Raw genomic sequence first — 42,031 nt, 5'->3', positions numbered from 1 at the left:
GCACAAGCGTGTCTGATACTCATACCTTGTTGTTTAACACTTTTAATCACTTGAGCACGAAAATCTGCTGAATAAGTCATAATCTTTTTACTTTTCGCTTGTTTTAAAACTAATGTACCACTTTTATAAAGGCTCTACTATATCATAAAAAAGTTATATCAATAACCAACGACTGCCGCATCAACGATACGCGGATCAGACGAGCCATAGACACCATTTGGGGTAATCATAATCGACTGGGTTGAGCCCATGGCTGATTTTGGACTGACCGTATGACCCATTGATTCAAGCTTTTTAACCGTATCAATATTCAGTGCTTTTTCGACCCGAATCTCATCAGGCAGCCATTGGTCATGGATACGCGGTGCGTGAGTGGCTTCAGCGATATTCATATCATGATCGATGACGTTCGAGATTATTTGGGTGACAGTGGTAATGATGCGGCTACCACCAGGGCTACCCGTGACGATATATGGTTTACTGTCTTTAAAGACCAGTGTCGGACTCATAGAAGATAATGGGCGTTTATTGGCTTCAACGGCATTTGCTTCACCGCCCAATAATCCATAACCATTAGGCACACCCGGTTTGGCAGAAAAATCATCCATCTCATTATTGAGCAATATCCCCGTACCTTCAGCGACAAGACCTGTGCCATAAGAAAAGTTCAGCGTATAAGTATTGGCTATTGCATTGCCATCTTTATCAACGATAGAGAAATGCGTGGTCTGATCACTCTCATAGGGTAGAGGGTTGTTGGCTTTGATGGTAGACGCTGGCGTGGCTTTGTCTGGATTGATTAAGGTGCGCAGTTTATCCGCATAAGCCTGAGAAACTAAACCGCTGGCAGGCACATCGATAAAGTCAGAATCACCTAAATACTCTGCGCGATCTGCATAAGCTAACTGCATCGCTTCCGCCATTAAATGAATGGTTTGCGCACTGTTTTGCCCGTATTCTTTTAGCGGATAACCTTCTAAAATATTTAAAATCTGCACGATATGAATGCCACCAGAAGACGGTGGTGGCATGGAGACAATCTCATAACCACGATAATCGCCTTTGACGGGCTCGCGAGCGATAGCTTCATAATTTGCCAAATCCTGTAAGCTCATGCTACCGCCAGCCTCGTTGACCGCTTTGACCAACTTACTTGCGGTTTCTCCTTTATAGAATCCATCGGCGCCTTTTGCGGCAATCAGCTTAAGCGATTTTGCCAATTCAGGCTGTTTTAAACGCTCACCGGGTTGATAGGCATTACCATCAGGTTTAAAAAATATCTTTTTGGTACTTGGCCATTTTTGCATGCGATCGCTTAATGCTGTGAGTGACTCAGACAGACCTGCTGTGACTTCTATACCGTCCTCAGCCAGTGCAATCGCTGGTGCCATCACTTGTCCGCGGCTCATGGTGCCATGATCTTCTAACGCTTTAAGTAATCCTGCAACCGTTCCCGGTACGCCAACTGCTAGACCGTGATAACGAGACAAGTCGCTGACCGCATTGCCATCCTCATCGAGATACATATCACGCGAGGCGCTACTCGGTGCTTTTTCACGGTAATCGAGTGCCACCGTTTTGCCTTGCTTGGCGTCATAGATCATCATAAAACCACCACCACCGATATTCCCAGCACGTGGTAATGTCACTGCTAAGGCAAAGCCAACGGCGACGCCAGCATCAACCGCATTACCACCGTCTTTTAAAATCTTGAGTCCAATATCAGAGGCGAGGGCTTCTTGGGTGGCGACCATGCCGTTCTTTGCCCAAACAGGGTGGTGAATCGCATCTTCAGAATAGATGGCTTGATCGGCATTGGCATTGTTAATCGTGGAAGTGAGGGTAGTGGTTTTGGCTCTTGTCACACGCTGAGTTTCAGATATTACAGTAGGATTATCAGCCATAATCGCGAGATTGATGGCGCTAGTGTTAATCGATGTTTGGTTAATGGCAGTTGATTGATTGGTGGTTGGCTCAAGCGCGTGAGCAGATAGTGATACTAAAAATGTGCTACTGATTAACAAAATAGCCGCTTTAATATTTGCTCTACCTTGAGGATTATTGTCAGCAGTGCGTATGTTGTTTTTTGATATCGAGGTTGGCATTGTAAAGTCCTTTTTACTTGAGCGAGAAAGCCATAGTGAGAAAGTTGTTTTGTATAAAAAAATCTAAGTATTTTCTTAATAAATAGGTTCTAATATTACTAAATTGTAACGCATTGTGATATAAATAACGGTACTAATGTACACTAATTATAGACTGGCTATTTATACAAAGAGATTACTATGTCATCAAATCATATTAATAATCATAATCGACAGCGCTACTCTGAGATGACGAGTCATCATTCGTCTATCAATAATAACGACCATATATATCAGGTAGGTAAATTGACGTCTATCGTCTTGTTGGTTGGCACTACGTCTCTGGCTCTTTTGGGCTGTCAATCAAGCCCAGCGGTATCATCGCCTGCGGCATCAAAAAGTATGATTGATTTTAGTACCGCTGATAGAGCGCAGAGCCAAGCACAAGGACGCGCGTTTAATGCCAGCCTCACAGCCAAAGCTGAGCGTTATCAGCAATTATTTGACCAAGAAAAATACCCCAATACTGACAATCAAGCAAAGTCACATTTACTGTCGGCTATTCGTCAGCATCTGGCAACAGAGCACGTGGCAGTCGCGCAAGCCAATTATCAAGCCGTTCCTTTTATTGATCCAGATAGCATTGATGCAGGCTCTAGTAGCTTACTTAGAACAATTATAGAAGCCTATGCTTATGAGCCTGAGGATTTAGACAATGATTATTTAGACGGCAATTCTTTATATAGCGATGATAACGAAAGTGGGTCGAATGATAATGATGGCAGTGATGGCAGTGATGACTCCGATCTAGCAGAAGCTAGTGAGGAAACAGCTGTAGACGAGGTTAGTGAATATGGCGATTACGATGTCATCGATGCCGATGAGACTGTTGATGATGAGTATAACTACGATGAAGACGGCTATGATCCAGACGGTTACAATGAATATGGCTACAATCGAGAGGGTTACGACAGCGATGGCTATAATGAATATGGTAATGCAGAGGGCGGCATTCTCTCAGGGGTTTCGAAATTAAAGCCCAACACTCTGTTAAAAAACTATGAAGCCGTACAAATGGCTAAACAGCAGTCAGAGGCTGTAGAAGATAGTCAATCAGCAACATCTACGGGCGTCATTGGTCAAATGCTGAGTATGTTCCATCGCACGCCGGAACAGATAGCTGCGTCAAATGCTTATCAATATCAAAATTTAACGTTCAATAGTGTCAGTCAATACAAACCCAAACAGCGACAACTGCAAAGCGTCTATAGCTATGATTATGTGACACCAACGATTAGCTCATCTATACAGATACCGCTAGCGTTCGATTTTAACCATAGTACAGTTACGGTAGACCCATCAGCAATCATGCCTATTGTGGCATTGGTTAATCCTGAAAACACCCCTTTACCTAACCAAATGACCTCACATACTGTTAGTTTTGGGTTGCCTGAGAGTATTACCGCGCAGCTGCCGCCAGCAGTGCTTTACGATGCCGCCATTGCTGCCGTACAGAGCAGCATGGCAGAGCTAGCGTCTGAGCACTTTAGCGCGGTAGATATTCGCAGTGATGCTTTTGCTAAAGAAGTCGGTGCGAGCCGAGCGGTAAAAGTCTATTTCGGCAGCAAGCAAAGCGGTGAGATGATTGGCAAAACCCTAAAATACATGACAAATTCGCTACAGGATTATGTCGATGCCAATCCACAGAAATATCCTGATGGCGCTATGCTAAAAACCGCGCTTGCGAAAGTGCAGCTATACAATAAAGGCTACCAAAGTGCGGATGTAGGTTCGCTTTTGCAGCTAATTGAAGCCATAGGTCCAATCTCTTTTAATCAGATAAATTACTATTATTTAGATAGCGCCGATCGCCTGCTTGCTAAGCAGCAGCGGGTAAATATCGGTGGTGACTTGATGGGTTCGACAACCAGCGTGCTGAATCAAGTACGCTATGATAAAAGCAGTTTTAGTAAACATGCACTAACGCCTTTATTGGCTGAGTCTTTTGGCGCAAATGCTAAAACTGCTATCGATGGCAATGCATGGATGGCAGAGCAGCGTCAACAAAAAGACAGACTGCAAACGGCACGTGATGCCCGCTATGACTATAGTGGGAGCAGGGATGATGACTATGGTAGCGATTATGCAGATGGTGATAGCGGCTATGATGCAGCAGAATATGACAGTGCTGATAGTCAAGATGACACTGGTATTGAAGACGATGCTGACAACAGGGTAGATGATCAATAACGCTATCTTGTCATGTTCAAGCCCATATTTATTAAGGATAAAAAATGAAAAAATCACATCAAATCATTGCAAGTCGTCTTTCGTCAGCGAGCCTTGCGTCAGTTCTTAATGGCAATCGCCTATTTGCTGGTGCATTGGTAACAGGGGCACTATTATTAACGGGCTGCCAATCTACCAGTCTTGACCAATCTAATGCTATGACTGCCAAGCAAACGCCAGTGGCAGCAAAGACAGCGTTGGCGACTGCGTTACAGAAACAGCGCCGACAGTCTTTTAGTTACCATAGCAATCTGGAGATCAGTAACGAGCAGCAGTTTAGCGATATAAATATGGAAATAGATGCCAAAGCGCCAGTCGCCTCAGTTTATATCGATGAATACTGCGAAGACACACACGATCAAGCGTATGCCACCTTAATTACCCAAGCAGAAGCGCAAAATAAAGATATTTTGGCGGCAGATTATGATGCTCAGCGAACGGTGCTCAAAGACACTTATCTTGAGTGTACGGATGCCTATGAGGCATGGGTAGAGAGTAAATATGATAGTGAAATCAATGTGCCAGCGTTTTACCAACAGTTATTTGACAATTACGACGACCGATCGACAGCGCAAGATATCAAAAAAGCAAAGTTGCTAGATGCTTATGTGCTAAAGCCGCTGTCTATCAATGCGCAAGGTGTTTATCAGCCAATGGTTGGCAAGGCGACGATGCTGGCGAGCGTGCAGTATCAAGCACGCAACCATCAAAGCAGTGTTAATCAGCCAATTTATCTGGATTTGAAAAACGGTAATATTTATCTATGGGCAGATAATTTTGCGATGTTTAATTCAGAACTGTTAGATGACAAGCTCGGCATAAAGTGGCGCAATAAGTGGTTAAAGTTGGCCATTGATGACGGCACCTTACCCAAAGGCTTTGGTAGTGAGTTGATAAAAAGCCACTTTGCAGCCTTAGACGCCACATTTGATGCCGCACCGATTAGCCAGTTTGATTATGTCGCCCCTAATACGCTAGCCTCGCTCTCTCCCAAGCTGCCCGCGCATCAGCTACCAGCAATGCTGGCAAGTAACCAAGTTATTCGCCGTGTACAAAGCGCTGAGAGTTATGAGCAGTTTTATCAAGATTATATGCGCATCGTCTACGAGCGGATGAGTCAGCGATATCCAGAACTGGTCAAAGAAAGCGCGGCTGACGAGGCAAGCGACACAAATGCTAGGAAATTTACCAGTAAAGCGTTGGCGCAGCAAATATTGGCAATGATAAAAAGTGACATAGATAGTGATGTGGATAGTGGCAGTGAGACAATAGAGGAAACAATGGCAGAGGCAAAAGAAAAGACGGCAGAAAGTGCAATGCTATCAAATGCAGAGACGCAAGAGTTGTATGGATTTGATAAGCGTGGTCAGCTCAAATGGCAGCATCTGCGCAGTGAGCTTCCGAGTGAAACTACTTCTAATAATATGGTCATAGATGTTTTGCAGCAGTATTCCGCTGTAAGCGCCAAAAACATGGCATTTCCCAATTTACCAAGTGATGTACAAGTGCCTAATGCCAGTAATAGTATTGATGTGCGCGAGTATGGCAGCGAGTTGATGCAGTATTATCGTGATGGCAATGGTACTGCGATGGGCAAAATGATGTTTAGTGTCATGCCAATGGCTAAAGAGAAGTTGGGTTCGGTTGATTAGAGTAATGTTTTTATGTTTTAAATTGCTATGTTCTGAAACTTCAAAAATTGAATGATATTGATATTAAAAAAGGAAGGTTATGAAAAAGTTTTTAGTAGGATTTATTTTCACTATAGTTGCATGTGGATCTGCCCAAGCAGGATGTATTGGTAGCTCATCTTTTTCTACATGTTCTGATGCAAGTGGAAATTCATATACAAATAACAGAGTAGGAAATACAACATATACATCTGGCTATAATAGTAGTACGGGAAGCAGTTGGAACCAAAATACTAATAGAATTGGTGATACCTCTTATACTAATGGTGCTAGTGCTGATGGGAGTTCTTGGAACAAAACTTCTCGCCAGATTGGGTCTTATACTTACCATAATGGTAGCGATAGTGATGGAAATAGTTTTAATTACTCATGCAACCAGTTTGGTTGTAATTAATTATATAAAGAAAAATTTTGAAAACTAAAAAGCGCACCGTTTATACGATGCGCTTTTTTATGTGTTAATAATCAGTCTTATAGGACATTCAGCATGAATGCAAAATAGTCTATTAATGACGAATTACATGCCTTGATGTGGTTTGCCATGCATTTTACCGTGCTCTGAGCCTTTATGACCTTTCGCCATTTTTTCAGCTTTTAATGTAGCAAGTTTTGCTCGTTGCTCAGCAGTCAATATTTGAGAGATAGCATGTTGAGTCTGTACTCGCTCAATGAAGCGTTGCTTGGTTTTAGCCGCTTGCTGATCAGCTAAGCGATTGACTGCTGCTGTATTTAGAGTGCTGGCATTGGTCAATGCTTGCATTTGTTGCTGCATTTGCGCCCGTTCCAATTTGTTTTTTGTACGGTCAGCTTTACGATCGCCGTGTTGTGCTTGCATGATGGCTTTGATTTGCGCTTGTTGCGTTGCTGTTAGATCTAGTTGCGACATTGGACCTCTCATGCCGCCTTTTTTCATACCACCTTTTTTCATGCCATCTTTATGCTGCATTTTACTGGTCGTTGGTGTGGTATCAGTGGTTGCATTAACACTGGTACAAGCTGTTACGGTGAAAATGCTAGACATTGCTAATACTGAGCCCATTAATAATTTTTTCATCATCGTTACCTTAATTTATGGTGCATACGTTATTGGTTGCGAAAAAGTCAGTTTTTATCTGATCAGCTTATGAACAGTAAGTGCCCCGGATAGCCACTATCCATCACAGCTTGTTATCAGTATTTGTCGCTGATAGACGCTATATTACGACAGTTAGAGGTTACGAACATTTATGAAGTATTAAGAAAGGTAACGTTTATAGCGAATCCATAAGCAATTGACTGATAATATGGCTCATAAAGCGATCTAACGCTTAAGGAGAAAGATGTGCCACACATACTACTAGGCGATGATGACGAAGAATTGACCCAATTGTTACAAGAATACTTGCACAATCATGGGGTGACATGCGACTGCGTTCACGATGGTGAGGCTGTCATACATAAACTCAAAACTGCGAGCAATAATGTGCTTAATGGTACTGCTGCTTACGACCTGTTAGTGCTAGATATTATGATGCCAAAAATCGATGGATTGAGTGTCTTGCGTCAATTACCCAATATCAGTGATATCCCTGTCATTATGCTGACGGCAAAAGGGGAGGAGATTGATCGTATCATTGGGCTTGAACTTGGTGCTGATGATTATATTACCAAACCCTGCAATCCTAGAGAGCTGCTGGCACGTATCAATGCCGTCATCAAACGCACCAGCGCAGCGACATCAGAGCATACGCCGCTACCAGAGAGTCGTTTGCATCTGGATCAAAACCAGCGGCTTTGTCAGATAGATGGCATAGAACTACAAGTGACGGGGACAGAGTTTGATTTGTTGGTTGCGCTACTGAAACAAAAAGGCGAGGTGGTGAGCAAAGCCTGGCTGTCAGAGCATGTTTTACAACGTGAATTACAGCCGTTCGACCGTAGCCTTGATGTGCATGTCTCGCGATTGCGCAAAAAATTCCAACCTTTTCATGATGAGCCGATCAAAGCGGTTCGTGGTAAAGGCTATCAGCTGGTATTGTAATGACGGACTCATCGATGAACGCTTCCAAGAAAGCTATTAACCATAAAACGCTTAAGCAAACCCCAAAGTTTAAAGTGCGAATCACACTATTTTGGCGTTTGTTTCTAAGTCTATTATTAACAATTATAATCACCTCTATTTTATCGATCATGGTGGAGCGTTGGCTGGTCGAAAAAGCACTAACGGTTCGCATGAACGTACAAACTGATAGTTTATTGATTAAGCGTCAAGAAATGGTTGAGGCATTAAGAGCGGGTGATTTAAGTACAGTTAAGCAGATGTATCGTCAGGACCGTCAACTCATGAATCAGATAAGTGTTTACGATGAAGAAGGGGCGATTATATTTCCGCGTTATCGCAATAGAGATGAGCGTAGGCAAAAAGGTATGCAGGGTAGTCGGCGTGAAGTAGGGCAACCATCAATGCAATCAATGGCAGCTCAGCCCAATGTGGACAATAACAGGATTAATAGTCACGATGATAATAATAAAATGTCGAATGATAAGTCATCATTCTTAAACCATATTCTGCAACCGATGATGCCAAATAGCGCTACGCTAGCTGATTTCGACAGTCGCCCTGAGCTGGCTGATGTGACGGTCGTCTTACCAGATGAGCAGTCTGTCATTATACAATTACGTCCGCATTTGCGTTTTGCTGATGTTATGGCGCTGCAACGTGGCAATTTTCCCATACGTTTGCTATTTATTCTCGTTTTTAGCGTCTTGGTTTGTATTTGGCTGAGCCGTACAATGACTCAGCGTATCCGCCGTGTACAAAATACCGTACACCGTCTGATTGATGGCGATTATCAGACCCACCCAGACCTATCAAAAATGGGAGATGATGAGCTTGGTTTACTCGCAAAAGACGTGGCTAAACTATCAAAACGGTTGGCTGAGAGTGAGCTGGCACGCAAACAGATGCTCAGTGATATCTCGCACGAGCTACGATCGCCACTGGCGCGTCTAGACGTTGCGACTGAGCTGACTCGCGACTTTGCACCGAATGCCAGTCGTTATCTCGACCGTATAGATAAAGAGTCGGCGCGGATGAATGAGTTGATTGAGCAAATCATTCATATTCAATCTCTACAAATGCAGCAATATACCATCGACAATATAGAAAACGAAGCGGTTGATATTTCTGACATCATTAGTGAAATTGGACAAGACGTTTGCTTTGAGTTTCAGCATAAAAATGTGCGTTGGCAATGGCAGCCGAGTCATGCATTGGTGGCAGACGCTTCATCTACCACTGATTCAACAACGCCTTGGACTGTGCTTGGCAACCAAGAACAGCTGCATAGTGCGCTTGAAAATGTCATTCGTAATGCTTTTATGCATACGGCCTCTGATTCAACAGTCATTGCTGACATTAAAAAAGTGGAGATGGAAGGCAATAAGCCTGCACTTCAAATCAGCATCACAGACGAGGGTGGTGGCATCGCGGATAAGGACTTGGCGCGTATTTTTCAGCCCTTTGTACGGCTTGACTCGGCTCGCCATCGTGAAACGGGGGGGTATGGTTTGGGGCTGGCAATCGTTCATGCCGTGGTAATGGCACACAAGGGTCAGATTCATGTCTATAATCGCCAAGATGATATCCAAGGGCTGGTGATGCAAATAACATTGCCTGTTAACTCTGAAGGGGACTAAGAGCAGCATAAAGTGGCGAACACGCGCTTAAAACATCTCTAAAGTGTGTGTATAAGCGTGTGTTTTATTAAGTTTCAAAGCGGATTATTTCAAAAAAGTGGGAGCATTCAATATAAGCAAGGAGCAAAAAACATCTGTATATTCATTTTTTGTTATATAATTGGATGAGCGGTAATAAATGCCCGATGAGCGGCATTGTCTCTCTCTATATATTCGGTAATACTAATATATAGAGAGAGCGATTAGGGCTTTTCAAGATAAAAAGTGTTAGTTGTTGGTTAACAAGATAAATGATGAACAAAAAACATTTAATCGTTATCCGCCGATAACGTGTTTTATTTTGTGATATCGACTCTCTGCAAGATGGATATTATCTTTGATTTTTAAATCTGACCAGTCTGTAAGGGAGTGCACACTATGAACCGCATCTATAAAGTAATATGGAATGAAGCCTTGAGCTGTTTTACCGCAGTTGGTGAATATGCAAAGGGGCGCGGCAAATCTTCCAAATCTAGCGTGAGCGCAAACGCGACCATCAATACGACTTCTAATCTTTCTTCTACCCAATTTTTCCGACTATCCACGATCGCCATAGGGATGCTGGCGGCTGGATTTACAATGTCACCGCAAGCTTTTGCGCAAGTGAATGTCGGCGGTGGTACGGGATCTGGTACGGCAATTTCTTCTTGTAATACAAACAGTACTGAAGCGAATGCTGAAGGCAGCTATTCGGTTGCCATTGGCTGTGAAGCGGACGCTGGGCAAAACTTCAATCTGGTCGATAGAGGCAATCCGTCATTTACTTGGACGGGTGGTTCACAAAACAACTCTGGTAGTACCGCCATTGGCACTGGGACAGAAGCCGGTGACGTCGCTACTGCTCTAGGCACTCAAGCAAAAGCCATTGGTCGGTCATCTGTGGCAATTGGGGCGGCAGCGTATTCTAATGGGAATACCTCGTTAGCGCTTGGACGTCAATCGGCAGCGACTGCTGACTTTGCTCAGGCTATTGGTAACGTCTCCTCAGCAACGGGTCAAGGCTCTCTTGCTGTTGGTCATTCAGCACTTGCCTCAGGCAAACGTGGTATTGCGATTGGTTCAACTGATTTTGAAAATGCAGGTACAGTGGCTGATCAAGCAAATGTAGGTTATAGAGCGGATGGACAGACTCAAGCAGTTGGCAGTGATACGATTGCCTTTGGTAGTAATGCAAAAGCGACTGCTGATAACAGCCTTGCTTTTGGTGTCGGCTCTCGATCTAACGCAGTAAATGGCATCGCATTAGGTTCAAACTCTATTGCAAATCGTGCTGGTGGTGCCAGTGGTTTTGTGCCAGTAGGAGCAGATAGCTCAGTCATCCAAGCAACGGATAGCGTTACGCTTGGCGCGGTCTCTGTAGGAACAGGAGCAGCGGGTGGCAACCGTCAGATTGTAAACGTCGCAGCAGGTAGTAGTGACAGTGATGCTGTCAATGTGGCTCAGCTAACGGGGCTGTCGAATACTGTCGCTAATAATAAAACCAAGTATTATAGCGTGGACTCAGCTGCTGTCGGTAATGCTAATAACGACGGAGCGACAGGTTATAACGCCATGGCGCTGGGCGGAAATGCAAAAGCCACTGGTAGCCAAACCATTGCGATTGGCAGCTCAGAATTTGGGCAACAGACGATGGCAAGTGGTGAGCAATCGATTGCTATCGGTGCTAACGTCGTGTCTAGAGGGGCATCCTCGATCGCGATAGGCGGTGATGATCTAGATTTTGCATCGAGAACCAATATCGATGGTAGTCCATTGTCACCACTAAATAGTGGCACAGTTAACGATGTTTTCAAATCCTACGTAGGTAAAGATCTGGTAGAAACCAATCAATATGATGTCAATACCGAAGCTGGAGGTGCTGCCTCGATAGCCATTGGTGCAAAATCGCTGTCTAAAGGTGATCTGTCTACAGCCGTTGGTGTTCATTCCAATACCTCGGGAACGGCTTCTTCAGCGTTCGGTGTTGGCGCATCAGCGAGCAAAGATGGTTCAGTCTCTTTAGGTGCAGGCTCAACAACAGCAACAAGTGCAAGCTCTGAAAAGACGATGACAGTTGGTGGCGTGGTATATGATATCGCCGGTAATGTCATTGATGATAAGGGTATGTTACGAGAGGGTGCGCAAGTATCCGTGGGCGTAGTAGGATCTGAGCGTCAGATCAAAAACGTCGCTGGTGGAGCTGTCACTGCGGCTAGTACAGATGCCGTGAATGGTAGTCAATTATATGCGACCAATGAAGCGGTCGGAAATAATACCACGACTATTAACAAAGGCTTTGCATTAAAAGCCGCTGATGGTAATACAGTACAGAAACCATTGGGACAAGCCGTTGAGGTGGTTGGCTCTAACAGCAACATCGACACCCGAGTAAAAAATGGCAAAATCGAAGTTGAGCTCAATGACAACTTAAACCTAGGTACAACAGGCAGCGTTAGCACTGGCAACTTATTAAACGGCACAACGGTCAATGGTCTAGGTATTGTCACTGGAGGAGTACTTACTGGCGTCACTACCGTTAGTGGTACAGGTGTCACGGTAACGGGTGGAAGCATATTTAACCCTACCAATGCCACGTTAACCAGTAATGGTCTGACCATTTTAAATGGTCCAAGCATCACCAAAAGCGGGGTCAATGCGGGTAATAAGAAGGTCGTCAATGTTTCTAATGGTACGGTCAGTCTAAATAGCAAAGACGCCATCAATGGTGGTCAGTTATTTAATACCAACCAACAAGTCACGACCAATACTAACAACATCTCAACCAATACCACCAATATTGGCATCAACACTGACAATATTGCTAAAGGCATCAAGTTTAATGTGAATGATGCAAGTAGCGGTGGCACTCTCAAAAAAACTTTCGCCTTGGGTGAAGAAATTAAGTTTGATACAGACAGCAATTTAACCACCACTGGCTTATCAACGGGTGATGGAATCAAACTTGGTTTAGCCAACAACTTAACAGGTCTGGATAGTGCAAGCTTTAATAGCGGCGTTAGTATCTCATCTACTGGTATCAATGCTGGTGATAAAGTCATCTCAGGAGTGGCTAGCGGTGGCACAACAGAAACCAATGCGGCGAATATTGGTGATTTGAATAGTGCCATTACTGGTGTATCCACCTCAGGCTTTGCATTAAAAGCTGCTGATGGTAACACAGTACAGAAACCATTGGGACAAGCCGTTGAGGTGGTTGGCTCTAACAGCAACATCGACACCCGAGTAAAAAATGGCAAAATCGAAGTTGAGCTCAATGACAACTTAAACCTAGGTACAACAGGCAGCGTTAGCACTGGCAACTTATTAAACGGCACAACGGTCAATGGTCTAGGTATTGTCACTGGCGGCGTGCTTACTGGCGTCACTACCGTTAGTGGTGCAGGTGTTACAGTAACGGGTGGAAGCATATTTAACCCTACCAATGCCACGTTAACCAGCAATGGTCTGACCATTTTAAATGGTCCAAGCATCACCAAAAGCGGGGTCAATGCGGGTAATAAGAGAGTTATTAACGTTGATGATGGGGTTAACGCAAAAGATGCGGTGAATTTTAGTCAGCTAGAAACGACTAATACTAATGTCACGACCAATACTAACAACATCTCAACCAATACCACCAATATTGGTACCAACACTGACAATATTGCTAAAGGCATCAAGTTTAATGTGAATGATGCAAGCAGCGGCGGTACTCTCAAAAAAACCTTTGCCTTGGGTGAAGAAATTAAGTTTGATACAGACAGCAATTTAACCACCACTGGCTTATCAACGGGCGATGGAATTGCTCTCGGTCTGTCTCCAACTTTAACGGGCCTCACTAGTGCAGATTTTGGTGGTGTTAGTATCTCTACTACTGGTATCAATGCCAACGACACCCAGATCAAGGGAGTAAAAAGCGGTGGTAATACGGAAACCAATGCAGCAAACATCGGTGATGTACAGATGGCAGCCGCAGGAGCGAGAACCAAAGTAGTTAAAGGTACGAATGTTGCCAGTGTTGACTTTTCAAACGATAGCGATACTGGACAGGATGTCTATACTGTCAATGCCAATGGCACCAGTGTTTCTACTGCAGATGCTAATGCACTAACAGTTAGCACTAGTGTCAAAGATCCTGATACCAATATCACCGACTATCAAGTTGATCTAAGCGAAGGTAGTAAGGCAAGCTTGGTAAAAGCCGATAGTGCGATGCAAACGGTAGTGACACAAATCAATGGTGCTGATGTCAAGACTTTGGATAAAGACAATAATACAGCCAACTTTATTACTGGTGACAATATTGTCTTGACCGCTGACAATGGTGGTATCAAAGTTGCTACTGCTGCCGATTTAGTCTCAACCAGCTTGACCACAGGAACTACAGTCGTCAACGCTGATGGTGTCACATTCACGGGTGGGACTAATCAAACGGTCAGACTTAGTAATAGTGGGCTGGACAATGGTGGCAATCAAATTACTAATGTCGCTAACGGTACAATAGCCAGCGATGCCGTAAACTTTGGTCAACTACAAGCCACGACCACGACCATCGATAAAGGTTTTGATTTCGATGGTGACACGGGTACTACCGTTAATCGTCAGCTTGGTGACAAGCTGACAATCAAAGGTGGCGCGACCGTGGCAAGTGACTTGTCAAATGGCAACAACATTGGCGTCGTTGCTGACGGTACCAGCACATTGACCGTGAAACTTGCGAAAGATTTAACTGGTCTTAACAGCGCAAACTTTGGTAGCGGTGTCAGCATCTCAGCCAATGGTCTGAACAATGGTGGCAATAAAATTACTAACGTTGCAGAAGCGACCACAGGTAAGGATGCGGTAAACTTCGACCAATTGTCAGCAACCAATAGTCTCGTGGCCAAAGGCATCAAAATCGGTGATGGCAATAGTGCCAACGACCAGCAGTTTGCTTTAGGTGATACCATCAACGTCACTGGTGATAGCAACATTACGACGATGGCCTCAGCAACGGGTGTTCAGGTGAAACTGAATAACCAGTTGAATTTAGGCAATGAGGGTAGCATGCAGATTGGTAATAGCATTATGAATAGTAATGGCTTTACCTTTACTGGTAATGGTCCCGGTAGAACGGTTAGACTGAGCAGTAGTGGTCTTGACAATGGTTTTAACAGAATCACCAATGTAGCTGCTGGTATTGCAGATACAGATGCAGCGACTGTCGGACAGTTGAACGCCACGACGTTTGCCCTTGATCAAGGTTGGGGACTAACGGCTCAGGGTGATGTTGCCACTATGATCAAACAAGGCAGCGCCATCGATTTGAACAGTACAGATGGTAATATTAAAGTATCTAGATCAGCGGACAATAATGTTAGCCCTGACCTACGTGCTGCTGCACCATTGGCAGGCGTCAATGACATTAGCTTCGATTTAAATCCAGACCTGAATTTAGATAGCGTAACGACGGGTAATACCATTATGAATAACAATGGGCTGACTATTACAGGTGGACCTAGTATCACCAAAGCGGGTATCAATGCTGCTGACACTAAGATTACAAACGTTGTGAATGGCGATGTCTCTGAAGGTAGCAAAGATGCCATCAATGGTGGTCAGCTCTATGCACAAGGCAGTGGCATCAGTAGTATCATTGGCGGTGAGACAGTCTACAATCCTGTAGATGGTACCTTTACCAATAGTAATATTGGTGGTACTGGTCAAAATAGTATCGACGGTGCGATTGCTTCTATTAAGCAAGGAGAAGTCGTTATCAATGAAAACATCCAAGCCAACACTACCAATATCCAAACCAATACCACGAATATTGCCACGAATAAAACAAACATCGATACTAATACGACCAATATCAAAGTGAACAAGGATAAAATAGATGCGGGTCTCAATTTTGGTGCTGATAGCGGTGCTACCATCAACAAACCAGTAGGCGATGGCAGTGTCCTCACCTTCACAGGTGGTAATAACATCACCACAACAGCAGCAGGCAGTAGTATTAAGTTTGATCTAAACGGTAATATTAATATCGATAGCGTCAAAACTGGCAATACGACAATCAATAATAATGGTGTCAGCATTGTCGGTGGTCCTAGTATGACCGCAAGCGGTATCAATGCCGCTGGCAACAAGATCACTGATGTGGCTGATGGCATGGCACCCAGAGACGCTGTGAATATGGGTCAATTAGATGCTGTTAGTCAAAGACTTGGCAACAACATGAATGAGCTAGGTTATAAAATTGGTGAAGTCGAAGACGATGCAAATGCTGGTATCTCAGCCGCCATGGCAATGTCTTCACTACCGCAAGCTTACATCGCTGGTAAATCCTTAATCGGTGGCGGTATAGGAACGTACAATGGGGAAAGTGCAGTTGCTATTGGCTTCTCGAAGTTATCCAATGATGGTCGTTGGGTCATGAAGGTAAACGGCACCGCTGATACCCAAGGTAATGCTGGCGGCTCGATTGGTGCAGGCTTCCATTTTGATTAAAGCAATCAAGCCTACTATCAAGTAAAGTGATTTGTTAGTTATAAAAATTAGTCATAAAAAAGCAAGGCATCAGATGTCTTGCTTTTTTGTAACATGAGCATGAAGACGTTTTCAGCGTGATGATTTGGTAGTCACTATTTGGTAGTCACCAAATGACTTTTACCAATGATTTGTTTTTCTTTGGCTCAATAGCCAATCGATAAAAAGCCCTCATTCTATGAGGGCTTATTTATTTTTATAAAAGCAATTCTATACTCTGAACATGGCTGCATTTGGGGTCAATCCGACATAAGCCATGCCAGCTTGCTCCATCCAATGTGGCTGCACGATACCATGTTGTAAAATAGCATGAATGTCTCGATGCGCTCTTTCTATTCTATGTTTTTTATATAGCGAGACCGTACCAGCGACCGCATAAATTTCCGATACCATGGCTCTGGCTTCTCTCGCTGCTTCACAGGCTGCTGCCCACACATCAGCCAGCTGTGTATCGGTAAAGGTGTTCTGTTGCTGTGCTTCGTTCCATAATACCTCGACACTATTGTGTAACTGTGCGCGCTTAGACGCTAATAAGGTTTTGCTTTTAGCGATAGTCGCTTGTACTGCTGCACGATCACGCAAATCTGGGCTTCTACCGGGCGTTACTTTCTTAAGGCAAATTTCGATTAACTCATCTGTCGCCGCTTTTAAGACACCCAGTGCCATCGCTGCACAGCCAACGGCATTAATACAACCGATTGGTAGGCGGCTATACGCATTATCGATGGCGACAGGGCTATCAAAATCGACCGCATAACGCTCCTGCACAAACGCGTCTTTGATGACGATGTCGTGACTGCCTGTACCATTTAGTCCACCAACATGCCAAGTATCAATCACTTCCACATCTTTTTTTGGAATAAAGAACAGCTTTAAATTTGCACCCGGTCCAAGGGTCGTAGGCGAGCCTTCGGATATTACCAAGCAGCGCAGCACAAACCAGTCTGCCAATTCACAACCTGATACTAATGTCCATTGACCTGAGACCGTATATCCTTCAGCGGTTTGTTTAGCAATCCCTTCAGGGCGTGCAGAGTTGGCATAGACATGAGAGGGGTCACTGTATATCTCTTTCATACTAGGCTCGTCTAAAAATCGTCCAAATGTGCAGGCCAAATGGTTGTTCCAAACGATCCAAGCAACTGAGGCTTCAGCACTGGCTAGCGTCTCATAAACCTTTAACGTTTCCACAGGATTGCCTTGCCATCCTCCCAACGATTTTGGCAGTCCCATCCTAAATAACGACAACTCTGACAGTTTTTTGACCACTGTCGGTGCAATTTTTCTACAGGTTTCTGTTTCTTCTCTAGCCGATAGGGCTAAATCATAAATATCTTGAGCGGCATGGGATGGTAGAGCGTCTTTGTTATTTGATAGATGTGTATAACTCATAATATCCAACCTTATTTTAATGTATAAAACAGTATGTTTATCTAAAATTAATTCTAAATTTGAGATATAACAACGCCTATACCAAGAATAGCCAACAGTTGACTGCTATACAACCAATAATTTGCATATATGAAATATTATATTGAGATGAAAAGTAGAAGTGATGATTCGATGAAATATTAAATACTATGTTTGGCTTAAGAGTATCAATGCTTTGCCTGTTTTCAGGCAGTCATTCGCTTTGATTGCTTTGTCTGAGCCCTGAGCCCAGAAATTATAAGGGCGTTTTGTTATTTAATTCTCTAATCATTTAATTTTCTAGGGCATGTCCTCATTTTAAAAATGGTGATAAAAATGAGATAAATTGCCGTCAAACAAGGAAAATAGCGCAGATAATATCAGGATATTAACCAGCTATTTGACGATGTTTGGCAAGATTTAGCCATTTTTAGCCCATTTAGAGGATACTCGATTGAATTGAGGACACGCCCTAGTCATTTAATAGCAAAACACCCTTACTGAAAGCACCCTGTTTGAGTATTTATTGAGACTTGGGCGCATCAGGCTGCATGCTAGGATCAGCGTCAGCAAAGGCTTTGAGCGTACGGCAATGCGTGTCAATTTCGACGATATTGGGATAAGCACTTAAATCCACGTTAAAACGTCGCGCCGAAGAGACCTGAGGAATCAAATAGCAATCTGCAAAAGTAGAGCTGTCACCGTAGCAAAATTTTCCACGGCTTTTGTCTTTTGCTAGTATTTTTTCTAACGCCGCAAATCCCTCACTCATCCAACGGTTGCACCACGCCATGACTTTTTCTTCGTCTACCGCCAGCTCATTGCGTAGATATTGTAAGATACGGCGGTTATTAATGGGATGAATATCACAACCAATCATAGCGCTAATGGCTCGTACTTGCATCCGTCCAGCCGCGTCTTTAGGCAATAGCGGGTTTTCTGAATGAACTTCTTCTAACCATTCTAAGATGGCAGGGCTTTGATATAGTAATAAATCATCGGTCTGTAAAACAGGCACCAATCCTTGTGGATTGAGTGATTTAAACGCATCTGCTAACTGCTCATCTTTTGCTAAATTGACCGAAATATAGTCATAGTCTAAGCCTTTGAGATTCATCGCGATACGAGTACGATACGAGGTGCTGCTGCGAAAGTAGCCATAAAGTGTCATCATTGTGAATTCCTTTTATTATGGTAGGTTGTGAATGAGATAAGCGGTTATAATTAATGGTACGAAATGTATCTTATACAATTAAAAAACTCTTATGACGTTACCTCTTCATTTCAGTTTTTCATGAATATGTTAGATTAATATGCCAAGTAAATTACTCATTGAGCAAAACATGCCAGCAGCTGAAAGCCCTTTAGAAAATCCCGTGACAACCAATAAAAGTCAAAGTGGCGTCCAGTCACTGGAGATTGGATTGTCGGTGGTAGACGTTCTTATCGATCATAACGAGCCGATGATGCTAAAAGATATTGCGCAAGTGATGCAAATGCATCCAGCAAAGTGTCACCGCTATTTGGTCAGCCTCATACGTAAAAACTATGCGCGTAAGCTTGATGATGGTCGCTACGGGCTAGGCGATAGGGTTAACACATTGGCAGCATTGGGGCACTCTGGATTTAGTCAAAACAATATTTTAGAGCGGCTGACGCACATCGCTAATGAAATCAAAGACACCCTGAATTGCGGTGTGCAGATTGCCAAATGGTTTAGCGAAGGTCCTATTATTATTCAGTCCGTTGAACCAGATAGCCCGATTAGTATTATCACTCGTATCGGTTCACGTATGCCGCTGACGACATCGGCGACGGGGCAATTATTTGCCAGTTATCAGCCAGATGCCGTCATTCAGCCATTGGTCACAGCTGAATGGCAGACAGACAATGAAGCAATAATCACAGAAAAATGGCAGAATTTCAGTCACTTGCAAGCCAAGATTCGTACCCAAGGCTATGCGACAGTGACGGGTGATATGCTCATGGGGATTAATGCCATTACGATTCCTGTCATATTGCCGCCGTTTGTTAATAGCGCTGTTAATCTATCTGCTGTTAGTGGCAAAACTGCTAGCAAAGGACTACCACTAGAGTACGCCATCACTATCATCGGAACGACAGAGCAATTGCCTATGAGTGAGCAACACAACGTGGTTGAGCAAATTCTAGCAATCGCGCAGCGTTATCAAATTGCGTAGCTGGTTTTTTTACTATATAAGTTTTAATCATATAAACTGACCGACTATCGCGTAAAGGAATTTTTGTCCGAATATCGTTTAATGATATTCATCCTTTAGACCATACAGGCGCTACTGGCAGCTTTTGCTTTTTCGTACACGTTGTCAGCGTCTAGACCAGTGGCATTGACTTCATCTAGATAGTGCTGTGAGCCTTCCATTAATGGACCTTTCCAGTCTGGGTCATTGAGTGGGTCAGGGATATCGATCATGATATCGCCTTTTTCTTTGGCTGCGGCCATTGCTTTGGCGTTACTGACGTCAAATACTTTGGAGACACGTGCTGCCATCTCCGCCCCTGAATTGTCATCAATTACTTTCTTGAGATCATCAGGTAAGTTGTTGTATTTCTCTTTATTCATACTGATAACAAAAGTAGAGTTATAAAAAGGAATGTTGGTGTGCGTATTGATTAACTCATCAAGACGAAATGCTTGAATGGGCTGCCAAGTAAAGCTAAGTCCGTCAATGACACCGCGTTGAAGGGAAGTATAAGTATCACTGGCAGGCATGCCAACAGGCGCCGCGCCAGTCGCTTCGATAATGTGACTGGCAACCGCAGAAGGTTGACGAATACGCAAACCTTTCATATCAGCTGGCGTGCGAATAGGCTTATCTACGGTATGCAGCGCACCTTGTCCAGTGCCTATCAGCGCTAGCAGGTGAGTATCTTCGTACTCATTTTTAATGACACTATCATCATACAGTTTATGAAGTATGCAGCTCTGCTGCTGTGCAGTATTGGTGATACCTGGCAGCTCTACAATTTGAGTTAAAGGAAATCGCCCTGCTGTATATCCTTGCGCTTGCATACCAATATCAACGATACCTTTTGCGGTAGCATCATAGGTAGCACCCGGTTTGCTAAGAGTAGCAGAAGGGTAGATCTCAATCTTTAAGCGGCCTTTTGATTCTTCTTCAATTTTCTTTGCCCATGGCTGCAATGCTTCGGTGTTTATGTTGTCATTGGCAGTCATAAAGTGTGAGAATCTTAGAGTAGTCACATCGCCTGTCTCTACATCAGCGTCTACTGCTGGGTCGTTATTAGAGCAACCAGTCATCGCGATCGAAGTCGCTAAGAGTATTCCTAAAGGGGGTTTTATTTTCATCATTGAATCCTTTCATGATGGTTAGATATTGTTCGCTACCTAGGGCGTGTCATCAATTAGTATATTGATGCATTCAATGGTCTTAAAATGATGGCACGCCCTAATTAATCATATAAAAAGAGATAGCAAACACAATAACAGGTCAATCACTCACCGACAGGCGCGACTTCTCTTGCTTCAGCCAGTTCCTCTGCATGTAAAAACTGGGTATGAGCTGGTGCGCGTTTGGTACGTGACCATTCTTCTAACATCTCATACTTCATGGCTTCAGTAATCATCGAGACTTTTTCTTCTGAGGTAATATCATCGTAGGTGAGTTCCATACGATGGCCATTAGGATCAAAGAAATAGATAGAATGGAAGATACCGTGATTGGTCACACCGACCACATCAATACCATTTTCTTCTAAATGCTTTTTTGCTGCCATTAAGGCATCACGGTTTTTTACCTTCATGGCTAAGTGTTGCACCCAATTCGGGGTATTCGGATCAAAACCCATTTCAGGCTGATTGGGTACTTCAAAAAACGCCAATACGTTGCCATTACCTGCGTCTAAAAACACATGCATATAAGGATCAAAGGCTTTGGTCGAAGGCACGTGGTCTTCAGCAAATGCAAGGATGAAGTCCATGTTTAGATATTTTTGATACCATTCAACGGTTTCTTTAGCGTCTTTGCAGCGATAGGCCACATGATGGATTTTTTCAATTTTAAAGCTCATATCAAACTCCTTTTGATAGGGAATGCAGTAAGTAATAGGCTGCCAGTACCGATTGACTATAGGTCGATGGTTGCTTGGCAGCTCAAAAACACTGTGCTCACATTTTTTCTAGACTATTTGTCAAAATCAAAGTTAAGCGCGGGCAGTACTTTGCCGCGTACTTCACCAAACCCGACACGAATGCCGTCTTTTTCGCTATAGCCTTTCATGATTACTGTGTCGCCATCTTCAATAAAACTGCGGGTCTCACCGCCTTTTAAAGTGACAGGTTTGGTCGCATTCCAAGCAATCTCTAGCATTGAGCCATAAGAATCTGGCGTTGGTCCTGAAATCGTACCTGAGCCCATCATATCGCCAACTTCCACTTTACAGCCAGTGATAGTGTGGTGGGTGAGCTGCTGCGCCATTGACCAATACATGTGCTTGAAGTTGGTCTCACAAACCACAGTGGCGCTATCTGAGTTTTCAGGCAATAACTCAACTGATAGATGGATGTCGTAGCTATTATTGCTGTCTTTTTCGTTTAGATATGCCAATGGTTTTGGCTCTTGAATCGGGCATGCCGTTTTAAAAGGTACCAACGCATCCATAGTCACAATCCAAGGCGAGACTTCAGAAGCAAAGGTTTTAGCATTAAATGGACCTAAAGGCACGTATTCCCATTTTTGAATGTCACGGGCTGACCAGTCGTTGAGCAAAACCATGCCAAAAATATGCTCAGAAGCATTGTCCACTGCGATTGGTTGACCAATGCTATTACCTTTACCAACTACAAAAGCAGTCTCAAGCTCAAAATCTAAACGCTTGCAGGCTGAGAAAATAGGGCGGTCATCAGCGTTTGGCTTTAATTGACCAGAGGGGCGTATCACCTCAGTGCCACTGACGATGACGGTGCTGGCGCGTCCGTTATAGCCCACTGGCATTTCAGTCCAGTTAGGGAGCAGGGCGTTGTTTGGATCACGAAACATAGTGCCGACGTTGGTGGCGTGCTCTTTAGACGAATAGAAATCGGTAAAGCCTGGTACGTGAACAGGCAGATGCATGGTGACGTCTGCTTGATTAAATAGCGCTTTTTTCTGCAAATCTTGATTATCACGCAAGGCGTCGCTGGCACTAGATAGGAGGGTTTGGATGGTTGTGCGTGCTTGGGTCCAATTGTCTCGACCTGAGTCAATAAAAGCGTTTAGCGTTGCTTGATCAAAATATGGACCACCCTCTAAGCTCAGTAAACCTTCTGCTTCGAGCACAGCCAAATCCAATACGTACTCACCGATAGCCACACCAGCGCGGCGCTTATTATTATCAGCAGCGTCTTTGGCGTCACTAAAAATACCATAAGGCAGGTTATGAATGGAGAAGTCAGAATCAGCGGCGATATCGATAAAGGATGTGAGGCTGTTGTCAATCTTTGACATAGGTTGCTCCTTGCTAAAGCATATAATGAATTACGTTATAATTAACTACTTACGCATAATGTAATTTATCAAAGTGGAGATTGCAAGGGTTTTTGTGCAGTGTTTTCTTAAAATAGACGTGATACTAGGGACGTTGATGTTCTTTGGTAAAACAAATAGGAAAAACGTAGGACATAAAAAAAGGCTGAGCACTCGCTCAACCTTTTTATGAATCGCTATTACTGACTACCGCACCGTTTTAATGCGTGCTCACTCAGTCTTTCAAGACGTCTGCCATGGCATTGGCCACATAGTCGATGTTGCTGGTGTTCAGTCCAGCCACACACATACGTGAGTTGGAAACCATGTAAATGCCAAACTCGCTTTGTAAGCGTTCGACTTGCTCAGGCGTCAGACCAGTAAAGCTAAACATGCCATTTTGACGGGTAATATAGTCAAAGTTGCGGTTCGGGATTTTGGCTTCTAACACTGATTTTAGCTGTAAACGCATGGCTTTGATACGGTCGCGCATCGCATAAACTTCGCCAACCCATTGCTTATGTAGTGCTTCGTCGTTCATAACGATATCGACCACACGACCACCATGTGATGGCGGGCTTGAGTAAATACGGCGTACGGTAGCATTTAGCTGACCGAAGACGCGCTCTGTCTCGTCAACCGTTGGACAAACAACTGATAGACCACCGACACGCTCACCATATAGCGATAAGTTTTTAGAGAATGAGTTGCTGACAAACAATGGCAAGCCCATATCGACAGCTTTACGAATCGCATAAGCATCGCTGTCCATGTCTTCGCCAAAGCCTTGGTAGGCAATGTCCATAAATGGAATCAATTCGCGCGCTTGAATGACGTTCAGCACGGTATCCCATTGCTCACGGGTCAAATCTAGACCTGTTGGATTGTGGCAACAAGGATGCAGCAAGATCACATCATTTTTGTTCAACGTCTCAAAAAACGCAATCATTTCATCGAATTTGATGCTGCTGTTGGCTTTATCGTAGTACGGGTATTTACCCACTTCGACATCAGAGCCTTCAAAAATGGCAATGTGGTTGCCCCATGTCGGGTCACTCACATAGCATTTAGATTGTGGGAACCATTCATGGATGAACTCAGCGCCGACTTTTAACGCGCCAGAACCGCCGATTGTAGCGATAGTAGCGACCAAACCGTCTTTTAAAATCTGCGCGTCTTTACCGAACAGTAGTTCCTGACAGCCTTTACGATGTCCTGGTAAGCCTGCCATCGGCAGATAAGGACGCGGCGCAATAGGATCGGCAATGCGTTCTTCGGCTGTTTTTACACAGTCAAGTACAGGCAATACACCATTTTCATCATAATAAATACCAATGCCTAAATTGACCTTTTTAGGATTGTTATCTGCTGTATATTTTTCCATCAGCCCTAAAATTGGATCACCAGCGTAATAGTCGATACGTTCAAACATGTTGTTTCCTTATGAAATATAAATCAAGCCGCCAAAAATCATAGAGCAAATTGACGGTTAACTCAATATGAGATTCAATTATCTTGCATAATTAATAAAATAGTTGGTTGCAACCATTGTGTTTCAAGGCTTTTTAAGCACCGATCATGTCTGTATCAGCGATACTTAAGTATGCTGTAAGTCATTAAAATGACTGGAAAAATAGCTCTGCAAGAAGTCTTTGAAAGCAATGGTAGCAGGCGATAACGCACGAGAAGAACGCTGATAGATAAAAAACTGCCGCATTTTAACGGGTTGTGCCAGCGGCCTCATTTGTAAGCCATTGGCGCTAACCCAGTCGATGACTTCGGGCATATAGGGCAAACATAAGGTAATACCGAAGCCTTGACGGGTCATTTCAAGCGCGGTAGACATAAAATTCACTTTATACCGTGCCTGTTGGATATGACTGGCGATACGGTCATCCAACTCGGCTGTCACTTGTTCAATGAAAGGGCCTTGCAGCGTGATGAGCGGAATGTCTAATAAATCCTGCCACATTATTTCATGTTTTTGTGCCAGCGCATGGTTGTCAGGCATCACCACACAAAATGGCAGCTGATATAACAAATCAGCATTGATATCGTCCTCAGCCTCCATAAATCCAAGCTCAGTACCGACACCCAAATCTACTTCAATGTCCTGAATATGTCTGAGTAAGTTTTCTGCCGAACAATCTAATAGCGACACGCTAATCTCGGGGTGTTGTTTGGAAAACTGGGCGATGACTGCTGGCATCGAAGAGGCTGCAAACTGCGAAACAGCGAGTCGTACTTGACCTTGCGCCAAGCTTGTTAAACTGCTCGCCTCATTTTCAAACAGCTGCATCTCATTCAAGATACGCCGTGCTTGTGGCAATAAATGCCGTCCTACTACCGACAAAGACAGCTGGCGGGTAGTACGGTCGAACAGCACAATACCGAGGCTGGACTCTAGCTCTTTAATCAAGCCGCTAACGGCAGATTGGGTCAAATGCATCTGATCGCTGGCACGGGTAAAACTGCCATTGTCAGCGACTTGGATAAAAGCGGTTAATTGGCGAATGCTGATATTCATAAGTAAACCTGATAAATAAATCATAAAAAACAATTAGTCTTATAAATAAACCTAATCTAATATAAATACATCGTCAATAAGAATTATTGATTGAAGACATTTTTTATCGCATTTTTACCACCAATTGAAATTAAGGATGATTACAATGGCAGATTTATTTGACAACCCAATGAGCCTGAATGGGTTTGATTTTGTTGAATTCGCCTCGCCTCAACCGGATGCGGTCGACGCATTGTTCAAACAGCTTGGCTTTGCCCATGTCGCCAATCATCGCTCAAAAGATGTGGCGCTATACCGTCAAGGTGATATCAATCTTATTCTAAATCGTGAACCAAAAAGCGAAGCCAGCTATTTCGTTGAAGAGCATGGTGCTGGCGCTTGTAGCATGGGTTTTCGTGTGCAGAATTCCAAAAAAGCTTATGAGCGTGCCATCGAAATGGGCGCGCAGCCAGTAGACGTACCCACTGGTGTGATGGAGCTGCGCCTGCCTGCTATCAAGGGTATCGGTGGCTCACTGATTTATCTCATCGATCGTTATAAAGATGGTGAGTCTATTTATGACGTCGATTTCGAGTTTTTTGCTGATGTAGACCGTCGTCCTGTCGGGCATGGTTTTAAAGTCATCGACCATTTAACCCATAACGTTTACCGTGGTCGCATGGCTTATTGGGCAAACTTTTATGAGCGCATCTTTAACTTCCGCGAAATCCGCTTTTTTGACATCAAAGGTGAATATACGGGTTTGACCAGTAAAGCCATGACAGCGCCTGATGGCAAAATCCGTATTCCATTGAACGAAGAGTCAAAGCAGGGCGGCGGTCAAATTGAAGAATACTTGATGCATTTCAACGGTGAAGGTATTCAGCATATTGCTTTGGCCAGCGATGATTTGTTTGCCAGCATCGATAAATTAAAAGCAGCGGGTATCCCGCTCATGACTGCTCCAACCGCAACTTACTATGAAATGCTGAGTGAGCGTCTACCAAATCATGGCGAAAATGTCTCTGAGCTACAGATGCGCGGTATCTTGTTAGATGGCACCACTGAAGGCGGCGCACCGCGTCTGCTACTACAAATTTTCTCTGAAACTATCTTAGGTAGCCCTGTATTCTTCGAGTTTATCCAGCGTAAAGGTGATTACGAAGATGGCTTTGGCGAAGGTAATTTCAAAGCCCTATTTGAATCCATCGAGCGCGATCAAGTCCGTCGTGGCACGGTTGGTCAGCCAGAAACTGAAACACCGTAAGCGCCTCTACATTTAGGGAAAAATCCATAAAATAAACGGGCAGGGCAAAAGAAGTTTGTCTTGTCCCTAATAACCACTGCGCTCTGTAATACCATGTGTTCAATGCGATGACTGAGCTATGGTTCAGTCATGATTGAAAACGAATAGCAAAAATTCAGAGCGCTAATGGCAATAAAAGGAATACAGGCATGGAACGCCTACCACATACGAATTCTGTTAATAAAGCTATCGGTGCCAACAGCGTTGCTTGCAAAACGCTAGGCACTGATGCCAGTCACGATGATTCTGCTTATAAAAAGCAGGATTCTATGCCTAAAAAACAACCTTACGTGTCGCATCAGCCAGATAGCCATGGTCATATTCACTATAGTGATGATGAAAATGGTATGTGGCAGGCATTGCTTGAGCGTCAAGCCGAACAAATACCCAACCGTGCCTGCCCAGCCTATCTAGACGGTTTAAAAAAACTGAATTTGCCCGCTACGCGTATTCCGCAGCTGCAAGATATTGATGCAGTATTGCAAGCTACGACTGGCTGGCAAACTGCCGCTGTCCCTGCATTAATCAGTTTTGGTAAGTTTTTTAAATTGCTTGCCAATAAATCCTTTCCGGTGGCAACTTTTATCCGTCGATTTGATGATATGGACTATATCGAAGAGCCTGATATTTTTCATGAAATCATTGGACATTGTCCGCTTTTGACCCATCCTGCCTTTGCGATGTTCAATGAAACTTATGGCAAGCTGGGTCTTAATGCCACTAAAGAAGAACGGTGGTTTTTGGCACGGCTCTATTGGTTTACCATCGAGTTTGGTTTGGTGGGACAAAATAAAGGCAGTCGCCGAATCTATGGCGGAGGCATCTTAAGCTCACCGTCTGAGACGGTTTATGCACTCAATGCTGGTTCTGAGCAGCAAGCAGAACCTCAGCATCAACCGCAAAATCAACCAGAGCACCGAGCGTTTGACTTGCTTGATGTGTTGCGTACCCCTTATCGTATCGATCATATCCAGCCGATTTATTATGTCATTGATGATTTGGATACATTATTTGATATCGTCAATAGCGATATCATGGGAATGGTCAAACAAGCCATGTCGCTAGGATTGTTCGAGCCTAGTTATGCAGTAAAAAACGCCTAATGCATGGTTAAGACAAACGGCATCATTTGAATGATGTAGTCGTAAATGACAGCGTCAACATGGACGTAACTGTATTAAACATAACAGTATTAAAAAAACGAATAGTTAACATAAAAGGACATTATAATGACGACATTATCACAAGCCAGCTGTGAGGTGTGCCGCATTGGCGCGCCAACGGTCAGCGACATCGAAGCACAAGAGCTATTACAGCAAATTCCAGATTGGTCATTGATCGAGGTTGATGGCATCAAGCAATTACAACGTCAATATAAATTCAAAAACTTCGTCAAGGCGATGGAGTTTGCCAACCAATTAGCTGACATCGCCGAAGCAGAAGGGCATCATCCTGGCATATTGGTAGAGTGGGGTAAAGCCACCGTAACGTGGTGGTCACACAGTATTAAAGGTCTGCATCGCAATGATTTTGTCATGGCAGCTAAGACCGATAGTCTGCTGGATCAATAATTAGGGTAGCAATCGCTATTGCAACTCATTAAACTTGTCCGACTCAAAGCCAACCCTAACGCCAGATTTGACTGGCAAGCTAAGGATGTGTGATGCCTCCAAAAATATTAACCCAAATTTCACCTCAACTGGCATTTATGATTTCTGCCATTGTTATCGCTATTATGGGCGTTACCATGATAGGTTTTGGCTGGGTACCGCATTTATCATTGATACTCGCTATTTGTGTCTTGCTGGGCATTGGTCTGTTTAAAGGCTTGACCTTTGACGATATGCAAGCGCAAATGGCATCAGGTGTCATGCGCGGTATCGGTGCGATCTATCTATTCTTCTTTATTGGTTTGATGGTTGCCGCTTTAATGATGTCTGGTGCTATTCCAACGCTGATGTATTTTGGTTTTCAGTTGATATCGCCAGAGTATTATTACATTTCAGCCTTTGTATTGACCTCCATTATTGGTATTGCCTTGGGCAGTAGTTTGACCACCGCGGCGACATTGGGCGTGGCTTTTATTGGTATGAGTAATGCCTTTGATGCCAATGTCGCGATTGCGGCTGGTGCTGTGGTTTCAGGGGCGTTTTTCGGTGATAAAATGTCGCCGTTATCAGACACCTGTACCATTGCTTCATCGGTGGTGGGTATTGATTTGTTTGAGCATATTCGCAATATGATGTATACCACGGTACCAGCGTGGATACTCACGGTCATTATTTTTTGGTTTTTTTCTGGGCAGACCGCAGGCTCTGACTTGAGTCAAGTAACCGTATTGCAAGGTCAGTTGATTGAAAGTGGCTTGGTACATGGTTATGCGGTATTGCCATTCGTGGTACTGGTTGGGTTGGCGGTTTTTCGTGTCAATGCCATTTATACGATTATCTGTACCATTGTGGCAGCATTGATTATTACTTATTTGCACAGCTCGCCGAGCTTTGGACAATTAGGCGGCTATTTATTTGCAGGCTATGCACCAGCTGAATCGTTAGAGCTGGGTGAAGTCGGTGGTATGCTATCGCGCGGCGGTGTGCAGAGTATGTTCTTCACTCAAGCGATTGTGATATTGGCACTCAGTCTTGGTGGCTTGCTCACAGCATTGGGTATCTTGCCAGCACTGTTATCAGGGATTAAAGATACATTAACCACATCAGGACGCGCCATATTTGCCGCTGCCATGTCTGCTCTGAGTATTAACGTGCTTATTGGTGAGCAGTATTTGAGTATTTTATTATCTGGTACTGCCTTTCGTCCGACGTTTGAGCGCTTGAATTTACATCCTAAGAATCTGTCTCGTACCATTGAAGATGCAGGTACGGTCATCAATCCTCTAGTGCCTTGGAGTGTGTGCGGCGTGTTTATCAGCCAAGCATTAGGCGTGCCCGTGCTTGATTATCTGCCTTATGCGTTCTTCTGTTATTTATCGCTGTTACTAACGATATTGTTTGGCTTTACGGGAATTACCATCAGCCGACTCAAAAGTCAGTGACCTGAAAAACTTTTGTCTCTAAACTCTGCATTAAAACGCTAGGGCTTGTTGTGTCTTCTAAGACAACACAACAAGCCCTAGTTTTTATTTATACCCTTGCAATCATTTGAGACAAGCTGATAGGTGTTGAGTACGATATACCAGATTTGCAGCTCGCTAAGTTGAGTAGTAGGTGCTGTACAGGGGATTAAAAACGTTTGTTCAAGAGAGTGAGCAGACGTTTTTTTTGTGTCTTTTAATAATACTTGTACAGACATCGCTTCGGCATAGATAGCCGTTACTGACGTTGGTATTCGACAGCTCTTCGGTGGTTAAAGAAATAAAAACGAATAAAAACCCAATCAGCTTATCTTAACTCATCGAAGTGTTCTTCATTGATATGAATAATGGTTTGTGCGAGTTCAAAAATGATAAAGGGGATAAAGAATTATGCTTGTATTTAAGGGTTACTTGTCACAGATAAAAGAAAATGGGTCGTATAGATACTTACAAGCAACAGCGAATTGGAGCAAAAAGAATAATGTTTTAAGTTAATGATAATTGTTTTTATTATCGTTTACGAGTAAAATCGGTTTTTATTGGCTGTCCAATATAAACACAACGATTTAAATTAATGATGAGTACCGATATGTTACGTGCAAACCAATTGACCATCAGTCGCCAAGGAAATACCTTACTAGACAATGTAAGCTGTGAGATTGATAGCAACCAATTGGTCGCTTTGGTTGGACATAATGGTTCAGGAAAATCGACTTTAATCAAAGCGTTGGCAGGCGAAATGATGAGTAATGGCGGTAGTATCAGCTTGGATGAGCGCCGTATCAGTGATTACAGTAGCAAAGCGCTGGCGCGACAAATGGCATATTTGCCACAGCAACTACCAGAAGCCGCTGGTTTTTCAGTACGTGAGCTGGTTATGCTAGGACGTTATCCGCATCAAAAATGGCTGCAAAAGCCCAACCAAATGGATAAAGATAAAGTAATAGAAGCCATGCGCATCACCCAAACAGAGGCGTTCGCTGACCGCATTACGGCCACGCTTTCAGGTGGCGAGCGCGCTCGCGTTTGGCTTGCTATGTGTCTGGCACAAGACACCAGATATTTATTACTTGATGAGCCATTAGCCGCGCTTGATATGCACTATCAGCTTGAAGTTATCCAGCTTATCCGTCGTTTGGTAGATGAGCGGGGCTTGAGTGTGGTGATTATTTTGCATGATATTAATTTGGCCGCGCAGTATGCGGATCGAGTTATCGCCTTAAAAAACGGTCGTATTTGCCATAACGGTGATATCGGCAGCACCATGCAACCGACAGTATTGCACAAGATTTTTAACGTCGATATGCAACTGCTTAGTCATCCTATAACGGGGCAGCCAGTCGCCGTTGCCTAGTAGGGCATATCATCAATCTGAACGAAAATGAATAAGTAGGCTAAAAATGGTTAAATTTTTATAACCGTTTTTAAAATGAGGGCATGCCCTAGTATTTGCCTCATCTTTTTCATTTCTTATTTTCTCTTATTCGCGCAAAAGATAGGCCGCTATGTTTCCTGCTCTTTATAAATCTCTGTTCTCTTTAATAGCCATAAAACCTTTCATAAAAGCTGGCTCAAATCTCACTATTAGTAAATATAAGTGTTTGCCGCTTATAGCAAGCTTAACACTGACCACCGTGCTGACGGCCTGTCACCAACCAATAACGTCACAAAAAGACGCTCAAGTGGGCAATGCAGATAACGCTAACATCAATATAGTCTCACCTGATTGGGGCAATGCGGCAACCTTGACCGCTATGGGTTACCCCCCGATAGCGACGGGTGATGTGAGGGTGTGGGACAGATGGGTAGGTACGCCTGAATTGCCAACCTCAATCATTGATTTGGGCATTCGCTATCAGCCTAATGCGGAATTGGTTGCCCAATTGCCTGTCGATTTGGTCGTCGATAACTTTTTTTATGAGCATGCCCGCAATCTCTATGGAGATGTGCCCTCTGAGTCGGTCATGTTCGCCGCTAAAGGCGATACCGCAACTTGGGCAGATTATACTGAGCCGACTCGTCAGTTGGGACAGCTAATTGATGAACTAGCCTTGGCTGAAAGCTATATTAAAAAAAGTCAGAAAGACATCAAACTGGCAAGTGAGCGTCTGCAGCAGCGCTATCCAAAAGTAAAGAGATTTGCCGTTGTACAGTTTGCTGATGCTAATAACATGCGCATGTATGTCAAAAATAGTTTGTTTCAGCCCGTGCTAAGTCAGATGGGCAAAAAGCTGGATGTATTAGGCAAAGGCAATCAATGGGGGTTTGTCCCCATTCGAATGGGAGACTTGGCTCAATTGGATAATGAGACCTGCCTATTAATCATAGACCCGCTGAGTCCGATAACCCGAGCTGAGATTAAAGACAGTTTGGTTTGGCAGCGTCTAGGCTATGGCGATGAGCGCTGCGTGGGTGAGCTGCCGCCCATATGGATTTATGGTGGCATGTCGTCACTGGTCGGTTTGGCAAATAATTTATCAATAGTGACATTAAAAGGTGGGGCAGCATCATGACTATTAATACTGCCGCACAGACTCATCATTCTCATACCAATAATACTACTGATTATGTCAAGCCTATGACTTCACTTGCAGCGTCTCAGTCGCCCACATTGAAAACACCATCAGAGCAACACTCCAAGCTTATGCAAAAACCTCCCAATCCAGCACCAAAACCACCTCGGCAACCACCTTCGGTATTTGCGGATACATGGCGCATCTGTGCAGTAATGATTATCCTGGTGGTGTTGTCAGTATGGAGCACGTGGGCATTAATCGCTCAGGAGTGGACACGCCCAATCAGTGATTTGTTTATTCCAAGCTCGCAATTGGATATTATCAGTCTTGCGACGCAGCTGCATATAGTGGCGACCAGCATAGTGGCGCTATTGGCAGGGGGTCTGCTTGGGGTTGTCAGTATTTTGCTACAGCAATTGGTCAAAAATCCATTGGCATCAGACACCACATTGGGCGTCGGTGTTGGTGCACAATTGGCCATGCTCATTGTGACCTTGTTTTTGCCAAGCTTAGCGATTTATGGCGGACTTTATGTGGCCTTTGTCGGCGCGCTTATTAGTATGGGACTGGTCTTTGTATTGTCAGCACCCAGCCGATTTAACCCTTTGATTTTGATATTGGCGGGCTTGGTGGTAAACATTCTACTTGCCGCCGTTGCCAATGTCTTGGTATTGTTTTTTGCTGAACGTAGTAATGGCATGCTGTCGTGGGCGGCGGGATTTTTGGCACAGAATAGCTGGCATACCAGTACGATGCTAGCGATAACGGCCGTCGTGATGGCGGTTGTCTGTCTACCCTTGTTAAAACCATTAACCTTGATGAGTCTCGATGACTCACAAGCCAAACGCTTGGGCGTGCCGATTAACGGTATCCGTGCATTGGTGGTGCTTATTGTGGCGGTTGTTACCGCTTTGGTGGTTAGCGAAGTTGGTCTAATTGGTTTTATCGGTCTTGGCGCTGCCAGTCTGGTCAATGCACTGGGAGTCGCTTCTATTAGCAAACGTCTGCTTGCAGCCTTTGTCTTAGGGGCGTTGCTTTTATGGCTGACTAGCAATGTTGCTTTATTACTCGAACCCATACTAAATATGCAAATTCCAGCAGGGGCGATGACGGGTATTCTTGGTGCACCACTGATTATTTGGCTGATTTTGCGTCAGCGCCGTGAGCGGATAGAAACAGTAACCCCGATGCTAACGGGCAAGCATACACCTGTGGCATGGTGGCGCTGGGGTATTGGCGTGGTAATGATAATCATACTTGCCTGTGTTTTTGTCCAAGACGTCAATGGTTGGGGACTAAGTACCGATTGGGCAATTACTCAGCAGTATCGGCTACCGCGCAGTTTGAGCGCAGCGGCAACGGGTCTGATGTTGGCCATCGCTGGTGTGTTATTGCAAACGCTCACCCGCAATCCGATGGCAAGTCCAGAAGTATTGGGTGTGAGCTCGGGCGCGGCGCTTGGGGTTATCTTAGGGTTTTTACTGCTACCAAGCTTAGGGCTATCTGCCGGAGCTGGTACTTTATTAATCTCAGGATTATCAGGAGCGATGGCTGTAGTATTGCTGGTGATTTGGCTGGCACGCAAGGTAAGCTCTGGCTATCTATTACTGGTCGGTATCGGTATTGCCGCGATGATGGATGGGGTGATGCACATGGTCAAGCTGTCTGGCGATCCACGCCTAGAAGCGATGCTTAGCTGGCTATCGGGAACGACTTATAGCGCTCAGCCTAGCACCGTGTGGTATCTTATCGGCATTGCCCTCATTTTATTTGCCCTCAGCTTATTGCTTATCAAACCTTTAAGAGTGCTTGGTTTGGGTACAGGGATCGCTCGTAATTTGGGGGTGGCTGTGACGCCAGTGACACTCGCGTTATTGGTGTTGGTGGCGGCGCTAAGTACTGCCAGTACGCTTGCGGTTGGGCCATTGAGTTTCATTGGTCTAATGGTGCCACATTTGGCGACGTCACTCGGTGCGGTAAGGCTTGAGCGCCAATTGCCATTAGCGGCTTTGTTAGGCGCAGGGGTGATGGTAATAGCAGACTGGATTGGGCGTTATGTCATTTTCCCTTATGAGCTGCCTGCGGGTACGATTGCGGCTATCATTGGCGGTGCGTACTTTTTATGGCTGATTCGTAAAGTGCCAGGCGCAGTGAGTGGATAGTTTTTATGGGAAATTAATGACTGACGAATAACTATAATCAGCCATCATGATCAGTCATTAATACATACCGTCCAGCGCTTAAATAGCGCTATATCTTAAAATCACCAATGTTCGTCATATTCAGTAAGTCATTTGACATTACTTTGAAGGGGTTTTAAACTTTTTTATTCAAGCTCTTTTTTAATAAATGATCGAATATAAACGGACCAAGGGGTAAAAAGGCTCCGAGTACCCCTGCTGGCATGGCCCAAAGGGGCATTTTGATTTTGGTGGTGGCTATCAACAGCATTAAAATATACGCGATGAACAATCCGCCATGAGCCATCCCTATGTAGGTGACCGCTTCTGCAATACCCATCATATATTTTAGTGGCATGGCGATGCAAAGTAATAATAAGAAGGACGTGCCTTCCAAGTAACCCATGATCGTAAGAATCTTTAATACAGAGTTCTGATCTTTTGTGAGATGAGGTGTTTCTGTGATAGTTGTCTGAGCCTGCGACACTATATCTTCCTTTTGTTTATAATAAATAAGGTAAGGGTTTTTCAATATCGCTATGATACTGGCTTTGTTCAATGCTTTGAAGTATTAATTTTACCAACCCTTAATAGAGATCAGTAACGAAACTAAATGACTCTTGATGTCAGTGACTCTAAGGCTGCTGATCTCGTTTTAACTGTGAAAAAATATATGACTGCTTACTCCCTTTCTTGTCTTTATTCTTTTCGTCGCTGTCCTTATGCCATGCGCGCGCGTCTTGGTCTGTTGTTTGCCGAGTTGCCAGTAGCGCTACGGGAGATCACCTTAAAAAACAAACCTGCGCACATGCTAGCGATTAGCCCAAAAGGTACCGTGCCAGTTTTACAGCTCGCTGATGGTGTTGTAATCGAAGAGAGTCGGGACATAATGGAGTGGGCACTTGAACAGCAAGATCCACAAGAGCTGTTGAACCCTAAGACTTTGCATCAAGGTAATACGTTAATTGAGCAAAACGATCAGGAGTTTAAGCATTGGCTAGATCGCTATAAATATGCTGACCGTCATCTTGAAATGACCCAAACAGAATATCGGCAAAAAGGTGAAGCATTTCTACAGATTTTAGAAGCACTGCTTACTAAAAATACTTATTTGCTAGGAGACAGTGTGACCATTGCCGATATCGGTATTATGCCATTTATCCGCCAATTTGCTCATGTAGATCGCGACATTTTTTACAGTTTGCCTTATCCTAAACTGCAAATATGGCTAAAAAACTGGCTAGCGCATCCATTATTTATACAAGCCATGACCAAGTTTCAACCTTGGCAAGATGGCGATGCGCCAGTGATTTTCTCTTCTTAGCAAAAGTGGCTCATTCTTTGCTTTGTAAATATTTCATCAATCTATTTTAGATATGTCCAGCACGAATCCACGCGTCATTAAACAATCCCTAATAGTGAGGGAGTTGTTTACCCTCACTATCTTGATAGACCTCAACAGCACTATTCTCAAAATAAATATCAATCTATGGCGGTTTGATAGCCGCTTTTCATAACCTTTGTATCAAAAGGGTTGAGTGCCTATTGTGTACACTTGTACTCTTAGGTTAGAATGAACATAAGTGTATCATTATATAAATATTCTTGAGTGAGCTCAATTACGAATTGATTGGCATGGTTGTGAAAGTAACTTTTATACGAGTGTGAATATAAGAGTGCGCAAACAACGAATCCACGTGCCAATTATAGTGACGCCGATAGCTTTGCTTTTTATACGCGATAACCACTTAATTCACCCCTAATCCCAACATTTACGAAGGACTGTTTGAAATGTTAAAAAGTGCCATTAAAGAGACTGAATTAGAAAAAATCGATATCATATTAGTAAAAAATATTTTAGAGATTGGTATTCAAGATGATTATGCTGACAAGATAGCGGCTGATTATATCGAGACGTTAGCCCGCGCAAAAAGTGATAAAAACAGTCTCTTATATAAATCATCTAAGGTAAAAGAGTGCTATAGACAGTCGGATCTGCATAAATCTATCAATCGTATTATTTATAAGATCGAGCCTTTAAGGGTTGCTATTATGCGTGAAAGTCTAGCATTGCAGCAGGCAGTGGCTGAAGGCAATAAAGAGATAGCTGATGAGATTATTAAGGTTGTCGTTAGAATGAAGCTAGAAAAAAGTAAACTTGAGAAAAATCTTAGCGCACTTATGGGTAACGTAAAAAATCTTCAGCTCGCTAGCTAATAAAATAACAACAAAGCAAGGCCATGCTTGAAAATGGTGTCAGCCTTTTTGAGCTACGTAGCCAAGCTGTGTCTGGTGCACCCGCTGACCATCTAGGAGTGTTCAGATCGTCAAAAGCCAGTCTTCACGCGAAAACCTTTGCGGCAGATGGAAAGCGCATTTTTATTGGCCAGTTCAATTTTGACCCCCGTTCGGCTGCGCTCAATACTGAAATGGGTTTAATGATCAACAGTGAACAGATGGCACAGAAACTGCATAAAGCATTTGACGAGGGCGTGGTTGGTCTTACTTGGCGAGTAGAGCAGCGTAATGGAAGGCTCGTCTGGATCGATTCCTATACTGGATCGATGAGCGTCTCGGAGCCTGGACAAAGTACCCTGCTTAACATTATCTTGACAGTAATAGGGTGGTTACCAGTTGAGTGGCTTTTGTAGCTATAGATAACAGTACTATATATGATGAACAGTGCTATATAGGATCATGAGCTATAATATCCAATATCTGGCACATTCATTCAGTAATGTGATAAATATAAAAAATTGGCTAATGCTATGTCTGTCATAGTGCTTGGAATATTTTTACGTTCTTTTAATTAAAAAAAGCAGCGATGCTACAACTATTAATAATTATTTTTACTATTTTTTAAGATGATTTGTTAGCGTCTCTATCCTGCTTATTTTTAATCGTTTATGCTCAAGTATTTTACAGATACTCACTAAGATATCTAAAAAACAATTAAGGAAAATTTATGCATATCACTGCTAATTTCGATGCTGGTAATATTGAGGTTATTAATTTAGAAGATAAAAAAAATATCCAATTGGCTATTCGTCCGGACGTCGGTGGCGAGTTTTTTCAGTGGTTTAATTTTCGCCTGACAGGTCAAGTTGGCGAGCAATATGTGCTCAATATTATGAATGCAGGGGATGCAGCATTCCCTGCAGGGTGGGAGAATTACCAAGCGGTGGCGTCGTACGATCGCGACTATTGGTTCCGTCTACCAACTTCTTATAAAGATGGCAAACTAACCATAACGGCAGAGTTGGAATGTGAAACCATTCAAATTGCTTTTTTTGCCCCTTACAGTGATGAGCGTCATCAAGATTTATTAGCAGCGGTGCAAATGCATCCATTAGTGACGTTAGAGCATTTGGGAGAAACCCTTGATAAGCGCGATTTAACCTTAGTCAAAATTAGTGATGGCGCTAGCAATAACGATGCGCCTAAACGCAATATTTGGATTACGGCACGTCAACATCCCGGTGAGACGATGGCTGAATGGTTGGTCGATGGTCTATTGCATAGCCTGTTAGATGGTGATAATACCACGGGTAAATTATTATTAGATAAAGCTAACTTTTACATCGTGCCTAATATGAACCCAGATGGCAGCGTGCGCGGGCATCTGCGTACCAACGCAGTTGGGACTAACCTAAACCGTGCTTGGTCAAATCCAAGTTTGGAAACCAGCCCTGAAGTCTTTCATGTCATTAATAAAATGGAAGAAACGGGCGTTGACCTGTTTTATGATGTACACGGTGATGAAGAAATACCTTTTGTATTCCTTGCTGGCTCGCAGGGTACGCCAAATTATAGCGACCGCCTCGCACGTCTACGCGATAGATTCTCAGAAGTGTTAAAGATCGCCAGTGCTGACTTTCAGACGGACGAGGGCTATGACGTAGATGCACCGGGTACAGCGAATATGACGCTTGCGACTCACTGGGTTGCCGAACGCTTTGACTGCCTTGCCAATACCTTGGAGATGCCATTTATAGACAACAATAATGTCCCCGATGCGGATACGGGTTGGTCACCAGAGCGCTCTATGAAATTAGGGGAAGCCTCATTAGTGGCTATGTTGGCAGTCGTGGATGATTTACGTGAGTGAATCATTTAGGTGGATTGTTTGGGTTATGAAATAAGTCTATGCACTCAAGGGTTACTTGTTCAACATTCTCTATGCCACTCCAAATCTCCTTAGATACGCCCTCAGATTTATCTGCTACCAGACCTTGCGAGTGCCATAACGGCACTTGCAATCCTACCAGACGCGCTCACTCTTACCGATATAACAATCGTTATACTCACTGTGTAGTGAGCGTTTGGGTAGGCGAATCTTACTCATAACGCTATTTTCTCATAAAACTATCCCAGATTATTTTGCTTATCTAAGACAGCCCTGAAGATTGAATATCCTTTAATATAAATATACAGGTATGTTAGCTTTATGTTTTAATAAATGACAGTTGTCATTTATGAGCATGGTTAATGTAAGTGACATAGATAGCCTTGATTTTATCGACGATTAGTTTTTGCACTTATGGAGCGAGCTATGAATAAAGTATTTAAAAAGATTTGGAGTCAATCACTAGGTTGTATAGTGGTGGTATCTGAAAATACTAAGAGCGCTGGTAAGACCAGTGGCACGACTGGCACTATCGCCCTGATAGCTCGCTCAAATAACTATAAAGTGTTGACTCTAAAAGGGCTTGCCTTCAGTATCGCAGCGATCAGTGGTTCTACAGTGTGGGCAGGCGTGGTATGCGTAACGGATCCTGTCTCTGGAGGAAGTGCGGCAACAGGTGCAATTGCACTAGCCTGTGGAATAAATAATGCAGCAGACGGTCTCAATAGCAGTGCTTTAGGTATTGATAATGAAGCATTGAGTGAAGCTACTGCGCTAGGCTATGCAAATAAAGCAAAGGGCAGTTATAGCAGCGCAACAGGTATTTCTAATGAGTCTTCGGGTATTTATAGCAGTGCGGTTGGTTATACTAATGCAGCATCAGGTGATTATAGTAGTGCGTTAGGTGCTAATAATGAAGCATCAGTTAAGTACAGTAGTGCCGTTGGTTATAACAATACCGCATCGCGTATCAATAGTAGTGCGGTAGGCTCTAATAATATCGCCTCAGAGGGTTATAGTAGTGCATTTGGTTATAACAACACGGCATCGAACATAAATAGCAGTGCAATTGGCTATAAAAATACCGCCTCGAATGTAAATAGCAGTGCCGTCGGTTTTGAAAATACAGCATCAGGTGAAGACAGTAGTGCCGTCGGTTTTGAAAATACATCAGAGGGTGACTACAGTGTTGCAGTTGGTTATCAGAATACCGCATCAGGTACAGACAGCAGCGTGTTTGGCAGTAATAGCCAAGCCACTGCGACAGGCGCAACCGCCATCGGTAGTTTCTCCATTGCAGATGAAAGGGATACGATTTCAGTTGGTAGCAAGGGTTTCGAAAAACGTATCACTAACGTGGCAGATGCAATAAATGATACAGATGCGGTAAATAAACGATATACCGACGGCAAAGCAACCGAGACTTTGACCGCATCAAAAGGTTACACCGACGGCAAAGCAACCGAGACTTTAACCGCATCAAAAGGTTACACCGACGACAAAGCAACCGAGACTTTGACCGCATCAAAAGGTTACACCGACGGCAAAGCGACTGAAACTTTGACCGCCTCCAAAGGCTATACCGACGGCAAAGCAACCGAAACTTTGACCGCATCAAAAGGCTACACCGACGACAAAGCAACTGAGACTCTAGCATCGTCACAAAGTTATACGAATGATCAGGTATTGAGCGTTAAACAGGACATTGCTGCACAGCATAAATATCTAAGCATCAATGGTGGTACGTCTGCAGAAGCGATTGCTAGTGGAGACAACGCAATGGCTTTAGGCACTAATGCGGCGGCGCAGGGCAAGCAATCTATTGCAATGGGAGATGGAGCCCAAGCAATCGGTGAGCAAGCTATCAGCATTGGCACTGGTAATAAAGTGACTGGAAATCATTCAGGTGCGATTGGCGATCCAAGTACGGTCAGTGGCAATAACAGCTATAGTATGGGCAATAATAATACCGTGTCTGGCGACAATACTTTTGTGCTTGGCAATAATGTCAATACTTCGGCAAAAAACGCCGTGGTACTCGGCAATGACTCTAGCTCCAACCGTGAAAACACAGTGTCGGTTGGTTCGGATATTAACCAGCGTCAGATTATCAATGTTGCTAATGGTACCGCTGATAATGACGCAGTCAATGTCAGTCAGTTACAAGACGCAAAAACAAGCGCTATCGAAACCTCGAACACTTATACTGATACTAAATTTAATGCTCTAAATGACTCTATTCACAATTATCTGCAAGACAATGGACAGCGCTTTAAGGAAATTGATGATCGTTTTGATCGTCAAGGTGCGATGAGTGCTGCGATGTTAAACATGGCAACCAGCACGTCAGGTCTACAAGGTAAGAACCGCATAGGCGTGGGTGCAGGTTTTCAGGGTTCCGAGCAAGCGGTTTCCTTAGGATATCAGCGTGTCATTAATCCCCATACCAGCTTTAGTCTCGGTGGCGCTTTCACGAAAGATGAGAACTCTGGTGGCATGGGTATGGGCTTTAGCTGGTAAGCATTGAGTAAACCAAAAGCCAAAAAAAGGACATTAATTTGTCCTTTTTTTCTGATGACCATTTCATACTTATTATCTAAAGCTTCTTATAGCCCAAACCTTTTTGAATGCTAATCCTGCTGTGAGCTAAGCGGTCGCTTGAGCGGCCTTATTTCTTTAAGAGTTTCTTTAAGAGCTGTCATAAGCTCAGGGGCATAAGGCAATGTCACAAGGCAATTTATATAATGTCACCTGCGTGCATTACACTTCAACTTACTACCGTGTTAAATAACTCTGTGTATAAATTAACAAAGTTACCCTAACAGCACACCGCATAAACCGACAACAGCTATAACACGTTGAATAATCAAACTGTCTTGCAGGTGAGTGTTTAGATAAGTGGCAAATCCTTTGCCGATAGTATATAGACCTAGCATGGCAACAATCATACCTGTAAAGAAGCCAGCGGTACTACTGTTTGCAGGCACTTCGATTGCATGAGCTGCACCGTGGAACATAGCAAGCGCACCAAAGCCAATGACTAAGAATTTATACACGGTTTTGACGGACATCTCGTGGTTTTGATTCAATGCCACATTAAAGTA

Annotated in this window: 30 protein-coding genes (1 of these 30 running past the window's edge); 19 read left to right on the top strand and 11 right to left on the bottom strand. The window is 43.7% G+C overall.

The window, feature by feature from the left end; translation table 11 throughout:
• Positions 1-158: 158 nt before the first annotated feature.
• Positions 159-2,105, bottom strand: coding sequence for a gamma-glutamyltransferase (ggt, locus tag B2575_RS01970; RefSeq protein WP_226950154.1), 1,947 nt, complete (start codon positions 2,103-2,105; stop codon positions 159-161).
• Between the two features lie 180 nt (positions 2,106-2,285).
• Here ggt and B2575_RS01965 point away from each other — a divergent pair, with 180 nt between their 5' ends.
• The 3 genes from B2575_RS01965 to B2575_RS01955 all read left to right on the top strand — a co-directional run bounded on the left by B2575_RS01965 (position 2,286) and on the right by B2575_RS01955 (position 6,458).
• Positions 2,286-4,334: a hypothetical protein gene (locus tag B2575_RS01965; RefSeq protein WP_296239969.1), complete on the top strand. Its 2,049-nt coding sequence runs from the start codon at positions 2,286-2,288 to the stop codon at positions 4,332-4,334.
• A gap of 44 nt (positions 4,335-4,378) precedes the next feature.
• On the top strand, positions 4,379-6,025 hold the full coding sequence (locus tag B2575_RS01960; RefSeq protein ID WP_198330800.1) for a hypothetical protein: 1,647 nt from the start codon (positions 4,379-4,381) through the stop codon (positions 6,023-6,025).
• Positions 6,026-6,104: 79 nt separating this feature from the next.
• Complete coding sequence (locus B2575_RS01955) at positions 6,105-6,458, top strand: hypothetical protein (RefSeq protein ID WP_087945579.1); 354 nt, start codon at positions 6,105-6,107, stop codon at positions 6,456-6,458.
• A 123-nt stretch (positions 6,459-6,581) separates the two neighbouring features.
• On the opposite strand, the gene B2575_RS01950 is transcribed toward B2575_RS01955, so the two are convergent.
• Positions 6,582-7,118, bottom strand: coding sequence for a Spy/CpxP family protein refolding chaperone (locus B2575_RS01950; protein WP_198330801.1), 537 nt, complete (start codon positions 7,116-7,118; stop codon positions 6,582-6,584).
• A 267-nt stretch (positions 7,119-7,385) separates the two neighbouring features.
• Between B2575_RS01950 and B2575_RS01945 the strand changes: the two genes are divergently transcribed.
• The 3 genes from B2575_RS01945 to B2575_RS01935 all read left to right on the top strand — a co-directional run bounded on the left by B2575_RS01945 (position 7,386) and on the right by B2575_RS01935 (position 16,249).
• Positions 7,386-8,084, top strand: a complete 699-nt coding sequence (locus B2575_RS01945) for a response regulator transcription factor (protein WP_198330802.1) — start codon at positions 7,386-7,388, stop codon at positions 8,082-8,084.
• Positions 8,085-8,098: 14 nt separating this feature from the next.
• Positions 8,099-9,742 carry a sensor histidine kinase gene (locus B2575_RS01940; RefSeq protein ID WP_227675977.1) on the top strand — a complete coding sequence of 548 codons (1,644 nt, stop codon included), beginning with the start codon at positions 8,099-8,101 and terminating at the stop codon, positions 9,740-9,742.
• Positions 9,743-10,159: 417 nt separating this feature from the next.
• On the top strand, positions 10,160-16,249 hold the full coding sequence (locus B2575_RS01935) for a YadA-like family protein (RefSeq protein WP_198330804.1): 6,090 nt from the start codon (positions 10,160-10,162) through the stop codon (positions 16,247-16,249).
• A 249-nt stretch (positions 16,250-16,498) separates the two neighbouring features.
• On the opposite strand, the gene B2575_RS01930 is transcribed toward B2575_RS01935, so the two are convergent.
• Together B2575_RS01930 and maiA are read right to left on the bottom strand one after the other, a co-directional pair.
• Complete coding sequence (locus tag B2575_RS01930) at positions 16,499-17,680, bottom strand: acyl-CoA dehydrogenase family protein (protein ID WP_198330805.1); 1,182 nt, start codon at positions 17,678-17,680, stop codon at positions 16,499-16,501.
• Positions 17,681-18,221: 541 nt separating this feature from the next.
• Positions 18,222-18,869, bottom strand: a complete 648-nt coding sequence (gene maiA, locus B2575_RS01925; protein ID WP_201560282.1) for a maleylacetoacetate isomerase — start codon at positions 18,867-18,869, stop codon at positions 18,222-18,224.
• A 142-nt stretch (positions 18,870-19,011) separates the two neighbouring features.
• Here maiA and B2575_RS01920 point away from each other — a divergent pair, with 142 nt between their 5' ends.
• A complete protein-coding gene (locus B2575_RS01920) occupies positions 19,012-19,899 on the top strand; it encodes an IclR family transcriptional regulator (RefSeq protein WP_227675979.1) in 888 nt (295 codons plus the stop codon).
• A gap of 95 nt (positions 19,900-19,994) precedes the next feature.
• On the opposite strand, the gene B2575_RS01915 is transcribed toward B2575_RS01920, so the two are convergent.
• The 5 genes from B2575_RS01915 to B2575_RS01895 all read right to left on the bottom strand — a co-directional run bounded on the left by B2575_RS01915 (position 19,995) and on the right by B2575_RS01895 (position 25,729).
• On the bottom strand, positions 19,995-21,047 hold the full coding sequence (locus B2575_RS01915; RefSeq protein WP_201560208.1) for a TRAP transporter substrate-binding protein: 1,053 nt from the start codon (positions 21,045-21,047) through the stop codon (positions 19,995-19,997).
• Positions 21,048-21,193: 146 nt separating this feature from the next.
• The gene (locus B2575_RS01910; protein ID WP_201560209.1) at positions 21,194-21,769 is read right to left on the bottom strand and encodes a VOC family protein; all 576 of its coding nucleotides are present in this window, start codon (positions 21,767-21,769) and stop codon (positions 21,194-21,196) included.
• Between the two features lie 113 nt (positions 21,770-21,882).
• A complete protein-coding gene (gene fahA / locus B2575_RS01905) occupies positions 21,883-23,184 on the bottom strand; it encodes a fumarylacetoacetase (RefSeq protein WP_414707407.1) in 1,302 nt (433 codons plus the stop codon).
• Between the two features lie 253 nt (positions 23,185-23,437).
• The gene (locus B2575_RS01900) at positions 23,438-24,634 is read right to left on the bottom strand and encodes an aromatic amino acid transaminase (RefSeq protein ID WP_055124082.1); all 1,197 of its coding nucleotides are present in this window, start codon (positions 24,632-24,634) and stop codon (positions 23,438-23,440) included.
• Between the two features lie 165 nt (positions 24,635-24,799).
• Positions 24,800-25,729: a LysR family transcriptional regulator gene (locus B2575_RS01895; protein ID WP_201560210.1), complete on the bottom strand. Its 930-nt coding sequence runs from the start codon at positions 25,727-25,729 to the stop codon at positions 24,800-24,802.
• Positions 25,730-25,874: 145 nt separating this feature from the next.
• On the opposite strand from B2575_RS01895, the gene hppD reads away from it, so the two are divergent.
• The 7 genes from hppD (at position 25,875) to fhuB (ending at position 34,783) form a co-directional block, all read left to right on the top strand.
• The gene (hppD, locus tag B2575_RS01890) at positions 25,875-26,975 is read left to right on the top strand and encodes a 4-hydroxyphenylpyruvate dioxygenase (protein ID WP_201560211.1); all 1,101 of its coding nucleotides are present in this window, start codon (positions 25,875-25,877) and stop codon (positions 26,973-26,975) included.
• 188 nt (positions 26,976-27,163) lie between these two features.
• A complete protein-coding gene (gene phhA / locus B2575_RS01885) occupies positions 27,164-28,117 on the top strand; it encodes a phenylalanine 4-monooxygenase (RefSeq protein WP_296239968.1) in 954 nt (317 codons plus the stop codon).
• 126 nt (positions 28,118-28,243) lie between these two features.
• The gene (locus B2575_RS01880; protein ID WP_296239967.1) at positions 28,244-28,585 is read left to right on the top strand and encodes a 4a-hydroxytetrahydrobiopterin dehydratase; all 342 of its coding nucleotides are present in this window, start codon (positions 28,244-28,246) and stop codon (positions 28,583-28,585) included.
• A 92-nt stretch (positions 28,586-28,677) separates the two neighbouring features.
• Positions 28,678-30,066 carry a Na+/H+ antiporter NhaC gene (gene nhaC / locus B2575_RS01875; protein ID WP_055124079.1) on the top strand — a complete coding sequence of 463 codons (1,389 nt, stop codon included), beginning with the start codon at positions 28,678-28,680 and terminating at the stop codon, positions 30,064-30,066.
• Positions 30,067-30,694: 628 nt separating this feature from the next.
• Complete coding sequence (locus B2575_RS01870) at positions 30,695-31,459, top strand: ABC transporter ATP-binding protein (RefSeq protein WP_296239966.1); 765 nt, start codon at positions 30,695-30,697, stop codon at positions 31,457-31,459.
• A gap of 247 nt (positions 31,460-31,706) precedes the next feature.
• Complete coding sequence (locus tag B2575_RS01865) at positions 31,707-32,618, top strand: ABC transporter substrate-binding protein (RefSeq protein ID WP_227694101.1); 912 nt, start codon at positions 31,707-31,709, stop codon at positions 32,616-32,618.
• A complete protein-coding gene (gene fhuB, locus B2575_RS01860) occupies positions 32,615-34,783 on the top strand; it encodes a Fe(3+)-hydroxamate ABC transporter permease FhuB (protein WP_296239965.1) in 2,169 nt (722 codons plus the stop codon). The genes B2575_RS01865 and fhuB overlap by 4 nt, the downstream gene beginning before the upstream one ends.
• 154 nt (positions 34,784-34,937) lie before the next feature.
• Here fhuB and B2575_RS01855 read toward each other — a convergent pair whose 3' ends face one another.
• Complete coding sequence (locus tag B2575_RS01855) at positions 34,938-35,288, bottom strand: DUF3817 domain-containing protein (protein WP_296239964.1); 351 nt, start codon at positions 35,286-35,288, stop codon at positions 34,938-34,940.
• 186 nt (positions 35,289-35,474) lie between these two features.
• Here B2575_RS01855 and B2575_RS01850 point away from each other — a divergent pair, with 186 nt between their 5' ends.
• From B2575_RS01850 to B2575_RS01830, 5 genes are all read left to right on the top strand, one after another.
• Positions 35,475-36,125: a glutathione S-transferase gene (locus B2575_RS01850; protein WP_296239963.1), complete on the top strand. Its 651-nt coding sequence runs from the start codon at positions 35,475-35,477 to the stop codon at positions 36,123-36,125.
• A gap of 467 nt (positions 36,126-36,592) precedes the next feature.
• On the top strand, positions 36,593-37,018 hold the full coding sequence (locus B2575_RS01845) for a hypothetical protein (RefSeq protein ID WP_296239962.1): 426 nt from the start codon (positions 36,593-36,595) through the stop codon (positions 37,016-37,018).
• A 23-nt stretch (positions 37,019-37,041) separates the two neighbouring features.
• Complete coding sequence (locus B2575_RS01840) at positions 37,042-37,452, top strand: phospholipase D-like domain-containing protein (RefSeq protein WP_296239961.1); 411 nt, start codon at positions 37,042-37,044, stop codon at positions 37,450-37,452.
• Positions 37,453-37,766: 314 nt separating this feature from the next.
• On the top strand, positions 37,767-38,909 hold the full coding sequence (locus tag B2575_RS01835) for a M14 family metallopeptidase (RefSeq protein WP_296239960.1): 1,143 nt from the start codon (positions 37,767-37,769) through the stop codon (positions 38,907-38,909).
• A 444-nt stretch (positions 38,910-39,353) separates the two neighbouring features.
• Positions 39,354-41,447 carry an ESPR-type extended signal peptide-containing protein gene (locus B2575_RS01830; protein WP_296239959.1) on the top strand — a complete coding sequence of 698 codons (2,094 nt, stop codon included), beginning with the start codon at positions 39,354-39,356 and terminating at the stop codon, positions 41,445-41,447.
• Between the two features lie 293 nt (positions 41,448-41,740).
• Here the strand turns inward: B2575_RS01830 and B2575_RS01825 are convergent, their stop codons facing one another.
• Positions 41,741-42,031, bottom strand: the 3' portion of a protein-coding gene (locus tag B2575_RS01825; protein ID WP_296239958.1) for a HupE/UreJ family protein. The gene runs 387 nt beyond the window's last position; only the last 291 of its 678 coding nucleotides appear in the window; its start codon lies beyond the right edge, outside the window; it ends in the stop codon at positions 41,741-41,743.

Origin of the sequence: Psychrobacter sp. UBA6739 (assembly GCF_002453835.1) — a bacterium.
GTDB lineage: Bacteria > Pseudomonadota > Gammaproteobacteria > Pseudomonadales > Moraxellaceae > Psychrobacter > Psychrobacter immobilis_A.
This window is presented reverse-complemented; position numbering and strand designations above follow the sequence as displayed.

Bases quoted from the DNA above. Each gene is read 5' to 3' on its own strand.
- ggt (WP_226950154.1), bottom strand. From the start codon at position 2,105: ATGCCAACCTCGATATCAAAAAACAACATACGCACTGCTGACAATAAT.
- B2575_RS01965 (WP_296239969.1), top strand. From the start codon at position 2,286: ATGTCATCAAATCATATTAATAATCATAATCGACAGCGCTACTCTGAG.
- B2575_RS01960 (WP_198330800.1), top strand. From the start codon at position 4,379: ATGAAAAAATCACATCAAATCATTGCAAGTCGTCTTTCGTCAGCGAGC.
- B2575_RS01955 (WP_087945579.1), top strand. From the start codon at position 6,105: ATGAAAAAGTTTTTAGTAGGATTTATTTTCACTATAGTTGCATGTGGA.
- B2575_RS01950 (WP_198330801.1), bottom strand. From the start codon at position 7,118: ATGAAAAAATTATTAATGGGCTCAGTATTAGCAATGTCTAGCATTTTC.
- B2575_RS01940 (WP_227675977.1), top strand. From the start codon at position 8,099: ATGAACGCTTCCAAGAAAGCTATTAACCATAAAACGCTTAAGCAAACC.
- B2575_RS01935 (WP_198330804.1), top strand. From the start codon at position 10,160: ATGAACCGCATCTATAAAGTAATATGGAATGAAGCCTTGAGCTGTTTT.
- B2575_RS01930 (WP_198330805.1), bottom strand. From the start codon at position 17,680: ATGAGTTATACACATCTATCAAATAACAAAGACGCTCTACCATCCCAT.
- maiA (WP_201560282.1), bottom strand. From the start codon at position 18,869: ATGACACTTTATGGCTACTTTCGCAGCAGCACCTCGTATCGTACTCGT.
- B2575_RS01920 (WP_227675979.1), top strand. From the start codon at position 19,012: ATGCCAAGTAAATTACTCATTGAGCAAAACATGCCAGCAGCTGAAAGC.
- B2575_RS01915 (WP_201560208.1), bottom strand. From the start codon at position 21,047: ATGAAAATAAAACCCCCTTTAGGAATACTCTTAGCGACTTCGATCGCG.
- B2575_RS01910 (WP_201560209.1), bottom strand. From the start codon at position 21,769: ATGAGCTTTAAAATTGAAAAAATCCATCATGTGGCCTATCGCTGCAAA.
- fahA (WP_414707407.1), bottom strand. From the start codon at position 23,184: ATGTCAAAGATTGACAACAGCCTCACATCCTTTATCGATATCGCCGCT.
- B2575_RS01900 (WP_055124082.1), bottom strand. From the start codon at position 24,634: ATGTTTGAACGTATCGACTATTACGCTGGTGATCCAATTTTAGGGCTG.
- B2575_RS01895 (WP_201560210.1), bottom strand. From the start codon at position 25,729: ATGAATATCAGCATTCGCCAATTAACCGCTTTTATCCAAGTCGCTGAC.
- hppD (WP_201560211.1), top strand. From the start codon at position 25,875: ATGGCAGATTTATTTGACAACCCAATGAGCCTGAATGGGTTTGATTTT.
- phhA (WP_296239968.1), top strand. From the start codon at position 27,164: ATGGAACGCCTACCACATACGAATTCTGTTAATAAAGCTATCGGTGCC.
- B2575_RS01880 (WP_296239967.1), top strand. From the start codon at position 28,244: ATGACGACATTATCACAAGCCAGCTGTGAGGTGTGCCGCATTGGCGCG.
- nhaC (WP_055124079.1), top strand. From the start codon at position 28,678: ATGCCTCCAAAAATATTAACCCAAATTTCACCTCAACTGGCATTTATG.
- B2575_RS01870 (WP_296239966.1), top strand. From the start codon at position 30,695: ATGTTACGTGCAAACCAATTGACCATCAGTCGCCAAGGAAATACCTTA.
- fhuB (WP_296239965.1), top strand. From the start codon at position 32,615: ATGACTATTAATACTGCCGCACAGACTCATCATTCTCATACCAATAAT.
- B2575_RS01850 (WP_296239963.1), top strand. From the start codon at position 35,475: ATGACTGCTTACTCCCTTTCTTGTCTTTATTCTTTTCGTCGCTGTCCT.
- B2575_RS01845 (WP_296239962.1), top strand. From the start codon at position 36,593: ATGTTAAAAAGTGCCATTAAAGAGACTGAATTAGAAAAAATCGATATC.
- B2575_RS01840 (WP_296239961.1), top strand. From the start codon at position 37,042: ATGCTTGAAAATGGTGTCAGCCTTTTTGAGCTACGTAGCCAAGCTGTG.
- B2575_RS01835 (WP_296239960.1), top strand. From the start codon at position 37,767: ATGCATATCACTGCTAATTTCGATGCTGGTAATATTGAGGTTATTAAT.
- B2575_RS01830 (WP_296239959.1), top strand. From the start codon at position 39,354: ATGAATAAAGTATTTAAAAAGATTTGGAGTCAATCACTAGGTTGTATA.